Source organism: Staphylococcus sp. HMSC036D05, from assembly GCF_001836225.1.
GTDB classification, from domain to species: Bacteria; Bacillota; Bacilli; order Staphylococcales; family Staphylococcaceae; genus Staphylococcus; species Staphylococcus caprae.
Genome location: NZ_KV827783.1, coordinates 61,940 through 115,589 on the forward strand (window position 1 = coordinate 61,940; position 53,650 = coordinate 115,589).

The following is a 53,650-nucleotide window of genomic DNA, read 5'->3' on the forward strand; positions in this document are numbered from 1 at the left end:
ACGCATGCTATTCCTGCAGGCGTGTCGCCACAATACTCCTTTTGGCGAGATGTGCTTTTATTTTCTATATTTTAGGCGGGCGAATGCGTCGTGTTGGTGAATAGATTCTTCGTTACGACATTCTATATCGAAGCCATCAATCCAATCAAAATCAACTAAATCTGCTGCAATTAATCGAATTAAATCTTCTACAAAGCGTGGGTTTTCATATGCACGTTCTGTTACACGTTTTTCATCTGGACGTTTTAAGATTGGATATAAAATCGAACTCGCATTGGCTTCCATCGCATCTAAAATTTTATCTTTATAATCATCAACGACATCTGTGTCTTTATTTAAATAAGTTTTGACCGTAACGATACCACGTTGATTGTGCGCTGAGTATTCACTAATCTCTTTAGAGCAAGGACATAACGTTGTCACTGCAGCTTCGATAGTTAGTTCTTTACGTGTCACTTTTTCGCCGTCGATGGCTAAACCGTATGTGACATCAGCATTTCCAATCGCTTTAATATGAGTGACAGGGCTAAAACGGTCAAAGAACCATTTTCCTGATACATCAACCCCAGCTGCATTTTGGTTCATTTTTTCTTGAAGTGTACGCAAAACTTGATAAAGCGTATTGAATTCAAGTTCAATGCCGTTGTTATAATGCTTTTCAACGCTTTCTAATATACGGCTCATGTTGATGCCTTTTTCATCTTTATTTAAACTCGTTGAAAAACTAAATAATCCAGCAGTTTGATACTGATCAATCAACACAGGATATGTTAAATTTTTAATTCCTACTTCTTCTATTTCAAATAGGAAATTTTTATGTGTACTTTGTAAATCGGTCATTTCATTTTTAGTTGTAGGTTTTGTACCTTCGACAGGGTCTACAGAGCCGAAATGTTTCCAGCGACCCTCTCGAGTAGATAAATCAAATTCTGTCATGTTTTACCTCCATTTAAGATTCGAAGTGATATGTCCAAAATGGCTCAACTTTTAAGAAACTTTGTGCTTGTCCATCAATATCAGGACTCGCAATTTGTTTTAAAAAAGGTCCTGTTTGTGAAGCATGTGCTTCAAAGGCTTTGAGTTTTAAATCACTATATTTAGAAATATCGTTTTGGATATCTGGTTGTCCTAGAATATCTGGTGCGTCGTTACTAAATGCGACAAGTGTAAGTCTTGGACGTTCAGATTCTGGCATGCGACCAACTGTACGAACGACAGCTTCGGCAGTCGCTTCGTGGTCAGGATGTACTGCGAATTTAGGATAGAATGAAATGATTAATGATGGATTTGTTTCTTCAATTAGATTTTTAATCATATTATCCATCTGATCATGTGGTTCGAATTCTACAGTTTTATCTCGTAATCCCATTTTTCGTAGGTCTGTAATACCGATTGCTCGGCAAGCATCTTCAAGTTCGCGTTCACGAACTTTAGGTAGTGATTCTCTTGTCGCAAAAGGAGGATTACCTAAGTTACGGCCCATTTGTCCTAGTGTTAAGCAAGCGTATGTGACTGGGACGCCTGCATCAATGTAACTTGCAATAGTTCCAGCAGATGAGAAAGTTTCGTCATCTGGATGTGGGAAGATGACAAGTACGTGTCTTTCATCAGTCATGAATCATAACCTCCTTTTAAATTGTAAATGGCTTTTCGCTAATTTCTATTGTAGCTGCCAATTGTCCTTCGTAATTAAATCCTGCGATGAGGAATTCGTTGTCTTCGTTGACTTCAAAGTGTGTTAGCCCTTGTACATAAACCCAACCGCCATCGCGTAATTTGAGACCAACGCGATAAGGATCTTTTTCGCCACCTTTAAGTTGTGCATGTTCGTATGTGACTTGAATATTTCTTAGAAATGTACCAGCGTTAAATACACGTTCATCAAAATGGTTTGCATAGGCTCCATTTGTTGTCTCAACGTGTAAGTATATGGGTTTATTCTCATAAGAAGTTAATAAATTTAATACTTCTTGCTCATTAATAGGTTCCAACACGTTCACTCCCTTATCATTTGCAGTCTATTGTAAAGCTTTAGTAAAGGTATCCCGCAACTTGTTTGTTTATAAAGCATCTATTATTCATAATTGATTTAAAAATGATGGCTATAAATAACATAAAGCGATAATAGAATATCTGCAAATTCGTTTATCTATCTATTTTACTAGAAAGCGTTAAATATTTGTACACGAATGCTTGATTTAGTTAGGAAAATTTTCAATACTGGATTAAAGAGGACATATTTAAGTTTGTTAAATTACTTTAAATTAAGAATTATATTTTGTTAAATGTGTATATAACGAGTATATTATAATGGTAAGTTGGAAAGGTGTAAGTAGACAGAATTAAAATATGCCGAGGTGTTTAAAGTGAAAATCATCAATTTAGGTACAAAAAAACTTGCTTCATTTTACGTAGCGTGTGAACTATTTAAAGAAATGAGTCAACAACCTAATAGCAAGTTAGGTCTAGCTACTGGCGGGACAATGACTGATGTATATCGATATTTAGTAGGTTTATTAGAAAAGAATCAACTAGACGTCTCACATGTAGAAACATTTAATTTAGATGAATATGTCGGGTTACAGCCTAAGCATCCTCAAAGTTACCATCATTACATGGACGAAGTATTATTTAACGCATATCCTCATTTTAAAAAGGATAATATTCATATACCAAAAGGGGATAGCAAGCATTTAGAAGAGGAAGCAGAACGTTATAATCAATTACTCAATGATAAAGGACCAGTAGATATACAAATATTAGGTATTGGAGAGAATGGTCATATAGGATTCAATGAACCAGGTACGGATTTGCATAGCGAGACACATATTGTTAATTTAACTGAAAGTACAATACGTGCAAATAGTCGTTATTTTGAAAGTGAGCAAGATGTACCAAAACAAGCAGTTTCAATGGGTCTTGCAAGTATATTAAAAGCGAAACGAATTATTTTATTGGCATTTGGAGAAAAAAAGAAAGAAGCCATTCATAAATTGATGACTAACCAAGTGACAAGAGACATTCCTTCTACAATTTTACACGCCCATCCGAATGTGGAAGTATATGTAGATGATGAAGCGGCACCAGACAGTAATGAATAAGCACATCGCTAAGGTGATTATGTTTAGGCCAGTTTTAAAAAAGTAATGAAGGGTAAACACGTTCATATAAGAGTTAAATACTCGAAAATGAAAGGATGTTTTCATTGGAATTACAATTAGCAATTGATTTATTAAATAAAGAAGAAGCCGCTGAATTAGCAAAAGAAGTTGAAGAATACGTAGATATTGTTGAAATTGGTACACCGATTGTGATTAATGAAGGTTTACCATCAGTACAACACTTAAATGAAAATATTAATAATGCAAAAGTATTAGCAGATTTAAAAATTATGGACGCAGCAGATTATGAAGTAAGCCAAGCCGTTAAATTTGGCGCAGATGTTGTAACTATTTTAGGTGTAGCAGAAGATGCTTCAATTAAAGCTGCAGTTGAAGAAGCGCATAAACATGGTAAAGAATTATTAGTGGATATGATTGCCGTTCAAGATTTAGAAAAACGCGCGAAAGAATTAGATGAAATGGGTGCAGATTATATCGCTGTACACACTGGTTATGACTTACAAGCTGAAGGACAATCACCATTAGATAGTTTACGTACTGTCAAATCAGTGATTAAAAACTCTAAAGTCGCTGTAGCTGGTGGTATTAAACCAGATACAATTAAAGATATTGTTGCCGAAGAACCAGATTTAGTCATTGTTGGTGGCGGTATCGCAAATGCTGACGATCCTGTAGAAGCAGCAAAACAATGTCGCGATGCGATTGAAGGTAGATAGGATGTCAGAATTTAATAATTACCGTCTTATACTTGAAGAATTAGAGCATACGTTATCTCATGTTGATGATACGGATTATGAACGCTTTACGAATGATGTCATTGGTGCAGACAGAATCTTCGTAGCCGGCAAAGGCCGTTCAGGTTTTGTAGCAAATAGTTTTGCGATGCGTTTAAATCAACTTGGTGAAGATGCGTTTGTTGTAGGGGAATCAACAACACCATCTATTAAAGAACATGATTTATTTATTATTATTTCAGGATCAGGTTCAACTGAGCACTTAAGATTATTAGCTGATAAAGCAAAATCAATCGGTGCAAAAGTTGTCTTGATTACTACAAAAGCTGAGTCCTCTATTGGAGAATTAGCTGAAACAATAGTTGAATTACCGGCAGGGACTAAGCATGAGGTTGAAGGTTCAAAGCAACCATTAGGTAGTTTGTTTGAACAAGCATCGCTCGTATTTTTAGATAGCGTTGTATTACCATTAATGGATGCATTTCACATTGATGAAGAAACAATGCAGAAGAACCATGCAAATTTAGAATAATGAATAATTAAGCCATTGATTTTGTAAATTTGATACAAAGTCGATGGCTTTTTTACAATTTATCGAAATTTTAATCAAAAAAGTGTATATTTATAATGTGATTACTATTTAAGAGGTGAAACATCATGAATTTTGACAACTATATTTTTGATTTTGATGGGACTTTAGCAGATACGACTTCATGCCATGTGTATGCAACGCAAGAAGCTTTTAAAAATTTAGAATTAGAAATACCTAGTGAAGAAGAGATAATAAAAGTAATGAATCAACCTTTAGAAGAGGGATTTAAGTATTTAGTTAATAAAGATGTGACGAAAGCGCAAGTTGAAACATTTATCCAAGCGTATCATCAATACTATGATCGTTATGAGGTACATCATTTAAAAGAATATGCAGGCATCAGTGAAATGCTGCAATTGTTACATAATAAAAAGAAAAAACTCTTTGTGGTATCCAGTAAAAAAACAGATGTTGTAACAAAGCACTTAAATTATTTGGGACTGTATCGTTTTATGACAGATGCGTTAGGATTACATTCAAGGGAACATTTGAAGCCACATCATGAAACGTTACAGACGCTGATTCAAAATAATCATTTGAATTCAGGTCGAACAGTTTATATTGGCGATACAATTTATGATGTTAAAAGTGCCAATGCTTCAAATATTAAATCATGTGTGGTGACTTGGGGAGCACAATCTGCTCATGATTTATTACAAGAAAACCCTCATTATGTAGTTAATGAACCAGAAGAAATTATTACAATTTTATAAGTATATAACGCCTTAATTTCTGTGATGGAAGTTGAGGCGTTCTTTTTTGCGATGAGTTCTGCAGTAAATAATGTTAACATATTAATGTATAAAGTTTACATATGGTGATGACATGTTAGAAATAGTAAAAAATTTATATCGTTTTTCAGAGAGTAAACCTCATCAATTAGCACTCGTCTTTGATGAAGAGAAGCTTACCTATAGAGAGTTCATTCATGCGATTGATGAAAGAACGGATCAATTAACTGATATCCAAAAGTGTGACAGAGTAGGTTTGTTGAGCGACCATCCTATAAATAATCTTATTAATTATTTTGCAATTCATAATCATGGCGGTCTTCCATGCTTTTTAAATCATCAATGGAGTGAATCTACAGTAAAGCAACTCGTTGAGAAGTATCAAATTGAATGGTTAATTCAAGATAAAGAGTTACTTTCAACTGGATGTGATGATAAAAACTTTGAAGATAATATTAAAAATCCGTTACTTCACATTGGATTTACTTCAGGAACGACAGGTTTGCCTAAAGCTTATTATCGGAATGAACCTTCGTGGTTAAGTTCTTATGAAGAAAATGAAAAATTAATTAATCATACGTCACAAGTGATTGTAGCGCCTGGCCCTCTATCGCATTCACTCTCACTATATGCGTGTATTTACGCATTGTTTACTGGAAGAACTTTTATCGGACAAAAAGTATTTAATGCAGAAGCATTAATAGATAACATAATCAAGGTTCATCAACCGAGTGCTTTGTTTGTTGTGCCGACAATGCTCCATCAACTTGTTATGAATGATTCATATGCCTCTAATATTAGCACTATTTTTAGTAGTGGAGCGAAACTTTCAAAAGAGCAATTCGATAATGTGACACAACGCTATCCTTATATAGATTTAATCGAGTTTTTCGGTACTTCTGAAGCAAGTTTTATAAGTTATAACTTGAATCAATCGGCACCGGAGCAGTCAGTTGGTACACTTTTTCCGAATGTTGAAATTCAACTTTTAGAGCAAGATTCGAATCAAATCGGTTTATTGATGGTGCGAAGTGACATGACATTTAGTGGATATGTAAATGAACACGTAGTTGATGAAACATGGATTGAGACAGGTGACTATGCCTATATTGAAAACAGAAATTTATATTTAGTAGGTAGGAAGAGTGACCGACTTATAGTTGGCGGTGTGAATGTCTATCCATCTGAAATTGAACGATTGGTGATGAAGCTCAATAGTGTTGAAGAAGCGATAATTATTGGTCAACCTCATCATAAATTTGGAGAAATATTAGTTCTGTTATATACAGGTAATGAAGAATTGAAATATATAAAGTTGAAACAGTATTTAACGAAGTATCTTTCTAGGTATGAAGTTCCGTCTAAAATAAAGAAGATCGACGCTATGATTTATACAGAATCTGGAAAAATTGCTAGAGGAAAGATGAAATCTAAATATTTGAATGGAGAGATATAATCATGAAGCAACCAGTGATTGTTGCTGCCAAACGAACGGCTTTTGGTAAATATGGTGGAAACTTAAAGCATTTAGAACCTGAGCAATTGTTACAACCATTGTTTAATCATTTTAAGGAAGAATACCCTGAAATAATGGAATATATTGAGGACGTAATAATTGGAAATACAGTTGGCAATGGTGGGAATATTGCTAGGAAATCATTACTTGAAGCAGGTTTAAGCCACACGATTCCAGGTGTTACTATAGATCGACAATGCGGGTCAGGATTAGAAACCATCATCCAAGCGTGTAGGATGATACAGAGTAATGCGGGCCAAGTTTATATTGCTGGTGGTGTGGAGAGTGTGAGTAGAGCGCCATGGAAACTGAAACGTCCACAATCAGTTTATGAAGCGGAGTTTCCTCAATTCTTCGAAAGAGCATCATTTGCACCTGATGGGCAAGATCCCTCAATGATTGAAGCAGCAGAAAATGTCGCTCAAACATACCACATTTCAAGAGAAAGACAAGACGAGTTTGCCTATCGAAGTCATCAATTGGCCAATGAACATATAAATAACGGGAATATTTCCCGAGAAATACTTCCTATTAAAGTTAAAGGTGCTTGGTTTGATAGAGACGAAAGTATTAAACCACGACTTACTTTAGAAAAATTAAATAGATTTAAACCTTTGCTAAACGAAGGAACTGTTACAGTAGGAAATAGTTGTATGAAAAATGATGGGGCAGTTTTACTGCTTATTATGGAAGAATCAATTGCAAAAAGGTTAGGGTTTAAAGAGGGATTAAAATTTATAGAAAGTAGCACAGTGGGTGTTGCTCCTAAGTATTTAGGTATAGGTCCAGTGCCAGCAGTAACAAAGTTGATGAAAAGAACCAATATAAGTATGGCAGCTATCGATACATTGGAACTTAATGAAGCGTTTAGTTCACAAGTCATCGCATGCCAGGATGAACTGAATATACCGATTGCGAAACTGAATCGATGGGGTGGGGCCATTGCATCTGGCCATCCATATGGTGCAAGTGGAGCAGCTTTAGTCGCTCGATTATTTCATATGAAATCCTATTATAGATCTATTGCTACTATGGGGATAGGTGGAGGCATGGGTAATGCAGTATTATTTGAAAGATGGTGAAGAAAGAAGAACGGTTACGTTTCAAGAAAGTGATGTTCAAAAATATTGTCTCCTTTTCAATATAGAATTCAATGGTCACGTTCCTACTTTGATGTGTGCAAAGTTATGGCCTGAATTTGAAATTTATAAAAGTTTTGTAAAGGAAACTTTAATTTTAAAAGAGACATATATTAAAGAAATTAATAAATTAGTAACTAATGAAGAATATAGCGCGATTTTACGCAAAATTTCAGAGAAAATAATCAAAAACATTGTCAAGTATAGATATAGTTTGGAAATTAATAAAAATAACTATAAATGTATATATATAGAACAAGAATTTATCGAGGTAAAGCGTTAAAATGAAAATTTCAAATGAATTAATTGAAACATATTTATCATTAGTTAACGATAAAAATCCAGTTCACAATGAAATTGTTCCAGGTCAATTGGTTTGCGAAATTGCATTTTCAGAGCTTAACATTCACTGGGATAACTATAAAATTAAATATCTCAGACCCATTGATATACATGATGATATACGTTTTTTTGTTGAGGATGAAACGAAAATAAAAGTTTCGAATAATTTAGACGGGGTAAAATTAGTAATATTAAGAATTTAGATTTAAAATTATATTTTTAAAGTTTTATTTCCGGTAATCTTAATTAATGAAAGCAATTTCAAATGTCAAAATTAAATATCTGTAAAATGAATAAACTTGAATTATTGAAAATTATTAAACTTGAATTAATTTGACATTAGAGATTAACAACGTATAATTATGTAACATATCACAAGGGAGTGTTATTGAAATGGATTTCGATAAAAATCAAATTAATGTGGTAGACGGTAAAGAAGCGAAAAAAACCGTTGTAGCTACCGGAATCGGTAACGCCATGGAATGGTTTGACTTTGGGGTTTATGCGTACACGACTGCATACATAGGAGCGAATTTCTTCTCTCCAGTACAAAATCCTCAAATACAACAAATATTAACATTTGCAGCTTTAGCCATTGCGTTCTTATTAAGACCTATTGGTGGTATTGTATTTGGTATCATTGGGGATAAATACGGACGTAAAGTTGTATTAACTACTACAATTATTTTAATGGCGTTATCTACGCTTACGATAGGCTTGCTGCCAAATTACGATACGATAGGTTTATGGGCACCTATTTTGTTACTACTTGCTAGGGTTTTACAAGGTTTCTCAACTGGTGGGGAATATGCCGGCGCTATGACATATGTTGCTGAATCATCACCAGATAAACGTCGTAATAGTTTAGGAAGTGGACTTGAAATTGGTACGCTTTCAGGTTACATTGCAGCTTCAATTATGATTGCTGTACTAAGCTTCTTCCTTAATCACGATCAAATGCAAGCATGGGGGTGGAGAATTCCATTTATTTTAGGTTTATTCTTAGGTTTATTTGGACTTTATTTACGTCGTAAACTTGAAGAATCACCTGTATATGAAAATGATGTTGCTACTACGCCACAAAGAGATAACATTGGATTCTTTACAATTATCCGTTACTACTACAAAGATATTTTAGTTTGTTTCGTAGCGGTAGTATTCTTTAACGTTACAAACTATTCAGTAACAGCATACTTACCAACTTACCTCGGTCAGGTCGTTAAGCTAGATGAAACAACTACGAGTGTACTTATCACATGTGTAATGGCAATTATGATTCCATTAGCATTAATGTTTGGTAAAATGGCAGACAAAATTGGTGAGAAAAAAGTATTCTTAATAGGTACAGGCGGTCTTACTTTATTAAGTATCGTGGCGTACAGTTTATTAAGTACTAAATCATTACCTTTAATCATTATTGGTGTATTTATTTTAGGTTTCTTCTTATCAACATATGAAGCAACAATGCCAGGTTCATTACCAACAATGTTCTATACGCATATTAGATATCGTACATTATCTGTAACATTTAACGTATCTGTTTCTCTATTTGGTGGTACAACACCATTACTTGCTTCTTGGCTAGTAGAGAGAACTGGAAATATTTTAGCACCCGCTTATTATTTAACTGCGATTAGTTTAATCGGATTCTTAGTAATTACATTCTTGCATGTCAGCACTGCAGGTAAGTCTCTTAAAGGTTCTTACCCTAACGTGGACAATGAAAAAGATAGAAAATACTATGAAGATAATCCGAAAAAAGCTTTATGGTGGGTTAAAGAAAGAAAAGAAAAAGAAGATTTCTAAAATTATATTTGAAGGCAAGGCGCCGAGACGCCTTGCCTTTTTCATACAAAAAATTAAAACGCTAATGTTAGCAACGCTCAAAGGTTCTCTCTGAGCTTATTAGGGACAATTTTAGCTAACATTAACGTTTTTTACATATTAAGGTGAGTTTTTTAGGGATGATAGAATGGCTTTAAAAGTCTAAAGAGTTAGGGGACAGAAAACTTTAAAAGCGCATCTGTTTAGGGAATTATCAGAAAACAAATTCTAATTCTCAAATTCTTAATTGGATTTTTGTGCATTGTCTAGGTGTGAAAATAACGTTCTTTGTTTTAATAACTCATTCTCATGTTGTCAACGTCATTTTCTAGTAGAGAGAGCAATTTATAGATTTCAAATTTATTGAAGGTCTCATCACATTTTACTGTAATTGTCTTGAAAGATTTAGTTATGATTTCGTAAATCGGTACTCCATTTTCTATATTTTGCTTGTAGATAATCATGTTGTTCATTTCCTCCTTTGTCTCTCTACACTTTATATAGTAAATGAATTCCCTTAGAAAAACATGGGCCTATGGTATCAACTTTTTATACAACGAACATCGGAGAACAATCTAGGACTTTGTACCTAGAAATTGAGAGAAAATATATATCAAATGACAATGTGCTCAATCATTGCCGTGAAGCTATTTTCTCATGAAAAAAAACGAAGCTGGGACATAATTAATCGTCTCAGCTTTCTTTAACATATTGGCAGTAGATGTCTGAATTAAAAGTGCGCTTATATCAAGCTTCTTTTAATCCTAGCCATCCTTGCCGGCGGGGCCCCAACATAGAGAATTTCTTTTTAAGAAATTCTGCAAACAATGAAAGTTGGGAGAGGGACAACGAATATAATTTTGCTAAATTATATTTCTGTCCCTCTCCCATAAGAAGTACTAGCATTTTTTATAAAAATGCAGTGCTTCTTTAAACCTCGGTAACATCTACGTCGATGTGTTCAATGCGGTTGTAAGCGCCATGGTCAACTGGACCGACGAAGTCATTCATTTTCCATCCATTTTTAATTGCTGAAGCAACGAAGGCTTTGGCAGCAATGACAGCCTCTTTTGGAGATTTACCGTTCGCTAAGTAAGCTGTCGTTGCAGCTGCGAACGTACAACCTGCTCCGTGATTATAGCTTTGTTGGAACATGTCAGTCGTTAATTGATAGAACGTTTGTCCGTCATAATATAAGTCGTAAGATTTATCTTGATCTAATGCTTTGCCGCCTTTAATGATGACATGAGGTGTGCCTGCATCATAAATTTTTTGAGCAGCTTTTTTCATGTCTTCAATGGAAGTTAATTTTCCTAAGCCTGAAAGTTGACCAGCTTCAAATAAGTTTGGAGTTACAACAGTAGCTTTAGGTAATAAATATTTAATCATAGCGTCAGTATTTCCTGGGTTAAGTACTTCGTCTTCACCTTTACATACCATGACTGGGTCCACTACGAAATATTTCGCACCAGATTCTTCAAATGCTTCGCCAGCACGTTTGATAATTTCTTCCGTACCTAACATTCCCGTTTTAATTGCATCTGGGCCGATAGAAATTGCTGTTTGAAGTTGCTTTTCAAAGACATCCATATCTAGAGGTGTCACATCATGTGACCAAGTTTCTTTATCCATTGTTACGATAGAAGTTAAAGCTACCATTCCATACGTATCTAATTCTTGGAAAGTTTTAAGATCTGCTTGCATACCAGCGCCAGCACTAGTATCAGAACCTGCAATTGTTAGTACTTTTTTTAAAGCCATCATCGATTCACTCCCGTTAAATTCTAATATATCTTTAATCATACCACGTTTATCGGGTAAGCTAAATATTTATACTTATTGAAAATGAGGTCTACAAATCAGCATACTAGCCATTTAATTCAGACATCATCAATTTAGAATTAATAGGAAGAAACGTCATTTCGTCTTTAGTTAAAACTTCTTCATTTAATTGAACTTTGAAAAGTTGATTGCTGAAGTACGGCTTAATGTAATAAGTTTTATCTTTACTATCCATCACAAGTTGGTATTGCGTGTAATGTGTTTCACCAGCATCAAGTACAGCGCCTTGAGGAATGCTTACAGAATCTAAAATTTTAAAACAATTCATAAGGTTAATATCTTCATCGTCTGCGGATTGAAGATGATGTCTTAAATATGTCGCTCTTACAAAGCGTTCAGTGGAAGTATAACCTCCAGGTAAGCCATTCGTACCAGCTTCACAACCCATTGAACGCACTAAAACTTTTCCTACAAGTTGATTTGCTGATTTTTCAGGTTGTAGAAATGCATAATTTCTTAAATTTTCAACATGCCATTCTAACTTAGGGGCATTTGTTAGCACTTTAACATGGTTATCTTTAACGATAAGTAAGCCGTTATGAGGTTCAACAGCAACCGTATGACCACTGTTATCTGTGATAATAAAGTGTAATGGGGGAACGACGTTTAAAGTAGTGTTTTTCTCATTCATAATATTAATTGTCTTCACTTTTTGTTTTAACTCATCAACATTTTTAATGAAGCCAAGGACCCATACGATGAATTCTTCGGGAGCTAAATTTAAATATCCGTATCTTCTATGACTACTGTAGGAAGCTTCACCTGTAAAGTAGTGATTGGAAATAGCTACGCCATGTTCATTAATGCCGTCCCCGAAACGATATCGACCAACCTTCAGATTTGTTCCGACAAATCCATATTCAAGACGCATTTCAGACTCTAAGTCAAATTGATAGTTATAATGACGTGGTACAACTGTAGGAATACCATTAAATTCGAATGCGAAATCCATTGTTCTAGCTAAGTAATGATGTTTTTTCTTTGTGAAAAATGAAAAACCAGTACACATATGTCTACGCTCCAAACTTATAGAAAATTAATGATTTAGTAGTACTATAGTCAAAATCACTCAATTTGTAAACTTTTAAAACTAAACAGTTTACATTAGCTCTAGCATATTATAATAAACATCACCTCTTACGCTTGGATATGTTAAAATATGGCGAGAGGTGAATACGATGAAATGGTCAGAAATTTTTCATGATATAACGTCACGACATGACTTTCAGGCAATGCACGACTTCTTAGAAAAGGAGTATACGACGCAAATTGTATACCCTGATAGAAAGAACATTTACCAAGCATTCGAGTTAACACCGTTTGAAAATATTAAAGTAGTTATACTAGGTCAGGATCCCTATCATGGACCTAATCAAGCACATGGTTTAGCATTTTCAGTGCAACCTAATGCTAAATTTCCACCATCATTAAAAAATATGTATCAGGAACTAGAAGATGATATTGGTTGCCATAGAACTTCACCACATTTACAAGATTGGGCCAGAGAAGGCGTATTATTATTAAATACTGTACTTACAGTGAGACAAGGTGAAGCGCATTCTCATAGAGATATTGGCTGGGAAATATTTACAGATGAAGTCATTGAGGCAGTTTCAAAACATCGCGAAGATGTGGTCTTTATTTTGTGGGGCAAACCAGCACAACAAAAAGAAAAACTTATTGATACATCTAAGCATCTAGTTATTAAATCTCCTCATCCAAGTCCATTATCTGCGTTTAGAGGTTTCTTTGGTTCGAAACCATACTCTAGAACTAATGACTATTTGCAGTCTAAAGGCAAAGCGCCTATCAATTGGTGTTAAGGTTAAGGTGATTGGCAATGAATAAAGATAAATTGATTCAATTGATCGAACAAGAACTCGTACAAGCGGATGAAGCGCAAACTGAATCTGAATTTGAAAAGCATATGTATGCGATACATACTTTAACTTCTTTATATACATCTAATGATAGTCAAACTTCATCTCATAATATGAGCCAAACATCTGTGAACCATACATTCTCATCTGATAATCAGAAAGGGAATCAGTCAACTTCACATAAGAGTGAAGTGACAGCAGCAGAAATTGAAGCAATGGGTGGCAAAGTGCCTCAATCTATGAAAAATGCACATACTTCAAATTCAAATTTAATGGCAACAGATGACAATATAGGAAATGGCGAATCTATTTTCGATTTTTAATTAAAAAGGAGCACAATTGAAATGATGAAATTATTTATAATTTTAGGTGCACTCAACACGATGATGGCTGTAGGAACAGGAGCATTTGGTGCACATGGTTTAGAGAATAAGTTATCAGAAAAATACATGTCCGTATGGGAAAAAGCGACAATGTACCAAATGTATCATGGTTTAGGACTATTAGTTATTGGTGTCATTAGTGGTACAACAGCAATTAATGTTAATTGGACAGGCTGGCTAATGTTCTTCGGAATTGTCTTCTTTAGCGGTTCTTTATATATCTTAGCTTTAACTCAAATTCGTATTTTAGGTGCGATTACGCCAATTGGAGGCGTATTGTTTATAGCAGGATGGCTTATGCTCATTATCGCAACATTTAAATTTGCTGGATAAATTATTACTAAGCGCACATTAAAATAGTTAACTTTTAAAACGATTGAAACCCTAAAATTTTACAAAAAATTACAGATTAAAAACTCACCTTTTTGGGTATAGGATACCTTCGAGGTGAGTTTTATTTATGGAAAATAAAAATAAACAAGTAGATAGAGGTGACCTTAAGCAAAACCTATCTGAAAAATTTGTGTGGGCTATCGCTTACGGCTCATGTATAGGATGGGGCGCCTTTATTTTACCTGGAGATTGGATTAAACAATCAGGTCCGATTGCATCCTCAATAGGTATTGTTATCGGGGCACTATTAATGATTTTAATTGCTGTCAGCTATGGTGCCTTAGTTGAGAAATTTCCAGTTTCAGGTGGCGCATTTGCTTTTAGTTTCTTAAGTTTTGGGAGATATGTAAGTTTCTTCTCGTCATGGTTTTTAACGTTTGGGTATGTCTGTGTCGTAGCACTTAATGCAACAGCGTTTAGTTTATTAATTAAATTCTTGTTACCTAACGTATTAAATAATGGGAAGCTTTATACTGTTGCAGGTTGGGATGTCTACATAACTGAAATCATTATAGCTACAGTACTATTATTAATCTTTATGTTTGTAGCTATTAGAGGTGCAAGTGTCTCAGGTTCACTACAATATTATTTCTGTGTAGCGATGGTTATCGTTGTGTTACTTATGTTCTTTGGATCTTTCTTTGGTAACAACTTCGAAATCAGTAATTTACAGCCTTTAGCTAATTCTGATAAAGGATGGTTTAAGTCTATTATTATGATTGTCGCCATTGCACCATGGGCATATGTAGGCTTTGATAATATTCCACAAACAGCTGAAGAATTTGATTTCGCACCAAACAAAACATTTAAATTAATCGTTTATAGTTTACTTGCAGCATCATTAACTTACGTTGTGATGTTACTTTATACAGGTTGGTTAGGTACGCATACGAAAAGTTTAAATGGTAACTTATGGTTAACTGGAGCAGTAACTCAAGAAGCCTTTGGTTATATTGGCCTTGGTGTGTTAGCTATTGCGATTGCGATGGGTATCTTTACAGGTTTAAACGGCTTCTTAATGAGTTCAAGTCGTCTGTTATTCTCTATGGGACGTTCAGGAATTATGCCTACAGTATTCAGTAAATTGCATAGTAAATATAAGACGCCATATGTAGCAATCATTTTCTTAGTGGCAGTAGCATTAGTAGCGCCTTGGTTAGGGCGTAATGCATTAAATTGGATTGTTAACATGTCGTCAACTGGTGTCTCTATTGCATACTTTATTACTTGTCTATCAGCAGCGAAATTATTTAGTTATGATAAACAAAGTAATACGTATGCACCGATATATAAAACATTTGCAATAATTGGTTCAATCGTCTCATTCATTTTCTTAGGATTATTACTTATCCCTGGATCTCCAGCATCACTTCCAGGACCATCTTATATTGCATTGGCTATTTGGTTAGTCATTGGATTAGTATTTTTCTTTATACGTTATCCAAAACTTAAGAGAATGGATAATGACGAACTCAGTCGACTTATTCTTAATCGCTCTGAAAATGAAGTCGAAGACATGATTGATGAACCTAATAAATAGATTTAAAAATACTTTTATGCGTTATTTAAAAAGTGGAGTGCTAGGACAAAATCCATAGCCTCCACTTTATTTATGTCTTATAATCTTTTTCGAGTACGGTCGAAACCTGAAATAACAATTTTTGAAATTTGATCTGCAAATAATAAGCCTAACGCAATGGCTCCAGCTATTAGCGTGACTTCAAGCATTGTATTAATTGCAGTACTGAAATGAAGTAGCACTAAATTTTTGGTTGCATCATAAGCCAGACCACCTGGTACTAATGGAATGATACCGGTTACCATAAAGATAATCACAGGCTCTCTCATGTGTCTAGCCATATAGTGACTTAACAAGCCTAAAGCTAAGCTACCAAAGAAGCTTGAATAAATCGTATGAACTTCTAATCCATCAAAGAAAAGAATATAAACCATCCAACCGCAAGCACCTACAAAGCCACATGATAAATATAACTTTCTTGGTGCATCAAATATCACACAGAAAAAGAGTGAGGCGAGAAAGCTAAATATGAAGTTGAATATCCAAAACATTTCTAATCGCCTCCTAAACTAAAATTAAAACGGAACTTACGCCCGCACCGATACCAAATGAAGTGACTAAAGCTTCTAAAGATTTAGTTGTAAACATCAACATATGCCCACCAAATAAATCTTGAATGGCATTTGTAATCAATACACCAGGTACAATCGGCATCACTGCTGCAATAATAATTGTTGCCAGATCTCCGCTTGGTACAAGGGAATGTCCTAAAACGGCAATGATACCAATAACAAGCGAACCTAGAAATTCCGGTATAAATTGTGCATGTAATTTACGGTCTAAAATTTCAACAACAAGATAACCAATACTTCCAGCAAGTAAGGCTGTAGCGATATCAATAAGACGTCCCCCTTGTAAATACAGAAAACTTACCGCGATAATCGCTGCTGCTATACCTTTAAAGGGAAGACTGCTGTCTCTCTTAGCTACATATATTTCTTCTAATTTCTTCTTTGCATCTTCAAGACTGATAGAGCCATGAGTAATTTGTCTTGAAATCTCGTTAGCCTGAGAAATTTTAATTAAATTTGTATCGCGAGATTTAATTCTATATAAACGCGGATAGGACTCATTATGTAGGGTAAATTGAATTACAGTATTTGTTACAAAGCTATTACTTTCAGAATAACCCAGCTTCATAGCAATACGTGACATAGTATCTTCTACTCTAGTACCTTCAGCACCAGATTCTAATAATATACGTGCAGCTAACATGACCACGTCCTTGATGAGACTTTCATGCGCTGTTTCATTTGAATTTATAGTCATGACATCACCAAATTTTTAAAATATTATGAATTTAATTATTATTATAGTAGAAGTAATTTGAAAAGACCACAACCAGCGTTTGACGGCACAAGTTTGAAGGGAGCTTGTGAGAAGGATAAATGAAGAGTTGGGAAAGTATAATTAATTTATTAAAATAGCATTATTTTTAAACTAATAATGAATTTATACCGAAAGAGTGTACTATTATCATTTTAATATGTTTCAAATATTTCAAAATGGTTAATGAAATATTAGTTAACGATTACAAAGGATATATTGGGTAGCGACTGTATATTCTCTAAAGTTAACTTAATACGTAGTAGTGGTTAAAGTTCTCCCAAGGATACTACTAGGAAGCACACTTCGAGTTCTCCGGAGTGTGTTTCTTTTTTTGAAAAAGATAGCTTATTTGAAATCATCACATATTATAAATAAATCATCAGCTAGTGCTTATAGACTGTAGACAACTTTTTTAAATTAAGACTCATATATCAATACTTCGTATTGTTTAGCTCCCTTGCCGCGGGCATGACTTGGGAGTGATACAGAATTCTAGAATTTAAGAATTCGTATTATCACCCCCGCAAGGATGATTAGATGTTGAGCCATTTTATGAGCTCAATATCAATCAGCTACTGCGTAGCCTGTCTTTTAAAAATCAATTAACTTACAAGTAGTCTCAAGACGCATGCTATTCCTGCAGGCGTGTCGCCGTCAATACTTCGTATTTCTGTCGTGAATAAAATTTACACATGAATTCAAAACTCATGTGCTTTTTAGTGAATATGATTGCTTGATTGAATACTGTTTTCTTACAATCTGTTATGTTAAATATGCTCTGTAGATAAGCTAAGGGAGTGGGGCTGAAATATAATTTAGGAAAATTAATTTCGTTGTCCCACTCCCTAGTTAAACATTATATATTGAAAAATTCATTAAAGTCTTCTGTATTTAAAATATGGCCTACATAGAAACTACCGAATTCGCCATAACGTGCAGTTGTTTCATCGAAGCGCATTTCGTATACGATTTTCTTGAATTGTAATACATCATCAGAGAAAAGTGTTACGCCCCATTCAAAATCATCGAAACCAACAGATCCAGTAATGAATTGTTTGATTTTACCAGCGTATTTACGACCAATCATACCATGGTTATACATTAATTTTTTACGGTCTTCGATAGGTAACATATACCAGTTATATGTTTCATTACGGCGTTTATCCATTGGATAGAAACAAATATATTCTGAATGTGGAAGTTCAGGATATAATCTTGCTTTTACGTGTGGATTTTCATACGGGTCTTCGTCAGATTTGCCAGCTAAATAATTACTTAATTCAATCACTGAAACATATGAATACGTAGGGATTAAATAATCAGCAATACGTAATTTATTGAATTCATTTTCAATGGTATTTAAATCTTTCATTTCAGGGCGTAAAAACCATAATAATAAATCTGCTTTTTGTCCTGTAATATTATAAATTGCATGATCGCCAGTATGTGAATCTCTAGCGCTCGTTTTATCTTCAACGAATGATTTCAATTCAGAAATCATAGATTCTCGTTCTTCTTCTGGAACTAAACGGAAAGTTGTCCAATCCATTGCATAAAATAAATGCAAACTATACCAACCGTCTAAAGTTTCAGCTGCTTCACTCATATTTATCGCTCCTTATATCTAAATTTTTAGCCAATTCAAATTAAATTTTATCATAAAAAAACAACGAACTCCCAAGTAAATGATTACAATTAGGTGAAATGGAATTCTACTACAAAATGACGTATAATCTGAGATGTAAACGTTATTATGAATGTGAATTGAGGAGGACATTATGGCTGATTTATTAAATGTTTTACAAGACAAGCTATCTGGAAAAAATGTAAAAATTGTATTACCTGAAGGTGAAGACGAAAGAATTTTAACGGCAGCAACACAATTACAGGAAAGAGATTATGTTTCACCGATTGTCTTAGGTAATGTGGACAAAATTAAATCTTTAGCAGAAGAAAAATCTCTTGATATAGCTAATATTGAAATGATCGATCCTTCTTCAAGTGATTTAAAACCTGAACTTGTAGATGCGTTTGTTGAACGCAGAAAAGGAAAAGCGACTAAAGAACAAGCAGAGGAGTTACTGGAAAATGTGAATTACTTCGGTACAATGCTTGTTTACACTGGCAAAGCAGCTGGATTAGTAAGTGGTGCTGCGCATTCAACTGGTGACACAGTACGTCCAGCTTTACAAATTATCAAAACAAAACCGGGCGTGTCTAAAACTTCTGGTATTTTCTTCATGATTAAAGGTGATGAACAATATATCTTTGGCGATTGTGCGATTAATCCTGAACTAGATGCGCAAGGACTAGCAGAAATTGCAGTTGAAAGTGCTAAGTCTGCACAAAGTTTTGGAATGGAACCTAAAGTAGCGATGTTAAGTTTCTCTACGAAAGGCTCAGCTAAATCTGATGACGTAACTAAAGTTCAAGATGCATTGAAATTAGCACAAGAAAAAGTTGAAGCTGACAACATTGAGAATGTTGTTATTGATGGAGAGTTTCAATTTGATGCAGCCATCTTACCAAGTGTTGCTGAAAAGAAAGCACCCGGTGCAAAAATCCAAGGCGATGCCAATGTATTTATCTTCCCTAGTTTAGAAGCGGGTAACATTGGTTATAAAATTGCGCAACGTTTAGGTGGATATGACGCTGTGGGACCTGTACTTCAAGGTTTAAACTCACCAGTTAATGATTTATCTCGTGGTTGCTCAATAGAAGATGTGTATAACTTATCTATTATTACTGCAGCTCAATCACTACAATAATGGACTTATCAAGTAAATATTTTAATCAAATCGACTGGCGTTATGTAGACCATTCGAGTGGTCTAGAGCCAATGCAGTCTTTTGCATTTGATGATACTTTCTCAGAGAGTGTAGGTAAAGATTTATCGTGTAATGTTGTGCGTACTTGGATTCATCAACATACCGTTATTTTAGGTATACATGACTCTCGTCTACCATTCTTAAGCGATGGAATCCGTTACCTTACTAATGAAGCAGGCTACAATGCGATTGTGCGAAATTCAGGCGGACTTGGCGTCGTATTAGATCAAGGTGTGCTGAATATTTCGCTTATATTCAAAGGACAAACTGAAACGACGATAGACGAGGCATTCACTGTCATGTACCTTCTTATCTGCAAAATGTTTGAAGATGAAGATGTAGAGATATCTACTCATGAAATAGAGCGTTCCTATTGTCCCGGCAAGTTTGACCTAAGCATTGATGGTAAGAAATTCGCCGGTATATCCCAAAGACGCGTTCGTGGTGGCATTGCGGTACAAATTTACTTATGTGTTGAAGGTTCAGGCTCTGACCGTGCTAGCATGATGCGAGAATTTTATCAACATGCGCTGAAAGGTGAAACGACCAAGTTTCATTTTCCTAATATTGATCCTTCATGCATGGCTTCACTCGAAACACTTTTAAATAGAGAAATTAAAGTTCAGGATGTCATGTTCTTACTTTTATACGCTCTAAAAGATTTAGGTGCTCGTCTGAATATGGATCCTGTAACTGATGATGAATGGCAACGCTATGAAGGATATTTTGAGAAAATGATCGAACGTAATGCGAAGATGCATCAAAAATTAGACTTATAAAGTAAGAGCATATGTATCAATAAATAGATGAGTAAGTTAAATAGCGAGGTTGGGATATATTGATTATCTCAACCTCTTTTAACATATTTGAAGTATGTGTTTGAACTAAATGCGAATATATCAATCTTCTTTCAAGCCAAACCAAGGTGGAGGCCATGCCACAGAAAATAATTTTGCTAAATTATATTTCTATGTCACTTCTGACTTTCTTTTTTATCTCAATTCAAATCAAACATACTGAAAAAGTAACTAAATTAAAATATAATAAACAGCTTTGTATATATTCTCACCACATTTTGTAGTATTATAGTTGAGGTGGAAAATTTTAGAAAACTTTAGTAAAAAATTATTAAATGTTTACATATTTGAAGTTAAAGGTAAATATAATTCATGATTTTGATAACTCTCTAGGAGAGTTTTATAATATTAAAGTGTTGTGATGTATTTGAAAAAGAGTTATTATACTCTTTTGTAGTGAAAAATTTCTTTTTACGATATATTACATGTTGAAACAGTAGCGATAATACCTTAATTTTCGCTAAAATAGTCATTTAAGTGACGTTTAAAACAGTCGAAAAACGATGTATTTAACATTTTCAAAAATATAATTAATAACGCAGTGTCGATGAATCAATATAACAAAAAGTATAGAGAAGGTATATAAAAGGTGAGAAAACATGACTAGACAAGGATACGGGGAGTCTACCGGAAAGATTATTCTAATTGGTGAACACGCAGTAACATTTGGTCAACCAGCCATCGCTATCCCATTTAATGCCGGTAAAATTAAAATATTAATCGAAAGCATGGAAGAAGGGAATTACTCTTCTATTACAAGTGATGTATATGACGGTATGTTATATGATGCGCCTGAACATCTAAAGTCTATTGTTAATCGCTTTATAGAGAGAAGTGGGGTGAAAGAACCACTTTCAGTGAAAATTCAAACGAACTTACCACCTTCAAGAGGATTAGGTTCTAGTGCAGCAGTCGCTGTAGCTTTTGTTAGAGCGAGCTATGATTTTATGGGCATACCTTTAGATGATGAAACATTGATTAAAGAAGCGAACTGGGCTGAGCGAATTGCACATGGTAAACCTAGTGGTATTGATACACAAACGATTGTTTCTAACAAACCTGTCTGGTTCAAACAAGGTCATGTAGAAACCCTTAAATCACTGCAACTTGGCGGTTACATGGTCGTTATAGACACTGGCGTAAAGGGTTCTACTAAGCAAGCTGTAGAGGACGTTCATATTTTATGTGAGAATCCTGAATATATGACTTATGTTGAACATATCGGTAAACTTGTACATGAAGCGAGTGATTCAATTGAGAAGCATGACTTTAATCATCTTGCGGACGTCTTTAATCAATGCCAAGAAGATTTAAAACAACTCACAGTAAGTCATGATAAAATTGAAAAATTATTGAATATAGGTAAAGCACATGGTGCCATTGCTGGTAAATTAACTGGCGGAGGACGTGGTGGTAGCATGCTTCTTCTTGCGCATGATTTACAAACTGCGAAGAACATTGTAGCAGCAGTTGAAAAAGCAGGCGCAGCACATACGTGGATTGAACATTTAGGAGGGTAAATCATTGGTGAAAAGTGGCAAAGCACGTGCGCACACAAATATTGCGTTAATTAAATATTGGGGCAAAGCTGATGAAGCATATATCATTCCGATGAATAATAGTTTATCTATCACGCTCGATCGCTTTTATACTGAAACGAAAGTCACTTTCGATAGTAGCTTAACTGAAGATAAACTTATTCTAAACGGAGAAAAAGTGGACGATAAAGAAACGGCTAAAATCCAAAAATATATGGATATTGTCAGAGAAGTTGCAGATACAGAGTTATATGCGGTTATTGAAAGCGAAAACTTTGTTCCTACTTCAGCAGGGTTAGCTTCTTCAGCCAGTGCGTATGCTGCGTTAGCTGCGGCTTGTAACGAAGCCCTTCACTTAGGTTTATCAGATAAAGACTTATCAAGGTTAGCACGTCGAGGTTCAGGTTCTGCTTCTAGAAGTATTTTTGGTGGCTTTGCTGAATGGGAAAAAGGCCATGATGATGCTACATCTTTCGCACATCCAATTGACGCACAACATTGGGAAGACGAACTTTCAATGATTTTCGTAGTTATCAATAATAAGTCTAAAAAAGTGTCAAGTCGTTCTGGGATGTCTTTAACACGTGATACATCTCGTTTCTATCAGTACTGGCTTGATCATGTAGACCAAGATTTAGCTGATGCAAAAGAAGCAATACATCATAAAGATTTTAAACATCTTGGAGAAGTTATTGAAGCAAATGGTTTAAGAATGCATGCGACGAATCTAGGCGCACAACCACCATTTACATACATGGTTCAAGAAAGTTACGACGCTATGGCCATTGTGCATCAGTGTCGTGAAGCAGGCTTACCTTGTTACTTTACGATGGATGCAGGTCCAAATGTTAAAGTTCTTGTTGAAAAGAAAAACAAGCAAGCTGTTATTGACCAATTTTTAAAAACGTTTGATGAAAAGCAAATTATTGCAAGTGATATAATCAGTACTGGCGTAGAAATTATTATGTAAGGAAGAGATAGGATGATACAGGTCAAAGCACCCGGAAAACTTTATATTGCAGGTGAATATGCTGTAACAGAACCAGGCTACAAATCTGTTCTTATTGCAGTCGACAGATTTGTTACGGCAGCAATAGAAGCCTCTAATGAAGTTGAGGGCAGTATTTATTCTAAAACATTGCATTATGAGCCTGTTAAATTTGATCGTAATGAAGATAGGATAGAGATTTCAGATGTTCAAGCTGCAAAACAATTAAAATATGTCGTTACTGCGATTGAAGTCTTTGAACAGTACGCGCGGAGTTGTAATACTAAGCTTAAGCATTTCCATTTAACCATCGATAGTAATTTAGCAGACGCTTCAGGTCAGAAGTATGGTTTAGGCTCAAGTGCTGCAGTACTTGTATCAGTAGTCAAAGCATTGAATGAATTTTACGAGATGCAACTTTCAAATTTATATATCTATAAATTAGCAGTTATCGCTAATATGAAATTGCAAAGCTTAAGTTCTTGTGGTGACATAGCAGTGAGTGTCTACAGTGGATGGCTTGCGTATAGTACATTTGATCATGAATGGGTTAAACAACAGATGGAAGAGACTTCTGTGAATGAAGTTTTGGAAAAGAACTGGCCAGGTCTTCACATTGAACCATTACAAGCACCTGAAAATATGGAAGTTTTGATAGGGTGGACAGGTTCTCCAGCTTCTTCACCACATTTAGTGAGTGAAGTAAAGCGATTAAAATCTGATCCAAGCTTCTACGGAGAATTTCTTGATCAATCACACATGTGTGTAGAAAGTTTAATACAAGCGTTCAAAACGAATAACATCAAAGGCGTGCAGAAGATGATACGCCAAAACCGACTTGTGATTCAATCAATGGATGTTGAAGCGACAGTGAATATCGAAACAGATAAGTTGAAACAATTATGTGAAATTGGTGAGAAACACGGCGGTGCGTCTAAAACATCAGGCGCTGGTGGTGGCGACTGTGGTATCACGATTATTAATAACGTCATTGATAAGCAATTAATTTATGATGAATGGATTGCGAACGGTATTAAACCATTAGAATTTAAGATTTATCACGGTCAGTAACGTCAAGAGGCTGGGACATAATTAATTGTCTCAGCTTTCTTTAACATATTGGCAGTAGATGTCTGAATTAAAAGTGCGCTTATATCAAGCTTCTTTCAATCCTAGCCATCCTTGCCGGCGGGGCCCCAACACAGAGAATTTCTTTTTAAGAAATTCTGCAAACAATGAAAGTTGGGAGAGGGACGACGAAAATAATTTTGCTGAATTATATTTCAGTTCCACTCCCTTTTTCTATGGATAATTATTTGGTTTAAATCAACTTGAAATTTATGATAAAAAGAGTAAAATAGTTAGAGTTATATTTAAACGTTAAGGTCATTAGAAATGATTTAATGAGAAAGGTGGGTAGCAAGATGCAGAATAAATTTCTGATTTGCGATGAATGTCAGGCAGTAAATATCAAAACATTGAAGAAAAAATTGGAAAAATTAGATCCTGAAGCTGAAATTGAAATTGGCTGTCAGTCTTATTGTGGTCCAGGAAGACGTAAGACCTTTGCATTCGTAAACAATCGCCCACTTGCTGCGTTGACTGAAGACGAGTTAATGGAAAAGGTTACAAAACAATTGAAAAAGCCACGCGATCCTGAAGAAGAGGAGCGTTTAAGAAAGCGTAATGAAGAACGTAAACGCCGTAAAGAAGAGCAAGACCGAAAACTTAAAGAGAAACTAGAAAAACGTAAAACAGCTAAATAGTCGTATAAGAAAGCACGGGGATGGTTCTAAATCATATCATCCTCGTGCTTTATTATGTTTATCTATAAACAAATGCTGTTTTCATTATTCATTTTTATAATTTAAATAAATCGTTGAAGGATTCGGCCATGGTAGGGTGTGTATAAATATTATCTCTCAGTACTGTATAAGGAATATGTTGATCTATCGCAAGTTTGATTATGTTAATCAATTCTTCTGATTCCTTGCCATACAAGCTTGCACCTAGTATTTCATTATTGTCTTGATTTATCACGACTTTGAATACGCCTCTTGGGTCATTATTAATCTTATGACGTGGGATTGTATTTACGTAAATTTTATTTTCCAGGAAATTAAAACCTTGTGCCTTAGCTTCAGTGGCAGTTAGACCAACTCTTGAAAGCGGAGGATCAATAAACACTGTATAAGGAATGATACCTCGGTTCTCCGTTGTTCTAGTTCCATCTCCAAAGAATTGAGATTGAAGAATTCTAAAGTCATCGAGCGAAATATATGTGAATTGAAGACCGCCTTTGACATCTCCAGCTGCGTATATGTGTTCTACTGTAGTTTGAAGTTTGTCATTAACGACAATTTCGCCATGTTGACCGATATTGATATCAGTATTCTCAAGTCCTAAACCATCTGTATTTGGTTTACGCCCCGTCGCTAATAATACCGCATCTGACTTAAAGTCACCTTGATTTGTGTGAACAATCGTCGCATCTCCCTCATTTGAAAATGCTGTCGTTTCTACATTTGTATAAACTGAAATTCCTTTATTGCGTAAGTCTTGAATTGCAAGTTCAGCAACTTCGCGGTCTTCACGTGGCATCATTACATTTCCATATTCTAATACTGTCACGTTCGATCCTAAATTACTAAACATTGAAGCGAACTCAAGTGCAATGTAACCGCCACCTACAATGACTAATTCTTGTGGTTGGAAGTCAATATTTAATAAACCCGTTGAATCGTAAATATTTTTAGTTGTATCTATACCTTTAATATTTGGAATATTCGCTTGTGCGCCAGTATTAATGACAATTTTGTTTCCAGTAAGTCTATTTTTTACATTTCCTGCTTCATCCAATAACGCAATTTCATTATTAGAAATAAATTTAGCTTTATAATCTAATATATCGAGATTTTCAATTGATGCTAAGTTGTTATAATTCTTGTTATTTAGCGCTGACACTACTTCATTTTTTCTTGAAAATGCTTCGCCAAAAGATGCACCTTCAATACCATCATGCACTAACGTCTTTGAAGGTATACAGCCAATATTTATGCATGTTCCGCCATACATTTTTGCTGATTGTTCTATAAGTGCGACGTGTTGTCCTTGGCCTGCTGCATACGCTGCTAAAGTTTTACCTGCTTTTCCAAATCCAATGATGATAAGGTCATAAGTTGTCATGGTTTGTTTACCTCCTGCAAAATGTCGTTTAAGACATCTTGAATCGTTTTGTTACGATAAAAATTTAAGATAAGTTGAATTTCTTCATCGTAGTAGTCTGACATTGTGTGAGCAATATGTTTAGAAATATCGCAATGACTAGATGTATCTCCGGTATAAATTCTATGTTTACTTTCTTTATTTAAGACAAATTGTTGATATAGTGTTGCCAGATTGACTGAAGCTGTATGTTGATTCGATTGGTATCCGCCACCTTTTCCTCGCACAGTGGTGATGTAATGCTGATCACTTAAGACTGAAACGACGCGTCTTAGTTGTACAGGGTTAAGACATGTAAGTTCAGCCAGTTCCTTACTATTAAATTTTTCATCTTTGTGCTTTGTGAGGAAGGTTAACACATGTATCGCAATGTTGAATTCTAAATTCATATCTACTCACCTTAATGTAACTTATTTAGTTACATTAAAGCGTATATTTAATACTTAGTCAATTTTTAAGTCTCCGTCACAAACTTTTCGTGATTTTATAAACTATAAGTAGGGTAAATATGATTTGTAAGTTCATTTTTGAAAATGAAATAAAAAAACAGTAATGATAATGAAGGAGATGACTTCAATGGCTAATAAAGTACAATTAGGTAAATCAGATGTTAAAGTCTTCCCAATTGCACTTGGTACTAATGCAGTAGGTGGACATAATTTATATCCAAATTTAGATGAAGAACAAGGCAAAGAGGTTGTACGTAAAGCAATTGATAATGGTATAACGTTACTTGATACAGCATATATTTATGGACCGGAACGTTCTGAAGAACTTGTTGGACAAGTTGTACAAGAATATCCTCGCGAGCAAGTTCAAATTGCGACTAAAGGATCACATGTCATCAAAGATAACGATGAAGTTGTACAGAATAATGATCCTGAATATTTAAAACAGCAAGTTGAGAATAGTTTGAAACGTCTCCAAGTAGATTATATTGATTTATATTATATTCATTTTCCTGATGAAGAGACGCCAAAAGATAAAGCTGTTGCAGCGTTAAAAGAACTTAAAGACGAAGGTAAAATTAAAGCCATCGGTGTATCTAATTTCTCATTAGAACAATTGAAAGAAGCCAATAAAGATGGATATGTTGATGTCGTGCAATTAGAATATAATTTATTACATCGAGAAAATGAAGAAGTGATGGCATATGCAGCGGAAAATAACATTACGTTTGTGCCATATTTCCCATTAGCTTCAGGAATTCTTGCAGGTAAATATGATGAAGACCAAACATTTAATGATCATCGTGCAACACGTCGTGACTTCCAACCTGAGGTGTTTAAAGATAATGTGCGTCGCGTGAAAGAGTTAACTGATATTGCTATAGCGCACAACACATCCATTGCGAATGTCGTACTAGCATTCTACTTAACACGTCCATCATTAGACGTTGTAATTCCAGGTGCCAAACGTGCTGAACAAGTTGTAGAGAATATCGATGCTGCAAATATTGAATTAACACAAGACGAAATCAACAAAATTGATCAATTATTCCCAATTGAAAAGTAATTTTTAAGAAGAATTTGGGAGTGGGACAGAAATATAATTTAGCAAAATTATTTTCGTTGTCCCTCTCCCAACTTTCATTGTTTGCAGAATTTCTTTTTAAGAAATTCTCTATGTTGGGGCCCCGCCGGCAAGGATGACTAGGATTAAAAGAAGCTTGATATAAGCGCACTTTTAATTCAGACATCTACTGCCAATATGTTAAAGAAGGCTGAGACGATTAATTATGTCCCAGCTTCTTTTTTGGTTTTAAAGATGCTTATTAAGAATGTTATATTAAATGAAAGTTTAAAATGAATAATTATATGAATTATGGTGATTTAAAGTGAAACTTTCTAAATTAATAATTTTAGGTTTGCTTTCTCTTATACCAATTGAATATGTTATGGCTAATACGATTTATCAAACGCGTACTTCATGGATTTGTATTTTACTCATTATCTATCCTGTTGGCTTAGGTTGGTATCTTAAAACAATAAGTTACTTTCTTTATACGTTGATTGTTAAAATAATGGGTATTTCATTTTCAGTACTGTGTACACATTTATTTATGGACGTTATGGCCACAGCAGAAGCATTTAAAATGTTTGACGCGCCTTTATTAGCAATTATTTTAGGCGTGGTTAATGTAGTTGTAATGATGATAACTTTTTTAATTCACTTTACGATTTTGAATAGAGATGAATAACGAAACGATGGATGCGATGTGTGAAACTAGAACATAGATGAAAAATTACGTCTCCCTTTTTGATATTTTAAAATTTTCAACATAAAAATTGAAGTAGTCTTCAAAATAACGGGTATGAAAAGTACTATAAATACATAACTATGAATACCTTTAAATTGCGGAGGAAATTAATAATGATTACAGTGTTGTTTGGTGGTAGTCGTCCTGATGGGAATACGGCAGAATTAACTCAATATGCTTTGGAAGGTTTAGATTATAACTGGGTAGATGTAACTCAATATCAATTAAATCCTGTACGTGATGTGAGACATGAAAATTACTTTATTGAATCTTATGAGGATGATTATAAGCAACTGATCGATTTAGTTTTAGAAAGTGATACAGTGATATTCGCATCGCCAGTTTATTGGTACAGTATTTCAGCTTCTTTAAAGGCGTTTATTGATCATTGGTCTGAGACAATGCAAGATAAAGACTATCGTGATTTTAAATCTGTAATGGCTAAAAAGGATTTTCGATTAATTCTAGTCGGTGGAGATTGTCCTAAAGTCAAAGCTAAGCCATGTATTACTCAGATGAAATATAGTGTAGAGTTTTTAGGTGGCGAATTGAAAGGTTATATTATTGGAACTGCTGAAAAGCCAGGAGATATCAAGAAAGATACATATGCTTTAGAACGCGCAAAAGAATGGAACGAAGAACTAGGTCAATAAGCTTATTACAATTCAACGGAAGAAACATTTTGAATTTAGATGTTATCTTTCGTTGTTTTTTATTTTTTGAGAGTTAGTAGTTTCGATTAATTCTATTTATCGAAAATTAATTATTTAATAGGGCTTGGTTATTAATAGTTTTAAAATAATTTTTGTATAGGGTTTTTAAATGTTTGAATTGAATTAAGTTAACATAAATGTGATATAATGCCTTTATTAATAGCTTGTAATAGTTAGGGGAGAAAGTAACATGTATAGAGTGAGACAGGCAACTGAGAATGATGTGGTAGCTATTAGAGATGTTGCTACGAAAGCTTGGTATAATACGTATTTAAATATTTACGCAGCTTCTACAGTCAATGAATTATTAGCTGCTTCATATAATGAAACACATTTAAAAAAGAGATTAACAGAACAATTATTCTTAGTAGCAGAAGAAGATGAAGAAATTATAGGTTTTGCTAACTTTATCTATGGCGAGGAATTGTACTTAGCTGCGCACTATGTCAGACCAGAATCTCAACATAAAGGTTATGGTACAAGCTTGCTAACAGAAGGTTTAAATCAATTTAAAGGTCAATACGATACGGTTTATTTAGAGGTTGATAATAAAAATAATCATGGTATTGATTATTATAAGGAAAATGGCTTTGAAATCGTTCGTTCATATCAACCAGAAATGTTCGGCGAAACAATGGACTTAGCATTAATGAAGAAATCATTTTAAGCAGATAATAGTTGCACACTGAGTAAAGCGACGCAACACTGAAGAAGTCCATTATACGAATAATATGTGAGTGAAATCGAGATTTTCTTAACTGTCTACAATAGACAATTGTCTATGAAATAAAGATCACTGTGAATTTCAATTCAAGTGTTCCTAAGGAGGGGAAATATGGCTCTATCATCATATGCAACAAGTAAATTAGCTGAGGAAAAGGTATTCAAAGATCCAATTCACCGATACATACATGTCAATGATCAACTCATTTGGGATTTGATAAAAACAAAAGAATTTCAACGATTAAGACGTATTAAACAATTAGGAACGCTATATTTATCATTCCATACTGCAGAACATAGTCGTTTCGGACATTCACTAGGTGTGTATGAAATTGTTCGACGTATGATTGATGAATCATTTATAGGTCGAGACGCTTGGGATAATAATGACCGCCCACTCGCTTTATGTGCAGCCTTGCTACATGATTTGGGTCATGGTCCTTTCTCCCACAGTTTTGAAAAGATATTTAATACTGACCATGAAGCATTTACTCAGGCAATTATTACTGAGGACACGGAAGTCAATGAAGTGCTTAGTCGTGTTTCTGAAACATTCCCACAAGAAGTTGCGGATGTTATCAATAAAACACACGATAACAAGTTAATCATATCTATGATATCTTCTCAAATTGATGCTGATCGAATGGATTATTTACAACGTGATGCGTATTTCACAGGTGTGACGTATGGTTCATTTGATATGGAACGTATTTTAAGGTTAATGCGTCCTTCAAAAGATGAAGTATTAATTAAGGAAAGTGGCATGCATGCAGTTGAAAATTTCATTATGAGTCGTTACCAAATGTATTGGCAAATTTACTTCCATCCAGTAAGTCGTGGAGGCGAAGTGTTATTAAATAATTGCCTTAAACGTGCCAAACAACTCTATAATGAAGGGTATCAATTTAAAATGTACCCTCAAGACTTTGTACCTTTCTTTGAAGGTACGATGACCATAGAACAATATGTTGAACTAGATGAAGCTGTTGTCTTATATTACTTGAAGAAATGGATAAATGAAGAAGATGCGATTCTAAGTGATTTATCACATCGTTTTATTAATCGAGATTTATTTAAATACATTCCATTCGATGGTTCAATTATTACTATTTCAGAATTACAAGAATTATTTGAAGCGGGTGGCATTAATCCTGACTATTACTTTGTAAGTGAGGCATTTTCAGATTTACCTTACGATTATGATCGTCCTGGATCTAATCGTAAACCGATTCATTTGTTACGAAGTAATGGATCCATCACAGAAATAAGTCATCAATCTATGGTAATTAATAGTATTACTGGTATTAATCGTGAAGACCATAAATTATATTATCCTAAAGAACTGATACTTAATATAGACAATCTCGAAATTAAAGGTGCTATTATCAATTTATTAAATGAATTGAATTAAAGGTTTGCGCTTGTCGCCTCTCTTAGATAAGATTGAAATAAATATCTTTGAATAATTATGATGTAGATTGGGAGGTATCTAATTTGGCTGAGAAAAAGGGGTTTAATTTTAATATTATAAAAAATGACCCACTAGACGGACACAAAGGCACTAATATTGGCTCAATAAGTCTAGACAATATTGCGCCAGTTTTTATAGATGTAGAAAACAAAGAAGCCTTTATAGATATTGGTGGCATGCATGCCCGTGCTAAAGTTGAAAAGGGCGTAAAATGGATTAATGATAAAGAACAAGTAGAAGGTGACGAAGCGAAAGAATATTGGTTATGTTGGGTCACTACAGAACGCAGTGAACAAGGACCTTACTATGCGGGAGTCACAGCTTGTTATTTATTAGTGAATAGAAGTATACGTCGTGGCTATAAGAGTATGCCTGAACATGTGAATATGATGGATAAATCTATGAAACATCAATTTATTATCGATCAAATTGGTGATGAAAATAAACAAATCTTGAAAGAATTCTTGAAGAGCCATAATGAAGACATGTGGAATAACTCTAGCGACGAATTATATCAAGCATTTGAATAAGTATTATAAAATTTAATATTTTGATGATGACGGTATCAGAATATAATTTAGAGGCTGGGACATAATTAATTGTCTTAGCCTCCTTAACATATTGGCAGTAGATGTCCTGAATTAAAAGTGCGCTTAAATTAAGCTTCTCTCAATCCTAGTCATCCTTGCCGGCGGGGCCCCAACATAGAGAATTTCTTTTTAAGAAATTCTGCAAACAATGCAAGTTGGGAGTGGGACAACGAAAATAATTTAGCTAAATTATATTTCTGTCCCGCTCCCTTTATATTGTATAGCTTGTTATTATTTCACACTGCCAATTCCGTTAAGTTCTTCGCTATAAGGTAGCGTTAATTCGTTGCAAGAGATAACTTTTCCCTCTTCGTTAAATACAAATTCTGCATAAACTTCTACTTTCCCTTTGAAACCATCTTTCTTCTCAACATTGACATCATAGCGTAAGAAAATCGTATTTTGAGATTCATCTATAAGCATGGTTTTAAATTCATTAATGGAAAGACGAGCCACAACCTCTTTGAGTTTCTTAAGGTGATCTGTAAATTCATTAATATCCGACGTGTGATGATCTGTCGTTTGAATATAAGAAGGGGCAAAGTACATATTAATTTTCTCAACATCAAGATTGATTAAAATATCGTTATAAAGTTTTTCAATAGTCAATTTTAAACTTTCTCGGTTCATTTTAATCTCCTTTGTAAACGAGTTATTCGAGTTCATCGCCAATACTGTACTTTTCAAATAAGGTTTTAACAATTTCATTATGAATCATATGAAAAGGTCTTTCAAATCTTTCGGCAACTTGTTTCACGTCTTCATATTCGGGCTTCATTTTCAAAATCTTACCCTCTCGCAATGCGAATTTCACAGAAATCTTCCCATATCCGGTATCGATATCTCTAAAAGTTCGATCTAATATATTTCTACGAACCGCGTAACTACGAACTCCGAGTGAAGATGTCTCTTGTAAGACAAGCGTTTCAAACTCAAATGCAGTGTTTGGTTTACAAATCACTGTCAAATGTGTACTAGGACGTCCTTTCTTCATAAATATCGGGGTGTAATAAGTATCTAGAGCGCCTCGTTCTAATGCCATATCCATGAAATGTCCTAATGATTCCGGCATCATATCATCAATTTGGCATTCGATAACCTGGACTTCATCTTGCTTTTTTGATTGCGTCTCAAATTGAATGACTCTTAACACGTTAGGGAAATCAAAGTCTTTACTCCCTGCACCATAACCAATGTCTTTCATCGTAGCAGAAGGGAATGCGCCGAAAGATGACACTAAACTTTTCGCAAAGGCTGCACCAGTGGGAGTAGTTAATTCACTTTGGACATCAAACTCTGCAAGTGGTATCCCTTTAAGAATTTCGGCAGTCGCTGGTGCTGGTACGGGATACACACCATGTGCGATATTGATTTTGCCGTTGCCTGTAGGAATCGGTGAACAATATAATTCATCAATGTCTAATAATTCTAATGCGATACATCCGCCTATAATATCGATGATAGAGTCCATCGCGCCAACTTCATGAAAGTGTACATCTTCAAATGACATGCCATGAATTTTAGCTTCTGCATGTCCAATCACTTCAAATATTCGCTTGCTTCTGTCTTTGACTCGAGGCGATAATGTGCTGTCGTCAATCATTTTCAAGATATCTGATGCGTGGCGATGATGATGTGGTTCATCGAAATCAATGTTTAATGTCATTGCATGAATGCCTTGCTTCATCTTCTTCTGAAAATGAAGTTCAAAATGATCTAGCGGTAAAGTCTTAAGTTCGCTTTCAATTTCATGGGGGTCAGCGCCTAAGTCGACTAAAGCTGACAACAACATGTCACCGGCAATGCCTGCATGACAATCTAAATAAATTGCATTTGTCATATAGATGCTCCATTCTAGTTATTTTCAATCATTTTCACTATCATTCCAGCGTTATAACCTCCGCCAAAGCCATTATCAATATTGAGCACACTTGTGCCTGGTGCACATGAATTAATCATGGAGAGCAGGGTAGTGACGCCATCTAAATTTGCACCATAACCAACGCTTGTAGGAACGGCATAAATGGGGTGATCGACAAGTCCTCCAACAACACTTGCTAAGGCGCCTTCCATTCCAGCAATGACTACGGATACCTTACCTTGGCGTATTTCATGAATATGATTGAATAATCGATGAATACCAGACACGCCAACGTCGTAAAAGCGTTTAACTTGGATTCCCATTACTTCTGCAGTTAAAGCAGCTTCTTCGGCTACTGCTAAATCAGAAGTACCGGCACAAAGGACTGAAATATAATTTTGAGATTTATTAATTTCTTCTATCGGCGTACAAACGATATTGGCTGTTGCGTGATATTGAAGATAAGGGTGCTGTTTGAGTACAAATTTAGCCTTTGTTTCATCAATACGTGTAACTAAAATCACATGATTGTGTAGCGTGAGACTTTCAATAATTTGATGAATTTGTTCTTTAGTTTTACCTTCACCGAAAATGACTTCGGGAAAGCCTTGTCGTTGTGCTCGATGTAAATCAATTTTAGCAAAGCCCAATTCGTCATAATGACTGAGTTGGGCTTTAGCTTCATCTATAGAAATGTGATTTGATTTTACACCTTCGAGCAATGCTTCAATAGAATGTTCATGATTACTCATTATGTGTATACATCCTTATACTAAATTTGTTGCTTTCGTATCAATAACTTCGTTCATACTACCTGTTCTGTAACCTTCTAAATCTACAGTGACATAGTCAAAACCTAATTCTTTTAAACGTAAAGTGATGTTGTCTTTATTTTTTAAGATTGTAGCTAAATCATCTTCAACCACTTCGATACGAGCGATATTATGATGGTAGCGTACACGCACATGATTAATTCCTAATTGTAAAATATATTTCTCTGCTTCGTTGACTTTATTTACTTTAGCAAAGCTTAACGCTTCACCGTAAGGAATTCTTGAAGCTAAACTACATAGTGCAGGTTTATTCCATACAGGTAAATCATGTTGTTTACTTAATTCTCTAATTTCTGATTTATAAAGATTGGCTTCTTGAAGCACACTACGAACACCGAATTCGTCTCTAGCTTTTAAACCAGGGCGGAAATCTTCGAGGTCATCCATAATCATGCCATCAAGCACATAATTAAAGCCTAACGCTTCTTTGATTTCATCAAGCTTGCCGTATAGCAGGCGTTTACTGAAATACCAACTGTCGGGCGTGTTCTTTACGATATTATCATCTTCGAGTTCAGCCATTTCAGTTTCTAATACGTCTACACCTAGGCTTCGGCCCAATTCAATTGCTTGATTGAATTCTTCATTTCTGAAAAGTTCTGATTTCACAACTACAGGTTTGACATGTTCAGCACCTAAAACATCTATAGCTTTTTTGAGCACTAAACTACTATCTACACCACCTGAAAAGGCAATAACCACACTTCGCATTTCTTTAAGTAAGTGATCTAATTTCATTTCTTTATTCATTAATTCAGTCATTCTCATCATCCTCCCAAATTATTCTTCATTCTCAACATATGGAATAGTTAATGGACCTTGTGGCATAACGCCGATTGATAATTTACGTCCATATTGTTCTTCTAATTCTTGTAGCGTTTGTTCGATATTTGAAGTTGGATTTAACATTGAATCTTTCAATTGTTGATCTGTTAATTGTGAGTATACGTACACATTAGCGAATGTTTGGATGCTCGCTTGTTTCTGAACTTGCCATTGGTCCATTTCTTTAAAGTTTGGATCATGGATGAGGTCCAGAATCCCTTGTGGGGTGTCGGCCATTTTAAAAATTTCAGCGAATTTACCATGATCAGGGAAGCCATCAGCACATTCGGAAACCATGATAATGTTTCCGCCTTCTTTAACAACTTTACTTGCAGCACTCATCCCTTTAACAGTTTGATACAAGTTTTGGTCTAAAGGATAACCCGAATTAGAAGCGATAACGACATCAAATCGATGGTCGCATTTGAACATCGCGTGTTCTTTAACATAAGCACAGCCTTCTTTGTGTGCTTCAAATACTTCCCCAGCGAATGCAGCTGTAATTTCTTTGTTCTTATTTAAAGCAACATTCAACATAAAATCAGGTTTGCACATACGGTTCACTTCTCTAGCCATATCCTGTACGGGGTTATCTTCTAAATTGCCCCATGTAGAACGTGGGTCTCCAATCATTTTGGCGTTATGAAATGTTTGAATCGTCTCTAAACCAGCGATACCCGGCATGATTCCTTTAGGTCCGCCTGAGAAACCTGCAAAGAAATGAGGTTCTATGAAACCAGTGACGATTTTGAAGTCTGATTCAACATAATCTTTATTTAAATACGCATCACAACCATACTTACTCTCCCCAACTTTGATAAGACGTTCTGCTTCAGTGCAGTGGTTATGAACAATTTTAACTGTATCTACAATGTCTTCACCTAACATTTGAATCAATTCATCACGTGTTTGGTCACGATGTGTTCCTGTACCATTAATAATTACGAAATTTTCTCTTGGTACATGATTCAATTCCTCAATTAGTAAAGGCACAAGAATATGATTTGGCGTAGGACGCGTGATGTCACTAATGACTATTGATACGATGTCATCACTTTTAACCATTTCTTTTAAAGGCTTTGAATTGGTTGGATGCTTCAAAACGTCTTTGATAGCTGTTTCATACTCTTCAATAGCGTCGATATTTTGAGGTTCGATGATTGTACTGTCATCTGGTACATTTACCTCAATTTCAGATTTTCCATACAACACTTCTGTCTTCACATATATCCCTCCATTTATCAAAAAATCACTACCACAAAGTCTTATAAACCCTTAATAATACAACATAACACGATTATTATATTTAAATTGTAGCATAATTTTTAGAATATTTTAATTTATGAAAAAGTGATTGTAAGTATAGTTATTTTAGTTTCGATGAGATTATTTAAATGGTGAAAGAATAGTATCGTTTCCGAAGAGATACGCGTGGAAATGAATCTAAGATGTCTTTTTGAAAAAGAATTAATGAAAGATAAACATGTTTTATTTCTTTTCTATTTTAAATATTTTTACAAATACGTAAAATTGAAGATTAAAAAAGGCTATATACATAAAATTTTAATTTATGTATAATTAACACAAATAATAAATGTGATGATTTATTATTTGAAATAACAAGATTCTCTTTTAGAACTATAATTTACATATTATCGTTTAAAGAAAGGATTGAATTAAATGGAACAGCAACAAAATGAGAGAAGTACTTTAGTATTCATCATACTTGGATGGGTATTTTCAGTAATATCTTTATTATTTTTACCAATTGTATTTGGAATTGCTGGGATAGTATTCGGAGCTTTAACTATTTCAAGAGGTAAAAAAGTTCACGGTATCATTATTATTGTAGCTGCAATTGTCTTTGCGTTATTAGGTACGGTATTAGGTGCATTGATTGCGCAAGTTGCAGGTTATTAAAATTTTAATTTAGATCAACGAGAGTAACTCTAAAGGTATGGAATTTGAGTCGTTCCATACCTTTTCTTTTAACTAAAGATAAAAAAGGGCGGTCATACTATGCAATTTAAACTAAAAGAAGACGATATTTTAGATTTCTTAGAATTAAACTTTCCAGATCAAACTTTTGAAAAAGGGCGTTTATTGGTAGGACAAAATAAAAAAGAACCTTTGGATGTTTATTATTTAGGAAAAGATTTTTTTGCAGTGTTAACTGTAGCTTTTAATACATTTGAGTATATTAAAGCTGAACCATTAGATTATAGTCTTGTTAAAGAGATTAGATTGAAAGATGGTTTAGTATTTAGAAAAATAATTATTGAGACAGAAGAAATCGCATTCCAATATGGAACTTCAAAAGCATTATTAAGTGATTTCCAAAGCGAAAATTATAATCGCTTTATTCAAGGTGAAAAATCTCGAGTGATTTTTAAAGATGGGCAGTTCGTTTAATAACAACGAATAGCTTTTGAAAAAGTCACGAAAATATCTCGTGGCTTTTATATTATTTTCTAATAGTTTTGAACAATTTAAAAATATAGTGATATAATGTATGGAGATGTACAACAAAATTTATGAAATATGAGGTATTAAGGTGAAAAATTATATATTCATCATTGCAGCAACTGTATTCGGCATCATATATTTCAAAAAGTATCGCTATATTTTGAAAAAGTATAACGTAGATATCGTTGATATTGAGTTTAAGTGATAAATTGAAGTAATTAACGACATAAAATCGTGTTCATATCTTTATGGTATGAGCACGTTTTTTTAATTTTCAACAGTAAAAAGGTAACTTGGGAATCACAGTGAGAGCTCTACAAGCTATAGTGTTTTTATGCTATAATGATTTGTATTATTTGAAAGATTAAGGTGAGTAGTAAATTGGATAAAAACATTAAGATTCAAACGAAACAAGTTTTGAAACAAAATGATGAGAAACAAAAATTTGAGTTTACTACAGAAGGTGCTTGGCAAAAACGGAGAGCGGAATTTATCCGATACGAAGAAAAAATTGAAGAAGCAAAAGTCAATGTTACAATAAAAATTGAAGATAATGGCGTTAAGTTAATTCGTAAAGGCGACATAAATATGAATTTACATTTCGTCGAAGGGGAAGAAACAACTACATTATATGATATACCTGCAGGACGGATTCCCTTAACTGTAAAAACATTGAGTATTTTACATTTTGTTACTCCAGATGGTGGGAAATTAAAAATTCATTATGAGTTATATCAAAACGAGGAAAAAATGGGTTCTTATCAATATGAATTAAATTATAAGGAGATAAGCAAATGAATATTATCGATCAAGTAAAACAGACATTAATTGAAGAAATTGAAGCTAGTATCAAAAAAGCTGGATTAGCTGAAGATATTCCAGAAATTAAAATTGAAATACCTAAAGACACTAAAAATGGAGATTATTCATCTAATATTGCGATGGTATTAACTAAAATCGCTAAACGTAACCCACGTGAAATTGCACAAGCTATTGTTGATCATCTTGATACAAGTAAAGCACATGTGAAAGAAGTAGACATTGCAGGCCCAGGTTTTATTAACTTTTATCTAGATAACCAATACTTAACAGAAGTTATTCCAGAAGCCATTCATAAAGGTGACAAATTTGGTTATGCAGATGAGCCAAAAAATAAGAATATCCTATTAGAATATGTATCTGCTAATCCGACAGGTGATTTACATATTGGACATGCCAGAAATGCTGCTGTAGGTGATTCTTTAGCGAATATTTTAATTGCGGCAGGATATAATGTCACTCGCGAATATTACATTAACGATGCAGGTAATCAAATTACAAACTTAGCGCGTTCAATTGAAACACGTTATTTCGAAGCTTTAGGTGATACAAGTCATGAAATGCCTGAAGATGGATATAACGGTAAAGATATTATTGAAATTGGTAAGGACTTAGCAGATAAACACCCTGAAATCAAAGATTATTCTGATGAAGAACGTCTTAAAACATTTAGACAATTAGGTGTCGATTATGAAATGGACAAATTGAAGAAAGACTTAGCAGCTTTCAATGTACATTTCGATAACTGGTTCAGTGAGACTTCTCTATATGAAAATGGCGCAATCGACAATACGTTAGCTAAAATGAAAGAATTAGGTTATACGTATGAAGCAGATGGCGCAACTTGGTTACGTACAAGTGACTTTAAAGATGATAAAGACCGTGTATTAATTAAAAAAGATGGTAACTACACATACTTTACTCCAGATACGGCTTATCACTATAACAAGATTAATCGTGGCAATGATATCTTAATCGACTTAATGGGTGCGGACCACCATGGTTATATTAATCGTCTGAAAGCAAGTCTTGAAACATTTGGCGTAGATAGTGATCGTCTTGAAATTCAAATTATGCAGATGGTACGTTTAATGCAAAATGGTGAAGAAGTTAAAATGAGTAAACGTACAGGTAATGCAATTACTTTACGTGAAATTATGGATGAAGTAGGAATAGACGCAGCACGTTATTTCTTAACTATGCGTAGTCCAGATTCTCATTTTGATTTTGACTTAGAACTAGCTAAAGAACAATCGCAAGATAATCCGATTTATTACGCACAATACGCACATGCACGTATTTGTTCTATCTTAAAACAAGCGAAAGAGCAAGGTGTAGAGATCACAACGGATGCGGATTTCACTACAATTACAAATGAAAAGGCCATTGAATTATTGAAAAAAGTGGCTGAGTTTGAAACTACAATCGAGAGTGCAGCAGAACACCGTGCACCTCATCGTTTAACAAATTATATTCAAGATTTAGCATCAGCGTTCCATAAATTCTATAATGCTGAGAAAGTTTTAACTGATGATGCTGAGAAAACAAAAGCACATGTAGTAATGATTGAAGCAGTACGTATTACGTTGCATAATGCTTTAATACTTGTAGGTGTTACAGCACCAGAATCAATGTAATTGATTAAACATTTTAACTAAATAATTAGACAACTGCCCTCATAAATAACTATTTATGAGGGTATTGTTATGTGTAGAATTGGAGTGATAACATGCTTTCGACTGAGGAATTATATCAGAAACTTTATAACAATATGGGTGCGCAACGTTGGTGGCCAGCTGAGAGCCCAATTGAGATGGTGCTAGGGGCAATACTCGTACAAAATACGAATTGGAAGAATGCTGATATGGCTCTGACGCGTCTTTATGAAGAAACACAATTTGATGGTAAGAAGATATTGCAAACGCCACTCGAACAATTGCAACAAACGATTCGTTCAAGTGGCTTCTATAAAAATAAAGGTAAAGCGATTCATGCCTTGATGGATTGGTTGAACCAACATCACTTTGATTATGAATCAATTGAGCAACATTACGGTGAAAATTTGAGAAAAGAATTATTAAAAATTCGAGGTATCGGCAGTGAAACGGCTGATGTCTTACTAGTATATATATTTAATGGCATCGAATTTATTCCAGATAGTTACACGCGACGGATTTATGCCAAATTAGGCTACGCGGAGACTGAAACATACGATAAGTTTAAGAAAGTGATTCAATTACCTTCTAACTTCACGAATCAAGATGCCAATGAATTTCACGCGTTACTCGATAATTTCGGAAAGAATTACTTTAATGGTAAGGGAGAACATCGTTATACCTTTTTGGATTCATTCTTTGAAAATTAAGTATTGACCCTTACGTAACGTCATACCTCATACTTTATTTCAGGAGGTGAAGAAATGAAAACGTATTTTAGTCCTAAGGAGCTATGTGATATTACTGGAGTAAGTTTACGTACACTTCATTATTATCATGAGAAGGAATTATTAATTCCAGATCAAATTGGTGACAATGGCTATCGCTATTATAGTGTGGAAGATATTACAAAGTTGCAACATATCTTATTTCTTAGAGAATTAGACTTAACGTTGAGTCAAATTAAGGATTACTTTTCTAAAAATACTCAATTTAAAAATGAAGTGCTCCGTGAGAATTACGATTATATCGTTATGAAGAGGGACAGACTAAATACAATTATTCAACAATTGAAATATCATTTTGACTCCGATAAGAATGAAGAAATTGAGGTGACGAATATGAAGGAATTTGATTTAAATGCACAATATGAAAATGAAGCAGCGCTTAAGTATGGAGATACAAAATATTATCAAGCTTATAAGGAGCAACACGAAAGCATGAATGAAGCTGAAAAGGAAAGTAATGAAGAGGTAGTAAATAATCAATTAAATACATTTTTTGATGAAATGAATCAATTATATCAAGAAAAAGTGACAGCGCATGAAGCAAGTCCAAAAATTGAAAAATTAAAAATGATTCTTCAATCACAAGTGCCTAACTGTGATCATCAATTTTTGAGTTATATGGCACAAACATATGTTGAAGATGAGAGATTTGCTAAAAATATTAATAAAAATCGTCATGGAGGATTGAACCAATATATCGCTGATGCAATTCATGAATATATCGCGAATTAAAGATGTAAAATTCATTTTAAGCACTGCCGTTAATGGAGGTGCTTTTTATATTTAATAATTCTTATTAATAAAATTAACTTTAATTTCTAATATTGATTTAATTTTAAATTGATTAATATTATAATGTTTTTGTAGCTTCAAAAATTTTACATATATAAATAAGGAGGATGGGCAATTGCTCCACTCTTACAAGCTTTATTGGCAGAATTATTTTAATTTTAAAGGCCGAACAAGAAGGCAAGATTTTTGGTGGCCGATGCTCTTTAACTTTATTATCCTAAGTTTGACTGATTCGGTTGATTCGGCAATTTATCATTATTACCCCCATCTTGTTCTAGGATTAAGTGATATTATATCTGTTGTATTTACAATTGGGACGTTCTCTTTATCTGTAAGAAGATTCCATGATATAGGTAAAGATTTAACTTTTCCAATTTTTTATATGATAATGCTTGTTATTCCTATAGGATTTCGTATCGTCTTATTTCAATATTTTCAACACTTTAATAATTATTATGATAATAACATTGGCGACATTGGCAAAATTGTAGAAATTATATTTACCGCTAGTATAGACTTTGTTATATTGATGTTTCTTGTGCTGCTTATGTTTGTATATATCATAGCCATGATAGTAATGGGTGTATTTGCCATTATCTTTTGTGTACGAGATAGTGAAGAGGGGGCTAATAAATATGGTCCTTACCCCAAAAATGATGATAAATACAATTCAAATGTGAAGGAGGTTAACAATGATCGAATCATATAAGCTATTTTGGCAGAACTATTTTAAATTAGAAGGACGTTCAAGACGTCGAGATTTCTGGTGGCCATTTTTGATTAACACAATACTTAGTGGAATTATTGGCGTAATCATTTTCAGTTTGAGTCGTCTATTTCCACATAGTGATATGATTTACAATATTATTGAGGTAATGATAAACCTAGTAATACTTATTGGAACGTATACAGCTGCAGTTAGACGTTTCCATGACATAGGTAAATCAATGGTCATTCCAAGTATCTTTTTAGTCATTAGTTTATTAGGTATTTACAATAATTTATTTAGTAATAATCAAACTTCGCAATTATCTCTACAAACGCAAAATCAAGTGTTAAATGGTATTTTAAGTGTCGTTGCAATTATATTATCGTTATTTATAATTGTAATTTGTATTATGAGTCTTGTGTATAGTGTGAGAGACAGTCAAAAAGGCACAAATCAATATGGCCCAAACCCTAAAGGTGAATAATAAAAATTAAGAGGTCGGCACATAATTAATTGTCTCAGCCTTCTCTAACATATTGGCAGTAGATGTCTGAATTGAAAGTGCGCTTATATCAAGCTTCTTTCAATCCTAGCCATCCTTGCCGGGGTGAGAGAACGAAAATAATTTTGATAAATTATATTTCTATCTCACTCCCTTAATTTTTTGGATTATTTTAATTAATAGATTATTAAAATAAAAGTAATCATTTAAAATTTCAAAAAACTAATGAAATATTTGTTGTTTTTGATATGATAAATACGAAGTGAAGATACATATATCATAGTTAGAGAAGGGAATGCTCACAGAATGAGAAATAAACTATGGATGATGATTCTCGTGCTCGTTTTATTATTAGCAGCATGTAGCCACGACTCAAACCAATCATCAGATAAAGATTCGGCATCGACTAAAAATGATGACAATAAAACCAAATATCATAGAATAGTTTCTTTAATGCCTAGTAATACTGAAATTTTATATCGACTCGGTTTAGGTAAAAATATTATTGGCGTTTCAACAGTTGATGATTATCCTAAAGACGTCATAAAAGGCAAAAAACAATTTGATGCGATGAATTTGAATAAAGAGAAATTGCTTAAGGCGAAGCCAGACTTGATTTTGGCACATGAATCACAGAAGCATTCTTCAGGTAAAGTGTTAAATTCGTTGAAGAAAGATGGCGTCAAAGTGGTCTATGTAAAAGATGCTCAATCAATTAACGAAACATATGATACATTTAAATCTATTGGTAAATTAACAGGTCGTGAGAAACAAGCTGAGGATTTAGTAGATGAAACGAAAAATAATGTTGATAAAGTCATTAATTCTGTTCCAAAGCATCATCAAAAGCAAAGTATATTTATGGAGGTATCTTCTAAACCAGATATTTATACTGCAGGTAAGGGTACAATTTTCAATGATATGTTGAACAAATTAGATGCGAAGAATAGTTTCTCAGATATAAGTGGCTGGAAGTCTGTAAGTAAAGAAAGTATTATTAAGCATAATCCGGATATATTGATTTCTACAGAAGGTAAATCCAAATCGGATTACATTAAAATGATAAAAAAACGTGGCGGTTTCGATAAAATCAATGCGGTAAAAAATACACGTATTGAATCAGTTAACGGAGACGAAATTTCTCGTCCAGGACCTCGAATAGACGAAGGCTTAAAAGAATTAAGAGATGCTATTTATAAAAAGTAATATTTACTGAAAGTCAGTGGTCATACGAGCACTGACTTTTTTAATACGATTTTGTTATTATATTGATAAATATAAAAAAGAAAAGAGATAATGATGAGGAAATTTCAAATTATATTCACCTGGCTAATCGTATTAATAATCATTATGTTTGTGAGCTTATGGTGGGATTTGGGAAATTTAAATGATACCTTTAATCAAACGATATTATTGAAAGTAAGACTTCCGAGAGTCATTGAAGCGGTTCTAACTGGAGCTACGCTGACACTCGCCGGTCAAATGTTTCAAACGGTTTTAAATAATCCATTAGCTGATAGTTTTACGCTTGGATTAGCGAGTGGGGCGTCATTAGGTTCAGGGCTTGCTTTATTTTTCGGATTGAGTTTTTTATGGTTGCCATTCTTCTCTATTACACTCAGTTTAATTACACTGATATTAGTACTAGGCCTTTCAGCAATATTGTCACGGGGGTATCCTGTAAGTGTGCTCATTCTATTAGGTTTGATGATAGGTGCTTTGTTTAATGCACTTCTTTATATGTTGGTTCTAATGCAGCCACGGAAAATGAATTCAATTGCAAATTACTTATTCGGAGGATTTGTATCGGCAGAGTACCACGATGTTGTGATTATAGCAGTAACGTTAAGTATCGCTATAGTGATTTTATTTTCAATGCAAAAAAGCATTAAATTACTACAATTAGGTGAATTGAAGAGTCAATCATTGGGGCTTAATGTTCAAACAATCACGTTTCTAGTCCTAACGATTTCGTCAATCATCACAGCTGTCGTAGTGGCTTATGTAGGTATCATAGGATTTATAGGTATGATTGTGCCTCAATTGATACGACGATTTTATTGGCGTTATGAGTTAGGAACGCACATGCTACTTAACCTTATTATTGGGAGCGCCGTGATGTTGATAGCAGACTTTATAGGAGGAACCATCATTCAACCTGTTCAAATACCAGCTAGTATTATCATGGCATTGTTAGGTATACCGGTTTTATTTTATATTCTTATTACACAATCTAAGGTATTACGATAAATGTATTCATTTGCTAAGATAGAATGAATTTGGTTTATAACAAACACGTGTAGAAAATAGAAGGTAAATGATTGTAATAAACAATTGTGTTCAAGGGTGAAATATTTTTACAAAAAGCCAAAAAAGCATTATAATAAGCTTTGAAGAAAGCTTAACTATCATTTCGTTCTTTCTTCCATGTACATGTATAGTGTCTAAAAATATATAGTTGGAGTGGGCTATATAGCCTGTTAGGTGGCCTCGTAACCTAACACTAATCTCGGCAATTGATACCCTTTTTGCCCACCACTCATTACATAAGCCCTACAAATGTGGGGCTATTTTTTTACAATATAATATAGGGAGAGCATTTGTTAAATGGATAATTATTATAAAATAGACAATATAAATGATATTGATTTACAAATGTTACTTTCAGATTATATTGAAAATTTCACAAGACAAAAGTTAATCATTAATACTACATATGATAAATTGAAAAGGATAGAGATAAGATTTAACAAAAGAAATATCCATCATTTATTGGGTTTTCATAAAGTTCAAAATAATAACGCTACTAAAACATTACAAAATATTTTAGAGGGTAAGCTAACGATAAACGTTATAAAGAAACATCATAATTATGGTGAAATTCGAAATAGATTACTTAATTATAATTTTCTACATAAATGTTTTATTAATAAAGAGATTAAACTATGCGTTATCCCAAAAGGAAAAAACAAGAATCCACAACAATTATCTGTTGTATTTATAGACTATTATAATGATATAAATATGTTAATAGGGTTGAAACTGGATTATTCTCAAAGTTATTATGTACCTGCTACTATGTATCAAATTAATGATTCAAATATTTATAATAGAACCCCAAAAACAAGAATAACTCAAATAGAATGGGAAAATTATTGATTTTAAATATATAGTACAGTAAATTAATACCACTTTCATGTGGTTTTTTTTATGCTAAAAAAATTTGTGTTGCAATGATACTATTAATTTAAGCATAGATTTTAAATTGCAAGACCTAATGCTAATGCATATAATATTATGTGGTTTTGAGAAATTATGGAATATTTAGGAAAAGTAACATAATGATAGTATCTACTATAAAGTGAAGAGGTAACTTAAAATGGATTTAAGTCATATTAAAGCAATCGTCTTTGATTTAGAAGGCACGTTGTTAGATAGAGTCAAATCACGTGAGAAATTTATCGAAGAGCAATTTGAACGATTTCATGATTATTTCGTACATGTTCAATTGGCTGATTTTAAGAATAAATTCATCGAGTTAGATGATGATGAAGATAACGATAAACCTGATTTATATAAGCAAATTATTAAACAGTTTCATATTGATCGTTTAACGTGGAAAGATTTATTTCATGACTTTGAAATGCATTTTTACCGTTATGTCTTTCCATATTATGATACGTTATATACTTTGGAAAAGTTATCAGAACATGACTACCTTATCGGCGTCATCGCAAATGGTAAATCAAAAATAAAACAATTTAGATTACATTCATTAGGTATTATGCATGTGATTAACTACTTAACAACATCTGAAACAGTGGGGTACCGCAAACCGCATCCTAAAATATTTGAAGATATGATTGAACAATTAGGTGTGAAACCTGAGGAAGTTATGTATGTTGGAGATGACGCGCTCAATGATGTTGCGCCAGCTCGTGCAATGGGTATGGTAAGTGTATGGTATAAACAAGAAGATGCGGAATTAGAACCACTTGAAGATGAAGTGGATTATACAATTACAACGATTGAAGAATTATTGAATATTTTACCTGAAAATTTTGAACCAGAAGGAGAAGAGCGCAATGGCAATGGATTTATTTACGAGTAAAGATGGAACGACGATTCATTATAATACTATGGGCGAAGGCTATCCGGTCGTACTTATTCATACGGCTTATGATAATTATTCAGTGTTTAATGATGTAGCTAAAGCGTTATCGAAATCTTTTCAAGTGGTGTTAATTGATTTAAGAGGTCACGGATATTCGGATAAACCAAGACATATTGAATTTCATGAGTTTGCGGATGATGTTAAAGCTTTATTAGATTATATTTACATTGACCAAGCCGCCTATATAGGACATGAGATGGGGGCAATTGTTGCTTCAGATGTTGCAGTGAGATATCCAGACTATGTCTCATCGCTTACGTTAGTCAATCCAACCTCTATTGAGGGTGAATTACCTGAAGAACGTCTGTTTAGAAAGTATGCCCATACGATTAGAAATTGGGACGATGAAGAACAAGATAAATTCTTGAACAAGAAGAAATATTATAAACCACGTAGAATGAACAAATTTTTAAAACATGTGGAAGATACGAATGCGATCTCGACTAAAGAAGAAATACAAGCGGTGAAAGATGTCTTTAAGACAGCTAATATTTCAGAAGTTTTTAGAAATGTTCAAGCGCCAACATTAATTATTGCGGGAGAATACGGAGAGCGTACAACAACATTGGAAGCTAAAGAAGTTAGCGATTTGATTGAACACGGCCAATTTAATGTTTACGCTCAATCAAGTTTATACCCATTTGTTGAAGAACAAAGTCAGTTTATCGACGAAGTAACTTCATTTATTAAAGATCATTTTCCACATCAAAAGGCATAAATAATAAAGATTAAATTGAACTCGAAGTTGGTATAGATGACTAACGAAAGTTCAATTTTTCTTTATTAACAGTTTTTTGAAAGTTAAAAAGATTGTTTTGTAACGTTTTTGTAATATTATTGTCATTTTAGTAATATATGTAGTATAATAAATTTAAGCACAAAGCAGAGATATTGAATAAAGGAGAGAGTGCTTATGAAAAAGCTAATGGCTTCATTACTTGTTTCAGGATTAGTTTTAACAGGAGTAAGCGCTGGTCATCACGCTGAAGCTGCTACAGGTAACTCAATGAAAACAGTTCAACAAATTAATCATGGCGATCAATCTTTAGAAAATGTTAGAATCGGCGAATCTATAAAAAGCGTTTTAAACAAATATAGTCATCCAATCTATTCATATAATCAACAAGGCACTGAACACTATTATGAATTTAGAACTCATAAAGGTGTCTTACTCGTAACAACAAATGGTAAAAAAGATAAAGGTCACGTGACTCGTGTTTCTATGACTTATAATCATGCTAACGGACCAACTTATAAATCTGTCAAAGATACATTTGGTAATAAAGCCGTAAGTCGCGTACATTATAATAAAGTAACTGGCAACTTTGGTTATATCCAAAAAGGTAAAGCAAGCTATCAATTTAGTTCAGAATCACCAAAAGATAAAAATGTGAAATTATATCGCATAGACATCGCTAAATAAAGCTACGTGGTTGATATAAATTGAATACAAATAATTTTATAATATGAGTAAGGAGCATGAAGCTGAAATGATTCTATAAAGAATGACATTTCGCTTTTGCTCCTTTTACTTTGTATTTTAATGGCGATAAAGATAAAGTTTAGTTGAATTTTCAAGAAATAAAACGTATTGTGTGGTAAAATCTTATACTGAATATCATTTAACTAAAATATTGCTTAATTCGTAATTACATCTAGATTTGTATGAAGAAGGAGTTAATCATGCGTACTAATGATAAAGTATTGCTCGAGAATATCAATGATTATTTTAGCCATAAAGGTATGTCCCCTAATTTAATAGATGATATTAAGGAAAAGTTCCGCTCAGATATTAAGAAATCGGAAGAACAAGACCAAGATTATATTGAATATAGAGGCAAGTCACCAGCGCAAATTATACTTACGATACAACGTAATTTATTTGCATTACAACTTAATCCAGTTATCTTTTTTATTATTAATTTTATTCTCATTTCCTATTTGTATGATAAACAATATGTACAGTTTCAAGCTATTACAGGAATAAGTCTATTTTATTGTATCGTTATTTTTCCAATTACAATCATTCTTAATACTAGAATCGCAAGGAAAAATTATTTATATTCTAATAAATTTGAGATGTGGGTAGGTATCGCGATTGCAATTATTGCCTTGATACTTATAACTATGCAAGCTTTTCATTTCAATTGGGCCATTATTCCTATTAATATTTATGGACATCAATTTGTATTCTTCGTTGGAATTATTTTAGGTCTTGTAGGTATATTCTTTAAAAGGTTAGAATTTACTGGAATAGGGTTATTATTCTGTCAGAAAACGATAGATGCAATGATCACAAATCCCGAAATTGCTCAATTTTTCTCATTAGCCATTTGGATTTTGCTTGTTGTACTCATTATTTTTTACACAATTAAATTATCAGCACGTACAAGATCGTAATAATACGTCGATAAAGTCTTATATATTAGCTATCAACTACTGCTATATATAAGGCTTTTTTATGTATAAATTAAGATGTAATAGACAGGTTTATTTTTTCAGAAAAGAAGAATAAGAAGCAACACTGACTTAAATAATTATATTAAATGAATATTAAATTAATTATTCGTTCGTCATATCGAAGGCGTAACTATGATTTGATGTGGGTATAGTAATTATTAAAGGGAGGTGCCACGATGGAAAAAATTCTAACATGTAATCAAATTGAACTCGCATATAATGATGAAGGACAGGGCATCCCCATTATTTTAATTCATGGATTAGACGGTAACTTATCAGGCTTTCAGGATTTAAAAAATGAACTCCTCCAATCACATAGAGTGATTACTTATGATGTGAGAGGACATGGAAAATCCTCACGTTCAGAATCTTATGACTTAAAAGATCATGTTGAGGACTTAAGGTATTTAATGGATGCATTAAATGTGAGTTCTGCACATATTTTAGGACATGACATGGGGGGCATCATTGGTAGAGAATTTACAGAAACATATCAACACAAAGTGATTTCATTAACTATTGTCTCTGCTAAAAGAGAAGATATTACGCACGGATTTACAAAACTGATGGTGGATAATCAAGAAGAAGTAGCCGGATTTAATAAGTCTGAAGCAATGATTATTCTATTTCCAAAATTATTTCATAATCAAGATAAGGCTATGAGATGGTATCAACGTCAGAAGTTATACAGTAGGCCTACACCAGAAGATAGTGCTATTGCGATAAGAGCATTGTTAAACAGTGTAGATGTTACAAAAGATGTTCATAATAAAGTAACCGTACCTACGCTTATAGTTAATGGTGAACATGACCCGTTAATCTTCGATAAACAACATTATCGAATAGATAATTATTTTGAAAATGTTAGGAAAAGTATATTTAGTGGTTCAGGGCATGCACCACATATTGAAGAACCTGAACGATTTTTAGAACAATATTTAGACTTTATTCAGAAAGTAGAAGATGACTTAGAATAAAGTTTGGGGAATTTAACCCAATGTAGGAATTTAGTTTTATATTATATAAATGATATTAAAAGGGCAATCAAATCGCGAAATTTGATTGCCCTTTAGTCTACTTTAGTATTTGTTCAGACACACTGTATTTTAGAATGGTTGACCCCCACTAAAAAAGAGCAAGATTCCGAAATCAATTGATAAACATCACATTTCGGTCTTACTCCTACAAATCTATAGCATTAAACTTCGTTTTCGTCGTTGGCTTCAGTGATTCTTTTGTTAACGCGTTTTAATAACTCGTCGATTTTCTTACGTTGTTTAGAGTTAACTAAAATTAACACTGTTCTTTCGTCGTGTTCATTACGTTTTTTATTGAAGTAGTCTTCTTGTGATAAGTTTTTAACAGCTTTTACCACTTGAGGTTGTTTGTAATTTAAGTGATTAATAATATCTTTAAGATAATATTCTTCCTCTTTGTTTTCACTAATATAAGTTAAAACAGCAAATTCTTCAAAACTAATTGAGAATTCCTTTTTGATAATACTTTTTAAGCGATCAGCATAAGTGACCATAGCTAATAATTCAAAGCAGTCATTAATTTTTGAAATAGCCATTATTGAAACCTCCCTATTTATAGCTTACTCATAAAAGACCTTTTTAAAACATACTATATTTTATTTATCTGAATATGTTATTAAGTTAAGACCTGTATGAGTACTCTACCCGAATTTATTAATTTGTATCTATTTTTTTGAAAAAATACGAAGTGTCTGCCATAATTTAGTATTAAATAAAATTTTAACAAATATATTTAATGCTATATTATTTAGTTAATTATAACTAAATAAAAATAAGAAGTAAACAAATAAGTGTTTATAAAACTAATTATTGTTTCTACAATGTCATTGAATTATCAAAATAGCAATTGACTTATTCAAAAATATCACAAATATTTAGAATTTCCCTTAATTTAATAAAAATAATACTAAAAAGTAATTATTTTGAAATGTTTTTTACAACCTTTGACTGTTGTAAGCTTTTGCCATTTTAGAAGAAGGACTTTTTACTACTTTTTCATTAATCGAAAGCCCACTCGTCACAATAATATACCCACTTTTTGAAGATTTTTTATAATTAATCTCTCTTTTTACGATTTTCTTGTTATGGATCACTAGAACATACTTGTTATCTACAATGCTGGATTGTGGAAGTTCAATATCGTTCGAAATCAAACTTATTTTAAAGTGTGTTCCAATAGGGTATTTGGCCTGAGTGGTCAGCACAACCTGAAAGTAAGATATATGATTTTTAACTTCAGAAGGAATCATTGAGATTGATTTAACTTTGCTAATGAATTGAGTAGCGTCACTAGTAGTTATAGAAACATTTTGATTAATTTTTAATAAATTCACTTCAGATTCTGATATATTAGCATGAATGACACGTTCCTCGCTATCAATTTGCACTACCTTATCATCTGCCTTTGCAGGATGTGGATTTATAATAGAGACATTGCCATTAATAGGAGAAACTTGTGTTGTGTAGATTGAATTTTGTTCTTGAAGAAGCTGAGAATACAGCTGTGGTGCGGTTAGATAGGGATTAGCTTTTAAATGTGAAGGGGCGTTCGTAGGGAGTTTAATTTGGTTAAGAACACCTTTAAAACTGTTTACTTTTATTTCTTTTTCAGAATTATAATATTCTAAAATCGGTCTTTTGGCGGATATTTTTTCGTTATTTTTAACTAAGATACGGTTAATTTGTCCTAGTGAAGAATTAAAGTGGAAAGTGTAGCTTTGCTTAGGAGTTTGAATTCCTGTGGTGGAGAGAAGTATTTTGGGTTTAACTTTAATTATTTTTATGGAATTTAAGTCGTCAGTATTAGATTTTATCTTTGAATAGGTGTGATATCCAAATCCTAAACTGGTTAAAAGAAAGACTAAAATTAAAATAAATAATGTTATACGCTTTGTATTCATAGATGTTCACCTCTAGATGTGGAGTTAAAGGTATTATACAATATTAATTTAATAATAAGTAGATATTTTTAGTTTAAATGAAAATAGTTTGATTCAGACATTCTGATTTTATCAATATTTGAAAAAATATTAATACTTTACCTTTAAAAAGAAAAAATTGGGATTGAAACATTTAGTACAATATATTATGTCAATACTTCGTATTGCTTAGCTCCCTTGCCGCGGGCAT

The 53,650-nt window shown here is 33.6% G+C and carries 59 protein-coding genes; 41 read left to right on the plus strand and 18 right to left on the minus strand.

Going from position 1 to position 53,650, the window contains the following annotated elements; all coding sequences use genetic code 11:
* Positions 1–57 precede the first annotated feature (57 nt).
* From folE2 to HMPREF2580_RS10410, 3 genes are read right to left on the minus strand one after another with little or no spacing between them, the layout of a single operon-like run.
* Complete coding sequence (gene folE2 / locus HMPREF2580_RS10400) at positions 58–936, minus strand: GTP cyclohydrolase FolE2 (protein WP_002441149.1); 879 nt, start codon at positions 934–936, stop codon at positions 58–60.
* A 13-nt stretch (positions 937–949) separates the two neighbouring features.
* Positions 950–1,615, minus strand: coding sequence for a bacillithiol biosynthesis deacetylase BshB2 (bshB2, locus tag HMPREF2580_RS10405; protein ID WP_002441151.1), 666 nt, complete (start codon positions 1,613–1,615; stop codon positions 950–952).
* A 16-nt stretch (positions 1,616–1,631) separates the two neighbouring features.
* Positions 1,632–1,994, minus strand: a complete 363-nt coding sequence (locus HMPREF2580_RS10410; RefSeq protein WP_172605857.1) for a YojF family protein — start codon at positions 1,992–1,994, stop codon at positions 1,632–1,634.
* Between the two features lie 372 nt (positions 1,995–2,366).
* Here HMPREF2580_RS10410 and nagB point away from each other — a divergent pair, with 372 nt between their 5' ends.
* From nagB to HMPREF2580_RS10455, 9 genes are all read left to right on the plus strand, one after another.
* Complete coding sequence (gene nagB, locus HMPREF2580_RS10415; protein WP_070832750.1) at positions 2,367–3,101, plus strand: glucosamine-6-phosphate deaminase; 735 nt, start codon at positions 2,367–2,369, stop codon at positions 3,099–3,101.
* A gap of 104 nt (positions 3,102–3,205) precedes the next feature.
* Positions 3,206–3,838 carry a 3-hexulose-6-phosphate synthase gene (hxlA, locus tag HMPREF2580_RS10420; protein WP_070832753.1) on the plus strand — a complete coding sequence of 211 codons (633 nt, stop codon included), beginning with the start codon at positions 3,206–3,208 and terminating at the stop codon, positions 3,836–3,838.
* A gap of 1 nt (position 3,839) precedes the next feature.
* Entirely contained in the window at positions 3,840–4,388 is a 549-nt protein-coding gene (gene hxlB / locus HMPREF2580_RS10425) for a 6-phospho-3-hexuloisomerase (protein WP_070832756.1), read from the plus strand.
* Positions 4,389–4,513: 125 nt separating this feature from the next.
* Positions 4,514–5,161: an HAD family hydrolase gene (locus HMPREF2580_RS10430; protein ID WP_070832759.1), complete on the plus strand. Its 648-nt coding sequence runs from the start codon at positions 4,514–4,516 to the stop codon at positions 5,159–5,161.
* Positions 5,162–5,273: 112 nt separating this feature from the next.
* The gene (locus HMPREF2580_RS10435; protein WP_070832761.1) at positions 5,274–6,635 is read left to right on the plus strand and encodes an AMP-binding protein; all 1,362 of its coding nucleotides are present in this window, start codon (positions 5,274–5,276) and stop codon (positions 6,633–6,635) included.
* 2 nt (positions 6,636–6,637) lie between these two features.
* Positions 6,638–7,777: a thiolase family protein gene (locus HMPREF2580_RS10440; RefSeq protein ID WP_070832764.1), complete on the plus strand. Its 1,140-nt coding sequence runs from the start codon at positions 6,638–6,640 to the stop codon at positions 7,775–7,777.
* On the plus strand, positions 7,752–8,117 hold the full coding sequence (locus HMPREF2580_RS10445) for a protein vraC (protein WP_070832768.1): 366 nt from the start codon (positions 7,752–7,754) through the stop codon (positions 8,115–8,117). Before HMPREF2580_RS10440 ends, HMPREF2580_RS10445 begins: the two co-directional genes overlap by 26 nt.
* A gap of 1 nt (position 8,118) precedes the next feature.
* Complete coding sequence (locus tag HMPREF2580_RS10450) at positions 8,119–8,379, plus strand: hypothetical protein (protein ID WP_002441170.1); 261 nt, start codon at positions 8,119–8,121, stop codon at positions 8,377–8,379.
* Between the two features lie 190 nt (positions 8,380–8,569).
* A complete protein-coding gene (locus HMPREF2580_RS10455) occupies positions 8,570–9,982 on the plus strand; it encodes an MFS transporter (RefSeq protein WP_070832771.1) in 1,413 nt (470 codons plus the stop codon).
* A gap of 311 nt (positions 9,983–10,293) precedes the next feature.
* Here HMPREF2580_RS10455 and vraX read toward each other — a convergent pair whose 3' ends face one another.
* The 3 genes from vraX to HMPREF2580_RS10465 all read right to left on the minus strand — a co-directional run bounded on the left by vraX (position 10,294) and on the right by HMPREF2580_RS10465 (position 12,851).
* Positions 10,294–10,464 (minus strand): C1q-binding complement inhibitor VraX, encoded by a 171-nt coding sequence (gene vraX, locus HMPREF2580_RS12350; RefSeq protein WP_002441175.1) that lies wholly within the window; start codon positions 10,462–10,464, stop codon positions 10,294–10,296.
* Between the two features lie 466 nt (positions 10,465–10,930).
* Complete coding sequence (gene thiD, locus HMPREF2580_RS10460) at positions 10,931–11,761, minus strand: bifunctional hydroxymethylpyrimidine kinase/phosphomethylpyrimidine kinase (RefSeq protein ID WP_070832886.1); 831 nt, start codon at positions 11,759–11,761, stop codon at positions 10,931–10,933.
* Between the two features lie 106 nt (positions 11,762–11,867).
* Positions 11,868–12,851, minus strand: coding sequence for a choloylglycine hydrolase family protein (locus HMPREF2580_RS10465; protein WP_070832774.1), 984 nt, complete (start codon positions 12,849–12,851; stop codon positions 11,868–11,870).
* A gap of 169 nt (positions 12,852–13,020) precedes the next feature.
* Between HMPREF2580_RS10465 and HMPREF2580_RS10470 the strand changes: the two genes are divergently transcribed.
* The 4 genes from HMPREF2580_RS10470 to HMPREF2580_RS10485 all read left to right on the plus strand — a co-directional run bounded on the left by HMPREF2580_RS10470 (position 13,021) and on the right by HMPREF2580_RS10485 (position 16,038).
* Entirely contained in the window at positions 13,021–13,665 is a 645-nt protein-coding gene (locus tag HMPREF2580_RS10470) for a uracil-DNA glycosylase (protein ID WP_070832778.1), read from the plus strand.
* Between the two features lie 17 nt (positions 13,666–13,682).
* Positions 13,683–14,045, plus strand: coding sequence for a DUF5327 family protein (locus HMPREF2580_RS10475; protein ID WP_070832781.1), 363 nt, complete (start codon positions 13,683–13,685; stop codon positions 14,043–14,045).
* 24 nt (positions 14,046–14,069) lie between these two features.
* Positions 14,070–14,438: a DUF423 domain-containing protein gene (locus HMPREF2580_RS10480; RefSeq protein ID WP_141756896.1), complete on the plus strand. Its 369-nt coding sequence runs from the start codon at positions 14,070–14,072 to the stop codon at positions 14,436–14,438.
* Between the two features lie 127 nt (positions 14,439–14,565).
* Positions 14,566–16,038 carry an APC family permease gene (locus HMPREF2580_RS10485; protein WP_070832786.1) on the plus strand — a complete coding sequence of 491 codons (1,473 nt, stop codon included), beginning with the start codon at positions 14,566–14,568 and terminating at the stop codon, positions 16,036–16,038.
* A 77-nt stretch (positions 16,039–16,115) separates the two neighbouring features.
* On the opposite strand, the gene HMPREF2580_RS10490 is transcribed toward HMPREF2580_RS10485, so the two are convergent.
* The 3 genes from HMPREF2580_RS10490 to hemQ all read right to left on the minus strand — a co-directional run bounded on the left by HMPREF2580_RS10490 (position 16,116) and on the right by hemQ (position 19,012).
* Positions 16,116–16,568, minus strand: a complete 453-nt coding sequence (locus tag HMPREF2580_RS10490; RefSeq protein WP_002441189.1) for a threonine/serine exporter family protein — start codon at positions 16,566–16,568, stop codon at positions 16,116–16,118.
* Between the two features lie 13 nt (positions 16,569–16,581).
* Complete coding sequence (locus tag HMPREF2580_RS10495; protein ID WP_002441191.1) at positions 16,582–17,346, minus strand: threonine/serine exporter family protein; 765 nt, start codon at positions 17,344–17,346, stop codon at positions 16,582–16,584.
* A 916-nt stretch (positions 17,347–18,262) separates the two neighbouring features.
* Positions 18,263–19,012 carry a hydrogen peroxide-dependent heme synthase gene (hemQ, locus tag HMPREF2580_RS10500; RefSeq protein WP_002441192.1) on the minus strand — a complete coding sequence of 250 codons (750 nt, stop codon included), beginning with the start codon at positions 19,010–19,012 and terminating at the stop codon, positions 18,263–18,265.
* A 172-nt stretch (positions 19,013–19,184) separates the two neighbouring features.
* Here hemQ and pta point away from each other — a divergent pair, with 172 nt between their 5' ends.
* From pta to HMPREF2580_RS10530, 6 genes are all read left to right on the plus strand, one after another.
* The gene (gene pta, locus HMPREF2580_RS10505) at positions 19,185–20,174 is read left to right on the plus strand and encodes a phosphate acetyltransferase (protein WP_002441194.1); all 990 of its coding nucleotides are present in this window, start codon (positions 19,185–19,187) and stop codon (positions 20,172–20,174) included.
* Complete coding sequence (locus HMPREF2580_RS10510; protein WP_070832789.1) at positions 20,174–21,013, plus strand: lipoate--protein ligase family protein; 840 nt, start codon at positions 20,174–20,176, stop codon at positions 21,011–21,013. The genes pta and HMPREF2580_RS10510 overlap by 1 nt, the downstream gene beginning before the upstream one ends.
* 677 nt (positions 21,014–21,690) lie before the next feature.
* Positions 21,691–22,611 (plus strand): mevalonate kinase, encoded by a 921-nt coding sequence (gene mvk, locus HMPREF2580_RS10515; RefSeq protein ID WP_070832792.1) that lies wholly within the window; start codon positions 21,691–21,693, stop codon positions 22,609–22,611.
* Between the two features lie 4 nt (positions 22,612–22,615).
* A complete protein-coding gene (mvaD, locus tag HMPREF2580_RS10520) occupies positions 22,616–23,599 on the plus strand; it encodes a diphosphomevalonate decarboxylase (protein WP_070832796.1) in 984 nt (327 codons plus the stop codon).
* Positions 23,600–23,611: 12 nt separating this feature from the next.
* Complete coding sequence (locus HMPREF2580_RS10525) at positions 23,612–24,688, plus strand: phosphomevalonate kinase (protein ID WP_002441202.1); 1,077 nt, start codon at positions 23,612–23,614, stop codon at positions 24,686–24,688.
* 353 nt (positions 24,689–25,041) lie between these two features.
* Positions 25,042–25,383: a YuzB family protein gene (locus HMPREF2580_RS10530; RefSeq protein WP_037541136.1), complete on the plus strand. Its 342-nt coding sequence runs from the start codon at positions 25,042–25,044 to the stop codon at positions 25,381–25,383.
* Between the two features lie 94 nt (positions 25,384–25,477).
* Here HMPREF2580_RS10530 and merA read toward each other — a convergent pair whose 3' ends face one another.
* The gene (merA, locus tag HMPREF2580_RS10535) at positions 25,478–26,803 is read right to left on the minus strand and encodes a hypothiocyanous acid reductase MerA (RefSeq protein ID WP_070832799.1); all 1,326 of its coding nucleotides are present in this window, start codon (positions 26,801–26,803) and stop codon (positions 25,478–25,480) included.
* Positions 26,800–27,231, minus strand: a complete 432-nt coding sequence (hypR, locus tag HMPREF2580_RS10540) for a redox-sensitive transcriptional regulator HypR (protein ID WP_070832801.1) — start codon at positions 27,229–27,231, stop codon at positions 26,800–26,802. The genes merA and hypR overlap by 4 nt, the downstream gene beginning before the upstream one ends.
* 187 nt (positions 27,232–27,418) lie before the next feature.
* Between hypR and HMPREF2580_RS10545 the strand changes: the two genes are divergently transcribed.
* From HMPREF2580_RS10545 to HMPREF2580_RS10570, 6 genes are all read left to right on the plus strand, one after another.
* The gene (locus tag HMPREF2580_RS10545; protein WP_070832804.1) at positions 27,419–28,357 is read left to right on the plus strand and encodes an aldo/keto reductase; all 939 of its coding nucleotides are present in this window, start codon (positions 27,419–27,421) and stop codon (positions 28,355–28,357) included.
* A 322-nt stretch (positions 28,358–28,679) separates the two neighbouring features.
* Positions 28,680–29,042, plus strand: coding sequence for a hypothetical protein (locus HMPREF2580_RS10550; RefSeq protein WP_070832807.1), 363 nt, complete (start codon positions 28,680–28,682; stop codon positions 29,040–29,042).
* A 173-nt stretch (positions 29,043–29,215) separates the two neighbouring features.
* Complete coding sequence (locus tag HMPREF2580_RS10555; protein ID WP_070832810.1) at positions 29,216–29,755, plus strand: flavodoxin family protein; 540 nt, start codon at positions 29,216–29,218, stop codon at positions 29,753–29,755.
* A gap of 250 nt (positions 29,756–30,005) precedes the next feature.
* Positions 30,006–30,482: a GNAT family N-acetyltransferase gene (locus tag HMPREF2580_RS10560; protein ID WP_070832814.1), complete on the plus strand. Its 477-nt coding sequence runs from the start codon at positions 30,006–30,008 to the stop codon at positions 30,480–30,482.
* Positions 30,483–30,650: 168 nt separating this feature from the next.
* The gene (locus HMPREF2580_RS10565) at positions 30,651–31,949 is read left to right on the plus strand and encodes an HD domain-containing protein (RefSeq protein WP_002441222.1); all 1,299 of its coding nucleotides are present in this window, start codon (positions 30,651–30,653) and stop codon (positions 31,947–31,949) included.
* Between the two features lie 83 nt (positions 31,950–32,032).
* The gene (locus HMPREF2580_RS10570; protein WP_070832817.1) at positions 32,033–32,539 is read left to right on the plus strand and encodes a YwhD family protein; all 507 of its coding nucleotides are present in this window, start codon (positions 32,033–32,035) and stop codon (positions 32,537–32,539) included.
* Between the two features lie 291 nt (positions 32,540–32,830).
* Here the strand turns inward: HMPREF2580_RS10570 and HMPREF2580_RS10575 are convergent, their stop codons facing one another.
* The 5 genes from HMPREF2580_RS10575 to larA are packed head-to-tail and all read right to left on the minus strand — an operon-like array spanning position 32,831 to position 37,342.
* Positions 32,831–33,229 (minus strand): hypothetical protein, encoded by a 399-nt coding sequence (locus HMPREF2580_RS10575; RefSeq protein WP_070832820.1) that lies wholly within the window; start codon positions 33,227–33,229, stop codon positions 32,831–32,833.
* A gap of 22 nt (positions 33,230–33,251) precedes the next feature.
* Positions 33,252–34,439, minus strand: coding sequence for a nickel pincer cofactor biosynthesis protein LarC (gene larC / locus HMPREF2580_RS10580; RefSeq protein WP_070832823.1), 1,188 nt, complete (start codon positions 34,437–34,439; stop codon positions 33,252–33,254).
* 14 nt (positions 34,440–34,453) lie between these two features.
* Entirely contained in the window at positions 34,454–35,212 is a 759-nt protein-coding gene (gene larB, locus HMPREF2580_RS10585; protein WP_070832826.1) for a nickel pincer cofactor biosynthesis protein LarB, read from the minus strand.
* Between the two features lie 15 nt (positions 35,213–35,227).
* A complete protein-coding gene (larE, locus tag HMPREF2580_RS10590; protein ID WP_070832829.1) occupies positions 35,228–36,055 on the minus strand; it encodes an ATP-dependent sacrificial sulfur transferase LarE in 828 nt (275 codons plus the stop codon).
* Positions 36,056–36,073: 18 nt separating this feature from the next.
* Positions 36,074–37,342, minus strand: coding sequence for a nickel-dependent lactate racemase (larA, locus tag HMPREF2580_RS10595; protein ID WP_070832831.1), 1,269 nt, complete (start codon positions 37,340–37,342; stop codon positions 36,074–36,076).
* 456 nt (positions 37,343–37,798) lie between these two features.
* Here larA and HMPREF2580_RS10600 point away from each other — a divergent pair, with 456 nt between their 5' ends.
* The 16 genes from HMPREF2580_RS10600 to HMPREF2580_RS10675 all read left to right on the plus strand — a co-directional run bounded on the left by HMPREF2580_RS10600 (position 37,799) and on the right by HMPREF2580_RS10675 (position 51,460).
* Positions 37,799–38,038 carry a hypothetical protein gene (locus tag HMPREF2580_RS10600; protein ID WP_070832834.1) on the plus strand — a complete coding sequence of 80 codons (240 nt, stop codon included), beginning with the start codon at positions 37,799–37,801 and terminating at the stop codon, positions 38,036–38,038.
* A gap of 99 nt (positions 38,039–38,137) precedes the next feature.
* Positions 38,138–38,530 (plus strand): hypothetical protein, encoded by a 393-nt coding sequence (locus HMPREF2580_RS10605; protein ID WP_070832837.1) that lies wholly within the window; start codon positions 38,138–38,140, stop codon positions 38,528–38,530.
* 435 nt (positions 38,531–38,965) lie between these two features.
* A complete protein-coding gene (locus HMPREF2580_RS10610; RefSeq protein ID WP_070832841.1) occupies positions 38,966–39,382 on the plus strand; it encodes a YwiB family protein in 417 nt (138 codons plus the stop codon).
* Positions 39,379–41,040, plus strand: a complete 1,662-nt coding sequence (gene argS, locus HMPREF2580_RS10615; protein ID WP_070832844.1) for an arginine--tRNA ligase — start codon at positions 39,379–39,381, stop codon at positions 41,038–41,040. The genes HMPREF2580_RS10610 and argS overlap by 4 nt, the downstream gene beginning before the upstream one ends.
* A 92-nt stretch (positions 41,041–41,132) precedes the next feature.
* The gene (locus tag HMPREF2580_RS10620; RefSeq protein WP_070832847.1) at positions 41,133–41,768 is read left to right on the plus strand and encodes an endonuclease III domain-containing protein; all 636 of its coding nucleotides are present in this window, start codon (positions 41,133–41,135) and stop codon (positions 41,766–41,768) included.
* A 54-nt stretch (positions 41,769–41,822) separates the two neighbouring features.
* Positions 41,823–42,578, plus strand: a complete 756-nt coding sequence (locus HMPREF2580_RS10625) for a MerR family transcriptional regulator (protein WP_070832850.1) — start codon at positions 41,823–41,825, stop codon at positions 42,576–42,578.
* 175 nt (positions 42,579–42,753) lie between these two features.
* Positions 42,754–43,347 carry a DUF805 domain-containing protein gene (locus HMPREF2580_RS10630; protein WP_070832853.1) on the plus strand — a complete coding sequence of 198 codons (594 nt, stop codon included), beginning with the start codon at positions 42,754–42,756 and terminating at the stop codon, positions 43,345–43,347.
* Positions 43,331–43,831 (plus strand): DUF805 domain-containing protein, encoded by a 501-nt coding sequence (locus tag HMPREF2580_RS10635; protein WP_070832856.1) that lies wholly within the window; start codon positions 43,331–43,333, stop codon positions 43,829–43,831. Before HMPREF2580_RS10630 ends, HMPREF2580_RS10635 begins: the two co-directional genes overlap by 17 nt.
* A gap of 324 nt (positions 43,832–44,155) precedes the next feature.
* Positions 44,156–45,055: an ABC transporter substrate-binding protein gene (locus HMPREF2580_RS10640; RefSeq protein WP_070832859.1), complete on the plus strand. Its 900-nt coding sequence runs from the start codon at positions 44,156–44,158 to the stop codon at positions 45,053–45,055.
* Between the two features lie 90 nt (positions 45,056–45,145).
* Entirely contained in the window at positions 45,146–46,099 is a 954-nt protein-coding gene (locus tag HMPREF2580_RS10645) for a FecCD family ABC transporter permease (RefSeq protein WP_141756895.1), read from the plus strand.
* A 357-nt stretch (positions 46,100–46,456) separates the two neighbouring features.
* The gene (locus HMPREF2580_RS10650) at positions 46,457–47,008 is read left to right on the plus strand and encodes a PBECR4 domain-containing protein (protein ID WP_070832864.1); all 552 of its coding nucleotides are present in this window, start codon (positions 46,457–46,459) and stop codon (positions 47,006–47,008) included.
* 220 nt (positions 47,009–47,228) lie between these two features.
* Positions 47,229–47,960: an HAD family hydrolase gene (locus HMPREF2580_RS10655; RefSeq protein ID WP_070832867.1), complete on the plus strand. Its 732-nt coding sequence runs from the start codon at positions 47,229–47,231 to the stop codon at positions 47,958–47,960.
* Positions 47,935–48,741: an alpha/beta fold hydrolase gene (locus tag HMPREF2580_RS10660; protein WP_070832870.1), complete on the plus strand. Its 807-nt coding sequence runs from the start codon at positions 47,935–47,937 to the stop codon at positions 48,739–48,741. The genes HMPREF2580_RS10655 and HMPREF2580_RS10660 overlap by 26 nt, the downstream gene beginning before the upstream one ends.
* A gap of 195 nt (positions 48,742–48,936) precedes the next feature.
* Positions 48,937–49,446 carry an SA0570 family protein gene (locus tag HMPREF2580_RS10665; protein WP_070832874.1) on the plus strand — a complete coding sequence of 170 codons (510 nt, stop codon included), beginning with the start codon at positions 48,937–48,939 and terminating at the stop codon, positions 49,444–49,446.
* A gap of 260 nt (positions 49,447–49,706) precedes the next feature.
* Positions 49,707–50,423, plus strand: a complete 717-nt coding sequence (locus HMPREF2580_RS10670; RefSeq protein WP_070832877.1) for a hypothetical protein — start codon at positions 49,707–49,709, stop codon at positions 50,421–50,423.
* A 236-nt stretch (positions 50,424–50,659) separates the two neighbouring features.
* Complete coding sequence (locus HMPREF2580_RS10675; protein WP_070832880.1) at positions 50,660–51,460, plus strand: alpha/beta fold hydrolase; 801 nt, start codon at positions 50,660–50,662, stop codon at positions 51,458–51,460.
* 221 nt (positions 51,461–51,681) lie between these two features.
* On the opposite strand, the gene sarA is transcribed toward HMPREF2580_RS10675, so the two are convergent.
* Positions 51,682–52,056: a global transcriptional regulator SarA gene (gene sarA, locus HMPREF2580_RS10680; protein ID WP_002441263.1), complete on the minus strand. Its 375-nt coding sequence runs from the start codon at positions 52,054–52,056 to the stop codon at positions 51,682–51,684.
* A 399-nt stretch (positions 52,057–52,455) separates the two neighbouring features.
* A complete protein-coding gene (locus HMPREF2580_RS10685; RefSeq protein WP_070832883.1) occupies positions 52,456–53,421 on the minus strand; it encodes an efflux RND transporter periplasmic adaptor subunit in 966 nt (321 codons plus the stop codon).
* Between the last annotated feature and the right edge of the window lie 229 nt (positions 53,422–53,650).

Excerpts from the sequence above, each read along its gene's own strand:
- mvk (WP_070832792.1), top strand. The coding sequence starts at position 21,691 with ATGACTAGACAAGGATACGGGGAGTCTACCGGAAAGATTATTCTAATT.
- folE2 (WP_002441149.1), bottom strand. The coding sequence starts at position 936 with ATGACAGAATTTGATTTATCTACTCGAGAGGGTCGCTGGAAACATTTC.
- hemQ (WP_002441192.1), bottom strand. The coding sequence starts at position 19,012 with ATGAGTGAAGCAGCTGAAACTTTAGACGGTTGGTATAGTTTGCATTTA.
- HMPREF2580_RS10665 (WP_070832874.1), top strand. The coding sequence starts at position 48,937 with ATGAAAAAGCTAATGGCTTCATTACTTGTTTCAGGATTAGTTTTAACA.
- sarA (WP_002441263.1), bottom strand. The coding sequence starts at position 52,056 with ATGGCTATTTCAAAAATTAATGACTGCTTTGAATTATTAGCTATGGTC.
- HMPREF2580_RS10600 (WP_070832834.1), top strand. The coding sequence starts at position 37,799 with ATGGAACAGCAACAAAATGAGAGAAGTACTTTAGTATTCATCATACTT.
- argS (WP_070832844.1), top strand. The coding sequence starts at position 39,379 with ATGAATATTATCGATCAAGTAAAACAGACATTAATTGAAGAAATTGAA.
- larC (WP_070832823.1), bottom strand. The coding sequence starts at position 34,439 with ATGACAAATGCAATTTATTTAGATTGTCATGCAGGCATTGCCGGTGAC.
- HMPREF2580_RS10660 (WP_070832870.1), top strand. The coding sequence starts at position 47,935 with ATGGCAATGGATTTATTTACGAGTAAAGATGGAACGACGATTCATTAT.
- HMPREF2580_RS10625 (WP_070832850.1), top strand. The coding sequence starts at position 41,823 with ATGAAAACGTATTTTAGTCCTAAGGAGCTATGTGATATTACTGGAGTA.
- HMPREF2580_RS10510 (WP_070832789.1), top strand. The coding sequence starts at position 20,174 with ATGGACTTATCAAGTAAATATTTTAATCAAATCGACTGGCGTTATGTA.
- HMPREF2580_RS10495 (WP_002441191.1), bottom strand. The coding sequence starts at position 17,346 with ATGACTATAAATTCAAATGAAACAGCGCATGAAAGTCTCATCAAGGAC.
- HMPREF2580_RS10605 (WP_070832837.1), top strand. The coding sequence starts at position 38,138 with ATGCAATTTAAACTAAAAGAAGACGATATTTTAGATTTCTTAGAATTA.
- HMPREF2580_RS10435 (WP_070832761.1), top strand. The coding sequence starts at position 5,274 with ATGTTAGAAATAGTAAAAAATTTATATCGTTTTTCAGAGAGTAAACCT.
- HMPREF2580_RS10530 (WP_037541136.1), top strand. The coding sequence starts at position 25,042 with ATGCAGAATAAATTTCTGATTTGCGATGAATGTCAGGCAGTAAATATC.
- HMPREF2580_RS10440 (WP_070832764.1), top strand. The coding sequence starts at position 6,638 with ATGAAGCAACCAGTGATTGTTGCTGCCAAACGAACGGCTTTTGGTAAA.
- HMPREF2580_RS10640 (WP_070832859.1), top strand. The coding sequence starts at position 44,156 with ATGAGAAATAAACTATGGATGATGATTCTCGTGCTCGTTTTATTATTA.
- bshB2 (WP_002441151.1), bottom strand. The coding sequence starts at position 1,615 with ATGACTGATGAAAGACACGTACTTGTCATCTTCCCACATCCAGATGAC.
- HMPREF2580_RS10620 (WP_070832847.1), top strand. The coding sequence starts at position 41,133 with ATGCTTTCGACTGAGGAATTATATCAGAAACTTTATAACAATATGGGT.
- hypR (WP_070832801.1), bottom strand. The coding sequence starts at position 27,231 with ATGAATTTAGAATTCAACATTGCGATACATGTGTTAACCTTCCTCACA.
- HMPREF2580_RS10545 (WP_070832804.1), top strand. The coding sequence starts at position 27,419 with ATGGCTAATAAAGTACAATTAGGTAAATCAGATGTTAAAGTCTTCCCA.
- HMPREF2580_RS10645 (WP_141756895.1), top strand. The coding sequence starts at position 45,146 with ATGATGAGGAAATTTCAAATTATATTCACCTGGCTAATCGTATTAATA.
- HMPREF2580_RS10450 (WP_002441170.1), top strand. The coding sequence starts at position 8,119 with ATGAAAATTTCAAATGAATTAATTGAAACATATTTATCATTAGTTAAC.
- hxlB (WP_070832756.1), top strand. The coding sequence starts at position 3,840 with ATGTCAGAATTTAATAATTACCGTCTTATACTTGAAGAATTAGAGCAT.
- HMPREF2580_RS10685 (WP_070832883.1), bottom strand. The coding sequence starts at position 53,421 with ATGAATACAAAGCGTATAACATTATTTATTTTAATTTTAGTCTTTCTT.
- HMPREF2580_RS10675 (WP_070832880.1), top strand. The coding sequence starts at position 50,660 with ATGGAAAAAATTCTAACATGTAATCAAATTGAACTCGCATATAATGAT.
- HMPREF2580_RS10465 (WP_070832774.1), bottom strand. The coding sequence starts at position 12,851 with ATGTGTACTGGTTTTTCATTTTTCACAAAGAAAAAACATCATTACTTA.
- HMPREF2580_RS10480 (WP_141756896.1), top strand. The coding sequence starts at position 14,070 with ATGAAATTATTTATAATTTTAGGTGCACTCAACACGATGATGGCTGTA.
- HMPREF2580_RS10560 (WP_070832814.1), top strand. The coding sequence starts at position 30,006 with ATGTATAGAGTGAGACAGGCAACTGAGAATGATGTGGTAGCTATTAGA.
- HMPREF2580_RS10475 (WP_070832781.1), top strand. The coding sequence starts at position 13,683 with ATGAATAAAGATAAATTGATTCAATTGATCGAACAAGAACTCGTACAA.
- HMPREF2580_RS10575 (WP_070832820.1), bottom strand. The coding sequence starts at position 33,229 with ATGAACCGAGAAAGTTTAAAATTGACTATTGAAAAACTTTATAACGAT.
- HMPREF2580_RS10565 (WP_002441222.1), top strand. The coding sequence starts at position 30,651 with ATGGCTCTATCATCATATGCAACAAGTAAATTAGCTGAGGAAAAGGTA.
- HMPREF2580_RS10555 (WP_070832810.1), top strand. The coding sequence starts at position 29,216 with ATGATTACAGTGTTGTTTGGTGGTAGTCGTCCTGATGGGAATACGGCA.
- larE (WP_070832829.1), bottom strand. The coding sequence starts at position 36,055 with ATGACTGAATTAATGAATAAAGAAATGAAATTAGATCACTTACTTAAA.
- HMPREF2580_RS10445 (WP_070832768.1), top strand. The coding sequence starts at position 7,752 with ATGCAGTATTATTTGAAAGATGGTGAAGAAAGAAGAACGGTTACGTTT.
- HMPREF2580_RS10470 (WP_070832778.1), top strand. The coding sequence starts at position 13,021 with ATGAAATGGTCAGAAATTTTTCATGATATAACGTCACGACATGACTTT.
- HMPREF2580_RS10455 (WP_070832771.1), top strand. The coding sequence starts at position 8,570 with ATGGATTTCGATAAAAATCAAATTAATGTGGTAGACGGTAAAGAAGCG.
- HMPREF2580_RS10635 (WP_070832856.1), top strand. The coding sequence starts at position 43,331 with ATGATCGAATCATATAAGCTATTTTGGCAGAACTATTTTAAATTAGAA.
- vraX (WP_002441175.1), bottom strand. The coding sequence starts at position 10,464 with ATGATTATCTACAAGCAAAATATAGAAAATGGAGTACCGATTTACGAA.
- pta (WP_002441194.1), top strand. The coding sequence starts at position 19,185 with ATGGCTGATTTATTAAATGTTTTACAAGACAAGCTATCTGGAAAAAAT.
- HMPREF2580_RS10650 (WP_070832864.1), top strand. The coding sequence starts at position 46,457 with ATGGATAATTATTATAAAATAGACAATATAAATGATATTGATTTACAA.
- HMPREF2580_RS10430 (WP_070832759.1), top strand. The coding sequence starts at position 4,514 with ATGAATTTTGACAACTATATTTTTGATTTTGATGGGACTTTAGCAGAT.
- HMPREF2580_RS10490 (WP_002441189.1), bottom strand. The coding sequence starts at position 16,568 with ATGTTTTGGATATTCAACTTCATATTTAGCTTTCTCGCCTCACTCTTT.
- larB (WP_070832826.1), bottom strand. The coding sequence starts at position 35,212 with ATGAGTAATCATGAACATTCTATTGAAGCATTGCTCGAAGGTGTAAAA.
- HMPREF2580_RS10525 (WP_002441202.1), top strand. The coding sequence starts at position 23,612 with ATGATACAGGTCAAAGCACCCGGAAAACTTTATATTGCAGGTGAATAT.
- HMPREF2580_RS10670 (WP_070832877.1), top strand. The coding sequence starts at position 49,707 with ATGCGTACTAATGATAAAGTATTGCTCGAGAATATCAATGATTATTTT.
- merA (WP_070832799.1), bottom strand. The coding sequence starts at position 26,803 with ATGACAACTTATGACCTTATCATCATTGGATTTGGAAAAGCAGGTAAA.
- thiD (WP_070832886.1), bottom strand. The coding sequence starts at position 11,761 with ATGGCTTTAAAAAAAGTACTAACAATTGCAGGTTCTGATACTAGTGCT.
- HMPREF2580_RS10655 (WP_070832867.1), top strand. The coding sequence starts at position 47,229 with ATGGATTTAAGTCATATTAAAGCAATCGTCTTTGATTTAGAAGGCACG.
- HMPREF2580_RS10485 (WP_070832786.1), top strand. The coding sequence starts at position 14,566 with ATGGAAAATAAAAATAAACAAGTAGATAGAGGTGACCTTAAGCAAAAC.